The 57413-nt window shown below is 64.1% G+C and carries 47 protein-coding genes, 1 other RNA gene and 2 pseudogenes (1 of these 50 running past the window's edge); 43 read left to right on the top strand and 7 right to left on the bottom strand.

What is annotated here, in order from left to right:
- From B5F40_RS01455 to B5F40_RS01440, 4 genes are all read left to right on the top strand, one after another.
- Positions 1-25, top strand: the 3' end of a protein-coding gene (locus B5F40_RS01455) for a YeiH family protein (protein ID WP_087192608.1). Its footprint begins 1343 nt before the window's first position; the window shows 25 of its 1368 coding nt (coding positions 1344-1368); its start codon lies beyond the left edge, outside the window; its stop codon occupies positions 23-25.
- Between the two features lie 6 nt (positions 26-31).
- Positions 32-403 carry a hypothetical protein gene (locus B5F40_RS01450; protein ID WP_087192607.1) on the top strand — a complete coding sequence of 124 codons (372 nt, stop codon included), beginning with the start codon at positions 32-34 and terminating at the stop codon, positions 401-403.
- Positions 404-502: 99 nt separating this feature from the next.
- The gene (locus B5F40_RS01445; protein ID WP_087192606.1) at positions 503-1357 is read left to right on the top strand and encodes a hypothetical protein; all 855 of its coding nucleotides are present in this window, start codon (positions 503-505) and stop codon (positions 1355-1357) included.
- Between the two features lie 111 nt (positions 1358-1468).
- Positions 1469-1933 (top strand): DVU0298 family protein, encoded by a 465-nt coding sequence (locus tag B5F40_RS01440; RefSeq protein ID WP_087192605.1) that lies wholly within the window; start codon positions 1469-1471, stop codon positions 1931-1933.
- Positions 1934-2378: 445 nt separating this feature from the next.
- Here B5F40_RS01440 and B5F40_RS01435 read toward each other — a convergent pair whose 3' ends face one another.
- Positions 2379-3035 carry a precorrin-2 dehydrogenase/sirohydrochlorin ferrochelatase family protein gene (locus tag B5F40_RS01435; protein ID WP_087192604.1) on the bottom strand — a complete coding sequence of 219 codons (657 nt, stop codon included), beginning with the start codon at positions 3033-3035 and terminating at the stop codon, positions 2379-2381.
- Positions 3036-3378: 343 nt separating this feature from the next.
- On the opposite strand from B5F40_RS01435, the gene B5F40_RS01430 reads away from it, so the two are divergent.
- The 12 genes from B5F40_RS01430 to B5F40_RS01375 all read left to right on the top strand — a co-directional run bounded on the left by B5F40_RS01430 (position 3379) and on the right by B5F40_RS01375 (position 13918).
- On the top strand, positions 3379-3600 hold the full coding sequence (locus B5F40_RS01430) for a hypothetical protein (protein ID WP_087192603.1): 222 nt from the start codon (positions 3379-3381) through the stop codon (positions 3598-3600).
- 8 nt (positions 3601-3608) lie between these two features.
- Positions 3609-4121, top strand: coding sequence for an RsbRD N-terminal domain-containing protein (locus B5F40_RS01425; protein WP_087192602.1), 513 nt, complete (start codon positions 3609-3611; stop codon positions 4119-4121).
- Positions 4118-5107, top strand: a complete 990-nt coding sequence (gene dsrM / locus B5F40_RS01420) for a sulfate reduction electron transfer complex DsrMKJOP subunit DsrM (protein ID WP_087192601.1) — start codon at positions 4118-4120, stop codon at positions 5105-5107. Before B5F40_RS01425 ends, dsrM begins: the two co-directional genes overlap by 4 nt.
- A gap of 5 nt (positions 5108-5112) precedes the next feature.
- On the top strand, positions 5113-6789 hold the full coding sequence (gene dsrK, locus B5F40_RS01415; RefSeq protein WP_087192600.1) for a sulfate reduction electron transfer complex DsrMKJOP subunit DsrK: 1677 nt from the start codon (positions 5113-5115) through the stop codon (positions 6787-6789).
- A complete protein-coding gene (gene dsrJ, locus B5F40_RS01410) occupies positions 6782-7171 on the top strand; it encodes a sulfate reduction electron transfer complex DsrMKJOP subunit DsrJ (RefSeq protein ID WP_087192599.1) in 390 nt (129 codons plus the stop codon). Before dsrK ends, dsrJ begins: the two co-directional genes overlap by 8 nt.
- 45 nt (positions 7172-7216) lie before the next feature.
- Positions 7217-7990, top strand: a complete 774-nt coding sequence (gene dsrO, locus B5F40_RS01405) for a sulfate reduction electron transfer complex DsrMKJOP subunit DsrO (protein WP_087192598.1) — start codon at positions 7217-7219, stop codon at positions 7988-7990.
- On the top strand, positions 7983-9227 hold the full coding sequence (gene dsrP, locus B5F40_RS01400; RefSeq protein WP_087192597.1) for a sulfate reduction electron transfer complex DsrMKJOP subunit DsrP: 1245 nt from the start codon (positions 7983-7985) through the stop codon (positions 9225-9227). The genes dsrO and dsrP overlap by 8 nt, the downstream gene beginning before the upstream one ends.
- Positions 9228-9358: 131 nt before the next feature.
- Positions 9359-9673: a TusE/DsrC/DsvC family sulfur relay protein gene (locus B5F40_RS01395; protein ID WP_087192596.1), complete on the top strand. Its 315-nt coding sequence runs from the start codon at positions 9359-9361 to the stop codon at positions 9671-9673.
- Positions 9674-9718: 45 nt separating this feature from the next.
- Positions 9719-11128: a cobyrinate a,c-diamide synthase gene (locus tag B5F40_RS01390; protein ID WP_087192595.1), complete on the top strand. Its 1410-nt coding sequence runs from the start codon at positions 9719-9721 to the stop codon at positions 11126-11128.
- 107 nt (positions 11129-11235) lie between these two features.
- Positions 11236-12624 carry a histidine--tRNA ligase gene (gene hisS / locus B5F40_RS01385; protein WP_087192594.1) on the top strand — a complete coding sequence of 463 codons (1389 nt, stop codon included), beginning with the start codon at positions 11236-11238 and terminating at the stop codon, positions 12622-12624.
- Between the two features lie 488 nt (positions 12625-13112).
- Positions 13113-13511, top strand: a complete 399-nt coding sequence (locus B5F40_RS01380) for a ribbon-helix-helix domain-containing protein (RefSeq protein WP_087192731.1) — start codon at positions 13113-13115, stop codon at positions 13509-13511.
- A complete protein-coding gene (locus tag B5F40_RS01375) occupies positions 13508-13918 on the top strand; it encodes a type II toxin-antitoxin system VapC family toxin (RefSeq protein ID WP_087192593.1) in 411 nt (136 codons plus the stop codon). Before B5F40_RS01380 ends, B5F40_RS01375 begins: the two co-directional genes overlap by 4 nt.
- A gap of 56 nt (positions 13919-13974) precedes the next feature.
- On the opposite strand, the gene B5F40_RS01370 is transcribed toward B5F40_RS01375, so the two are convergent.
- On the bottom strand, positions 13975-15756 hold the full coding sequence (locus B5F40_RS01370) for an FAD-dependent oxidoreductase (protein WP_087192592.1): 1782 nt from the start codon (positions 15754-15756) through the stop codon (positions 13975-13977).
- Positions 15757-16010: 254 nt separating this feature from the next.
- Here B5F40_RS01370 and B5F40_RS01365 point away from each other — a divergent pair, with 254 nt between their 5' ends.
- Both B5F40_RS01365 and B5F40_RS16515 read left to right on the top strand, forming a co-directional pair.
- Positions 16011-17177 (top strand): LuxR family transcriptional regulator, encoded by a 1167-nt coding sequence (locus B5F40_RS01365; RefSeq protein WP_140396374.1) that lies wholly within the window; start codon positions 16011-16013, stop codon positions 17175-17177.
- Between the two features lie 28 nt (positions 17178-17205).
- Positions 17206-17820, top strand: coding sequence for a LuxR family transcriptional regulator (locus tag B5F40_RS16515; RefSeq protein WP_087192590.1), 615 nt, complete (start codon positions 17206-17208; stop codon positions 17818-17820).
- A gap of 362 nt (positions 17821-18182) precedes the next feature.
- On the opposite strand, the gene B5F40_RS01355 is transcribed toward B5F40_RS16515, so the two are convergent.
- Positions 18183-19928, bottom strand: a complete 1746-nt coding sequence (locus B5F40_RS01355) for an FAD-dependent oxidoreductase (RefSeq protein ID WP_087192589.1) — start codon at positions 19926-19928, stop codon at positions 18183-18185.
- Between the two features lie 688 nt (positions 19929-20616).
- On the opposite strand from B5F40_RS01355, the gene B5F40_RS01350 reads away from it, so the two are divergent.
- The 4 genes from B5F40_RS01350 to B5F40_RS01335 all read left to right on the top strand — a co-directional run bounded on the left by B5F40_RS01350 (position 20617) and on the right by B5F40_RS01335 (position 26947).
- Entirely contained in the window at positions 20617-22089 is a 1473-nt protein-coding gene (locus B5F40_RS01350; RefSeq protein WP_162610848.1) for a helix-turn-helix transcriptional regulator, read from the top strand.
- A 347-nt stretch (positions 22090-22436) separates the two neighbouring features.
- Positions 22437-24215, top strand: coding sequence for an aspartate--tRNA ligase (gene aspS / locus B5F40_RS01345; protein WP_087192587.1), 1779 nt, complete (start codon positions 22437-22439; stop codon positions 24213-24215).
- 606 nt (positions 24216-24821) lie between these two features.
- Positions 24822-25694, top strand: a complete 873-nt coding sequence (locus tag B5F40_RS01340) for a DUF5067 domain-containing protein (protein ID WP_162610847.1) — start codon at positions 24822-24824, stop codon at positions 25692-25694.
- Positions 25695-26281: 587 nt separating this feature from the next.
- Entirely contained in the window at positions 26282-26947 is a 666-nt protein-coding gene (locus tag B5F40_RS01335) for a DUF5067 domain-containing protein (protein ID WP_087192585.1), read from the top strand.
- Positions 26948-27127: 180 nt separating this feature from the next.
- Here the strand turns inward: B5F40_RS01335 and B5F40_RS01330 are convergent, their stop codons facing one another.
- Together B5F40_RS01330 and B5F40_RS01325 are read right to left on the bottom strand one after the other, a co-directional pair.
- Positions 27128-28570: a radical SAM protein gene (locus tag B5F40_RS01330; protein WP_087192584.1), complete on the bottom strand. Its 1443-nt coding sequence runs from the start codon at positions 28568-28570 to the stop codon at positions 27128-27130.
- A 528-nt stretch (positions 28571-29098) separates the two neighbouring features.
- Positions 29099-30958: a DUF6020 family protein gene (locus B5F40_RS01325; protein WP_140396370.1), complete on the bottom strand. Its 1860-nt coding sequence runs from the start codon at positions 30956-30958 to the stop codon at positions 29099-29101.
- A gap of 623 nt (positions 30959-31581) precedes the next feature.
- Here B5F40_RS01325 and B5F40_RS01320 point away from each other — a divergent pair.
- From B5F40_RS01320 to B5F40_RS01290, 7 genes and pseudogenes are all read left to right on the top strand, one after another.
- Positions 31582-32040, top strand: a pseudogene (locus B5F40_RS01320) (type ISP restriction/modification enzyme); the annotation flags it as partial.
- A 177-nt stretch (positions 32041-32217) separates the two neighbouring features.
- An RNA gene (ffs, locus tag B5F40_RS01315) (signal recognition particle sRNA small type) lies at positions 32218-32311 on the top strand.
- An 89-nt stretch (positions 32312-32400) separates the two neighbouring features.
- Positions 32401-33081: a VTT domain-containing protein gene (locus B5F40_RS01310; RefSeq protein WP_087192581.1), complete on the top strand. Its 681-nt coding sequence runs from the start codon at positions 32401-32403 to the stop codon at positions 33079-33081.
- Between the two features lie 378 nt (positions 33082-33459).
- On the top strand, positions 33460-35901 hold the full coding sequence (gene dnaX, locus B5F40_RS01305) for a DNA polymerase III subunit gamma/tau (protein ID WP_087192580.1): 2442 nt from the start codon (positions 33460-33462) through the stop codon (positions 35899-35901).
- 67 nt (positions 35902-35968) lie between these two features.
- Complete coding sequence (locus B5F40_RS01300) at positions 35969-36277, top strand: YbaB/EbfC family nucleoid-associated protein (protein ID WP_087192579.1); 309 nt, start codon at positions 35969-35971, stop codon at positions 36275-36277.
- 15 nt (positions 36278-36292) lie between these two features.
- Positions 36293-36889 (top strand): recombination mediator RecR, encoded by a 597-nt coding sequence (gene recR, locus B5F40_RS01295; RefSeq protein WP_087192578.1) that lies wholly within the window; start codon positions 36293-36295, stop codon positions 36887-36889.
- Between the two features lie 475 nt (positions 36890-37364).
- A complete protein-coding gene (locus B5F40_RS01290; RefSeq protein WP_162610846.1) occupies positions 37365-38825 on the top strand; it encodes a response regulator transcription factor in 1461 nt (486 codons plus the stop codon).
- A 111-nt stretch (positions 38826-38936) separates the two neighbouring features.
- Here the strand turns inward: B5F40_RS01290 and B5F40_RS01285 are convergent, their stop codons facing one another.
- Positions 38937-40487, bottom strand: coding sequence for an FAD-dependent oxidoreductase (locus B5F40_RS01285; protein WP_162610845.1), 1551 nt, complete (start codon positions 40485-40487; stop codon positions 38937-38939).
- 432 nt (positions 40488-40919) lie between these two features.
- Here B5F40_RS01285 and B5F40_RS16510 point away from each other — a divergent pair, with 432 nt between their 5' ends.
- The 10 genes and pseudogenes from B5F40_RS16510 to B5F40_RS01240 all read left to right on the top strand — a co-directional run bounded on the left by B5F40_RS16510 (position 40920) and on the right by B5F40_RS01240 (position 51661).
- On the top strand, positions 40920-41381 hold the full coding sequence (locus tag B5F40_RS16510) for a hypothetical protein (RefSeq protein ID WP_239442841.1): 462 nt from the start codon (positions 40920-40922) through the stop codon (positions 41379-41381).
- Positions 41382-42084: 703 nt separating this feature from the next.
- Positions 42085-42366 carry a helix-turn-helix domain-containing protein gene (locus B5F40_RS16505; protein WP_239442840.1) on the top strand — a complete coding sequence of 94 codons (282 nt, stop codon included), beginning with the start codon at positions 42085-42087 and terminating at the stop codon, positions 42364-42366.
- 207 nt (positions 42367-42573) lie between these two features.
- A pseudogene (locus B5F40_RS16900) lies at positions 42574-42690 on the top strand (hypothetical protein); the annotation flags it as partial.
- A gap of 384 nt (positions 42691-43074) precedes the next feature.
- The gene (locus B5F40_RS01270) at positions 43075-43569 is read left to right on the top strand and encodes a TorD/DmsD family molecular chaperone (protein ID WP_239442839.1); all 495 of its coding nucleotides are present in this window, start codon (positions 43075-43077) and stop codon (positions 43567-43569) included.
- A 392-nt stretch (positions 43570-43961) separates the two neighbouring features.
- Positions 43962-45308, top strand: a complete 1347-nt coding sequence (mobB, locus tag B5F40_RS01265) for a molybdopterin-guanine dinucleotide biosynthesis protein B (protein ID WP_087192730.1) — start codon at positions 43962-43964, stop codon at positions 45306-45308.
- Positions 45309-45320: 12 nt separating this feature from the next.
- Positions 45321-46469, top strand: a complete 1149-nt coding sequence (locus B5F40_RS01260) for a 4Fe-4S binding protein (protein WP_087192573.1) — start codon at positions 45321-45323, stop codon at positions 46467-46469.
- A 40-nt stretch (positions 46470-46509) separates the two neighbouring features.
- On the top strand, positions 46510-47853 hold the full coding sequence (locus B5F40_RS01255) for a cytochrome c biogenesis protein/redoxin (RefSeq protein WP_087192572.1): 1344 nt from the start codon (positions 46510-46512) through the stop codon (positions 47851-47853).
- A gap of 770 nt (positions 47854-48623) precedes the next feature.
- Positions 48624-50321 (top strand): FAD-dependent oxidoreductase, encoded by a 1698-nt coding sequence (locus B5F40_RS01250; RefSeq protein ID WP_087192571.1) that lies wholly within the window; start codon positions 48624-48626, stop codon positions 50319-50321.
- Between the two features lie 3 nt (positions 50322-50324).
- Positions 50325-50693, top strand: a complete 369-nt coding sequence (locus B5F40_RS01245) for a cytochrome c3 family protein (protein ID WP_087192570.1) — start codon at positions 50325-50327, stop codon at positions 50691-50693.
- A 314-nt stretch (positions 50694-51007) separates the two neighbouring features.
- Positions 51008-51661 (top strand): TetR/AcrR family transcriptional regulator, encoded by a 654-nt coding sequence (locus B5F40_RS01240; RefSeq protein WP_239442838.1) that lies wholly within the window; start codon positions 51008-51010, stop codon positions 51659-51661.
- Between the two features lie 52 nt (positions 51662-51713).
- On the opposite strand, the gene B5F40_RS01235 is transcribed toward B5F40_RS01240, so the two are convergent.
- Positions 51714-52397 carry an alpha/beta fold hydrolase gene (locus B5F40_RS01235; protein ID WP_087192569.1) on the bottom strand — a complete coding sequence of 228 codons (684 nt, stop codon included), beginning with the start codon at positions 52395-52397 and terminating at the stop codon, positions 51714-51716.
- Positions 52398-53060: 663 nt separating this feature from the next.
- Here B5F40_RS01235 and B5F40_RS01225 point away from each other — a divergent pair.
- The 4 genes from B5F40_RS01225 (at position 53061) to B5F40_RS01210 (ending at position 57178) form a co-directional block, all read left to right on the top strand.
- On the top strand, positions 53061-54164 hold the full coding sequence (locus tag B5F40_RS01225) for a DUF917 domain-containing protein (protein WP_087192567.1): 1104 nt from the start codon (positions 53061-53063) through the stop codon (positions 54162-54164).
- The gene (locus B5F40_RS01220; protein WP_087192566.1) at positions 54165-55715 is read left to right on the top strand and encodes a hydantoinase/oxoprolinase family protein; all 1551 of its coding nucleotides are present in this window, start codon (positions 54165-54167) and stop codon (positions 55713-55715) included.
- A 147-nt stretch (positions 55716-55862) separates the two neighbouring features.
- Positions 55863-56330 carry a YbaK/EbsC family protein gene (locus tag B5F40_RS01215; protein WP_087192565.1) on the top strand — a complete coding sequence of 156 codons (468 nt, stop codon included), beginning with the start codon at positions 55863-55865 and terminating at the stop codon, positions 56328-56330.
- The gene (locus B5F40_RS01210; RefSeq protein ID WP_239442837.1) at positions 56327-57178 is read left to right on the top strand and encodes a histidine phosphatase family protein; all 852 of its coding nucleotides are present in this window, start codon (positions 56327-56329) and stop codon (positions 57176-57178) included. Before B5F40_RS01215 ends, B5F40_RS01210 begins: the two co-directional genes overlap by 4 nt.
- Positions 57179-57413 lie beyond the last annotated feature (235 nt).

Below are 57413 nucleotides of genomic sequence, written 5' to 3'. Positions count from 1 at the left end.
CTACTGGACGTCGGTGGGGATGTAAGCGACCATGTCCGCATCGAAGGTGAAGGAAACCTGCATTCAAAGCGCCTGCTTCTTCCTCCCGTTCTTCGAGGCGGGGGAGTGGCGCCGGAGGGGGAAATCGCCTTGGAAGTCCGTCAAGAAGATCGAGGGGACTCCAGATGCGATTCGCGAGCTTGCGGCCTACACGAATCGGTGCATGTCGCACAGCGCGGCCGTCATGGAGTTTTTGCTCAGCATCCATGACGACTGGAAGATCACCGTCAAGAGGGACGGGGTGTGGATGGAGACGGAGACGATGATCTGCGAGGATATCCTGCCCCGGCTCGAAGAGGCGGGGATCAGCGAGAACGACTACGCGCTCTACAGCGAGTACACGCGCAAATGGGGCATGATCTAGCCCTGGAGGTTCATGCTTGAAGCCGCAGGCGGCCTCGCGAAAACGGGGTTGCCTGCGGCTTTTTCACCACAGGGGTGATGCAAGGGAGAAGGGGCCAAGATGAGAGCTTACGAACGCATCGTGGCGGTGCTCGGCGACGAGGCCGACGCGGAATCTCGCAAATGGGTGCGCCGCAAATACACTATCAGGGTGCGCATCGCGGGGGCTGCCGCCTTCGCGCTGTTCATGATGATCATGGGAATGTCGGGCACTCCCTGGTTCGCCATCAGCACGCTTGTTCTTCTGCCGCTCATGATCGTCGCGGTTTTCTTCGGGGTGTTCATGAGGGGAACGGTGAACAAGGGGCTCACGCGCCTCATCGACGACGACTGCGACCCGCTCCTGTGCGCTCGCCGGACGCTCGCCCTGCTCGAGAAGGACAAGAAGAACGCCGATCCGCGCAGCGGCCTGTTCAGTTACGCCTACGCCCTGCGATGGCAGGGCAAATGGAACGAGGCGGCCAAGCTCATGCGAGTTCTGGAGGACGATGCCGACCCCCAGGGCTTGTTCCTCTGCCATAGCCTTCTGGCGTACTGCGCGTGGGACGAGCGCGACCTCAAAGGTCTCACCGCCGAGGTCAAGATCTTGAGGGAGCTGCCCGGCGAGTCGCTGTCGAAGGATGCGGCCGCGCACATTGCCGAGCACGTTGCCCTGCGAGAGTTGCTGGCCAAGGAGGTCAACGGGAAGCAGTCAAAGGCAGCGGCCGGGTATCTCCAGGTTGCCGACGACCCCAAGGCCCTCCCCGCTCATCGCGTGCTGTTCTCGCTGAAGGCGGCGGGCTGCTTGATCGATCCTGCCGAGCGGCAGGCGCGCCTTGCCTATGTGGCGGAGCACGGCGGCACCACCTGGTGCGCGGCGGAAGCGAGGAAGCAGCTGGAGAAGGAGACGCGGAAGAAGCTGGATGCCGCCCTGTAGGAGGTTTTGCGGATTCCCGCCTCGTTTTTTCTCGCAGGTGCGGTGAAAGCGAGGGTCAGGTGCTCGCCCTGCGCCGAACTCGGGGGGGTGACTCGAGAGGATGTGACGGTTTTGGGTATCACGAAAAGAGGGGTGCGGGCGCTTGTCGAGGCCGGCGACGAGACGGCTATCCTGGCGCTGTTCGACGAGGACCCGCATCGGGTGCAGCGCTTCCTCAAGCGGCTGGCCTGCGCGCCCGACGCAGCGCATCACGCGCGCACCATCGAGTGCTTCCGCATGCTCTCGCGCGAGCGGTCGGCGCGTATGCCCGAGTTCTTCCGGGAGACCATCCGGCGCAGCCTGTGGGAGATGAACGAGGAGAGCGGCAACGTGGCGTGGTCGGCGCCGGAAATCGTCGCAGCCGTGGTGGCCGGCGCGCCCGAACGCTACGGCCGGTTTGCCTCGTACCTGATCATGGCCGCTCTCGGCGAGCCCACGTTCCACCCGAGCCTGATCGCTGCCGCCGACCTTTTGGCCTCCGCCAACCCTGCACTGGTGGAGGAGTTCCTGCCCCAGCTGGAGTCCCTGCGCCGCTGAGCCGACGGTCGCGCTTTCTTAAGCAGGGCAACGCCCAGCAAACATGCTCACATCACGACCTCGAAGCCGTGAGGGAGCCATCGCCACGCCATCTTCGCGTCGGTAATCGAACCTCGTCAAGCCGCGTACGACCGCCAAGAAGGGCGGGGTCCGCATCCTTGCGAAACCAGAACCCTTCCGTTCCGCTCTTTGCTGTTCATCATGTTTTGAGTTCGCCGTTTTTCGCATTGAACGCCAAAGGGTTGGCGGAGAGGCTATGGGCAGGATGTCCGAGCGGCTTATCGGAAAGCGCATGCGCGCTGAGCGGAGCATGCATGCGCACCGCCGCACGTCGCGCGTCTTTCGGCGCGCGATATAGGGTCATCCCGCGCGTATGCCGAACATCCCGCGCGTATGCCGAACTATGCGGATGCAAAGAAGCTGGAGCCGACAGAAGGCCCCGTCTCTACAGGAGGGTTGCGCAGGCGGCCCGCTCGTCTTCCAGCAGCTCTTCCAGCAGGCGCTCGGCGGCCTCTTCGTCGGCGGCTTGCACGAGGCGCTGGACGCGGCCGTCGGTGGCCTGCTGCCAGAAGCGGAGGCGCGCGGGCTCGTCGGGCAGGGCGGCGATGGCGCGCGGGCGCCAGGCGGCAAGCAGGTCGAGGTAGGCCTCGAAGCCCGCGGGGATGCGCTCCTCCAACTCGCTGCGCAGCCGGCGCGCCGTGAGCGGGCTCGCGCCCTCGGTGGACACGGCGATGGTGAGCTTGCCCCGGCGCAGCACCGAGGGGAGGAAGAACGTGCAGAGCTCCGGCCGGTCGGCCACGTTCACCGGCAGGTGCGCGGCGCATGCGTCGGCGTGGACCTGCGCGTTCACTGCTTCGTCATCGGTGGCGACGAACACGATGTCGGCGTCGTCCAGGTTGCTCGCCTCGTAGGCCTGCGCGCGCCAGGCGCACCGGCCGGCTTGGATGTGCGCGGCCAGCTGGGCGGACACGTCGGGCGACACGACGACGACGGTTGCGCCCGTGGGAAGCAGTCCCTCCACCTTGCGAGTTGCCACGGAGCCGCCGCCCACCACCACGGCGACGCTCCCTTCGAGCACAAGCGACACAGGGTATGTTTGCATGGTGCTCTTCCTTTCGGTCGACTGGCAGAGCCGGGCGCTTCGCAAGGCCGCCGTCCGGACCGAAAGCCGTCCATCCTGCGGTTCGATTGCCTTCACGGCGCCGAAACGCTTGCGCCATTGTAGCGCACGCGTTTCGGCGCATGGCTATCCCCGCGTGCTGCAACGAGTCAATATTATGCTTTTCATCAGGCGAAATGCATAGTCATCCGGTTTCTTGATGCTTTGATGAAACCTTTTTATTTTACAGGTGGCAAACAGGGTGATTTACTGGTTCTATTGCGTGGTGGGCACGCGGCCTCGTTCGAGGCGCGCCTGCGCGCATCACATCTTGGAGGAGGCTGTTATGCAAAAAGGCGCTGCAGATCCCGTCATCAAGCAGAAGGTTCTCGATTATCTCGACACCGTGGAGAAGGCCAAGAGCAAAGAGATCGCCAAGGCCATTTCCGAGACGAAATCCGATGTCGACCTGGCTGTCAAGGAGCTCGCCTTCGAGGACAAGGTGGAGTACCTCTACATCACCACCACGTTTGTCGCCCTGAAGGGCAAAGTCGCCCCTCCCGAATAGACCGCGCCATGAGCACGATCTACGAAGAGATCGGCGCTCGGCGTGCGGGTATCCTCAAAGCATGGCGACCCCTGTTGGCGTCCGGGCCGCAGGCGTCCTGTCCATCCGCATCTTGCCAAACGGGACGTTTTACGGAGCCGGTAGCCTATCTGGCTGGCGAATGCGCGAACGACGTACTGAGCTGGTTGATGGCCGGTCGGCCTTCCGAGGAGGCGCCTGCGTCGTTGGACGATTGGTGCCGCTTAAGGGCGGTGCAGGAGGTCAGTCCGTCGCGCGCGCTGCGTCCGATCTTCGATTTGAAGCGCATTGCCCGAGATGCCGTGGGGGCAAAAGGCGATGCGGATGGGTGGGCGGCGTTCGACGAGCGTGTCGACGAGATCGCGCTGCTGGCATTTGATCGGTACGCTGAATCTCGGGAGAAGCTGTTTCAAGTGAGACGAGACGAGATGCGAAGAGGTGAGGGGATCATGAACTCAAGGCAGGCCCGCGACCGGGCTCGGCTCAAGGGGGATGGGCGATGAAGATAGCCGTCCCCTTGGCTTTAACGCTCGCGCTTGCGGGGATCGCATGGGCGGGGATTCAGCTTCTGGGGCTGTACGGTTTGTTCGGCATCGTCGTTCCGTACGTTGCGCTGGCAAGCTTCGTGGTCGGGTTCGTGTATCGTTTGGTGAAATGGGGAAGATCGGCTGTGCCGTTCCGCATTCCCACCACCTGCGGCCAGCAGAAATCGCTTCCGTGGGTCAAGCAGAACAAAATCGAGAACCCCGCGTCGACCGCTGGGGTGGTGGGCCGCATGCTCATGGAGGTGCTGTTCTTTCGGTCGCTGTTTCGCAACACCAAGACCGAGAAGCACGGCGCCAATCTGGGAGTGGGATCGGCCAAGTGGCTATGGTTCGGTGCGCTCGTGTTCCACTGGTCCATGCTGGTTGTGGTGCTGCGGCATCTACGCTTTTTCTTGGAGCCTGTGCCGGCGCCGTTGGCTGCGCTTGAGGGTTTCGACTCGCTTTTGCAGGTGGGGCTTCCGGTGCTCTACATCACCGACTTGACCATCGTCTGCGCTCTCACTTTTCTGTTTGTTCGGCGCGTGGTGCTCCCGCGCGTGCGATCGCTGTCGCTGCCAAACGATTTCTTTCCGCTGTTTCTGCTGCTGGGTGTCGTGGCGGCCGGCGTTGCCATGCGCTATTTTGTGCGCGTTGACGTTGAGGCGGTCAAGGAGATGGCGATGGGGCTCGTGACGCTGCATCCGGTGGTGGTTGACGGCGTGGGAACCATCTTTTACGTCCATCTGTTCCTAGCGTGCGCGCTCGTGGCTTATTTCCCGTGGAGCAAGCTCATGCACGCTGGCGGCGTTGTCTTGTCGCCTACGCGCAACATGGCGAACAACAGCCGGTCGGTGCGCCATGTCAATCCCTGGAGCCGCGATCTTCCGGTGCACACGTACGCCGAGTATGAGGAAGAGTTCAAGGACAAGATGGTGAAAGTCGGACTGCCGCTGGATGCGGAGTGAGGGCCATGGCGAAACTACTGAAACAAGACGAGCTGCTCGACTTCTCGCTGGATGCGACCAGTGCGGATTGGCGCCATGCTCCCGTCGAATTCAAGGAGGGCATGTACTGCCACGGCGCCAAGCCGAAGAACTTAGAGGTGGTGGGCCTGCCCAACGGCCACGATTGGTCACCGACTGACGATGACTGGCATCTGCCGGAGGGTTGGAAGGACATCGTCCTGAACGGCATGGAAGACCTCATGAAGAAGTACCGCTCTTTCAAGCTGTACATGGACGTGTGCGTGCGCTGCGGAGCGTGCGCCGACAAGTGCCATTTCTATCAGGGCACAGGCGATCCGCGTAACATGCCGGTCGCTCGCGCCGAGCTGCTTCGCTCGGTGTACCGTCGCTACTTCACCACGTCGGGCAAAATGTTCGGCGAACTGGTGGGCGCTCGCGATCTCACCGAGGACGTCATCAAGGAGTGGTACTACTACTTCTTCCAATGCACTGAATGCCGCCGTTGCTCGGTGTTCTGCCCGTACGGCATCGATCAGGCCGAGATCACCATCATGGGGCGTGAGCTTCTGAACCTTCTGGGACTGAACACCGAATGGATTGCCGGTCCGGTGGCCAACTGCTACATGAAGGGCAACCATGTGGGTTTGGAGCCCCAGACCATCATGAGCAACATCGAGTTTCTGATGGACGACCTGGAGGATATCACGGGCAAGCGCATCACTCCCTCGTTCAATCGCAAGGGCGCAGAGATTTTGTTCGTGGTCCCGTCGGGCGACTTGTACGCCGAACCCGGCACCTTCACCTTCATGGGTTACATGCTGCTGTTCGAGCAGCTGGGACTTGACTATACGCTGTCCACGTACGCCTCGGAAGGCGGCAACTTCGGCTTCTTCACCACAAACGACATGGCTAAGCGTCTGAACGCGAAGATGTACGCCGAGGCGAAGCGCCTGGGCGTGAAGTGGATACTGGGCGGCGAGTGCGGCCACATGTGGCGCCTGGTGAACCAGTACATGGACACGTGGAACGGCCCGGCGGACTTCCTGGAGGTTCCCGTGTCGCCCATCACCGGCACGCGGTTCGAGAACGCGGCCTCCACGAAGATGGTGCACATCACCGAGTTCACGGCCGATTTGCTGTACCACGACAAGATCAAGGTGGACCCGAGCCGCAACGACCACCTGGTGGTCACGTACCACGACTCGTGCAACACCTCGCGCGCCATGGGCCTTTTGGAGGAGCCGCGCTACATCATCAACAAGGTGTGCAACCACTTCCACGAGATGCCCGAGGAGACCATCCGCGAGAAGACGCTGTGCTGCGGCAGCGGATCGGGCCTGAACGCAGGCGAGAACATGGAGCTGCGCATGCGCGGCGGCTTCCCGCGCGCAAACGCCGTGCGCCATGTGCGTGACAAGTACGGCGTGAACGTGCTCGCGAACATCTGCGCGCTCGACCGCGCTTCGTTCCCGGCTCTCATGGACTACTGGGTGCCCGGGACGAAGGTCATGGGCGTGCACGAGCTGGTGGGAAACGCACTTGTCTTGGATGGCGAAAAGGAGCGCACGCTCGACCTGCGCTTGGAGGAGCTGCCGAAAAAGCCTGCACCGGCATCCACGGGAGACGCGGGGGTTGAGGCGGCTGCAGGCGCTGACGCGGAAGGAGTGGGATCCGATGCATAAGGGAGGGAGGATCATCGCCTTCGCGGCGGTGTTCTGCCTGGTGGTCCTGTCGCCATTCATCGTGAATTTGGCCAATGCTGCGCCGGCGCCCGAGGCGAGCCTCGACACGCCAACCATCAACGCGCTTTCCCAAAAAGAGTGCGTGGCCGATGCAGCCTACATGCGAGACAACCACATGCAGATGTTGGACGAATGGCGCAACGACGTGGTGCGTGCCGGATCGCGAGAATACGAGAGCGCGTCGGGCCAGGTGTACGAGAAGAGCCTGGATGGCACCTGCTTGGAATGCCATTCGAACCGCGAGGAGTTCTGCGATTCCTGCCACGACTACGCAGGGGTCCAGCCGTATTGCTGGGAATGCCACGACACCGCCGAATCGTGAGCGGGCGAGCGTAGCGCAGTCGAGGAGAGGAGCCATGTGCCGGTCATGAGAAGACGTGATTTTCTGATAGCGGGAGCCGTGCTGGGAGCCGCCGGGTTGGGTTTGGGCGGCTGTAGTTCGTACGGGGGATCTGCTCAGGAGTCGGCCGGCGGTGAAGCGGGCCGCCACTGGGGGTTCGTCGTCGATGTGGAGGCGTTCAGGGAGAAGGCCGATCTGGACGCCATTTGCGAAGCGTGTCACAGCGCTCACAACGTGCCCCGTATCGACAATCCCAAAGAGGAGATCAAGTGGATCTGGGGGGAGCCGTTCGAGGAGACGTTCGCCGAGTACGCAAACGAGCACATGGGCGAAAGCTTAAGGGATGCCTCCGTGCCAGTCATGTGCAACCACTGCGAAGAGCCGCCGTGCGTGCGCGTGTGCCCGACAAGGGCCACGTTCAAGCGCGCTGACGGCATCGTGGAGATGGACTACCATCGCTGCATCGGCTGCCGGTTCTGCATGGCCGCCTGCCCCTACGGTGCGCGCAGCCTGAACTTCAGCGATCCGGTCGACTATCTTGAAACGGTGAACTCAGAGTATCCCGTCCGCACGCGCGGCGTGATCGAGAAGTGCATGATGTGCGCAGATCGCATCGACAAGGGCTTGATGCCCTTATGTGCGGAGGCGTCGAACGGAACCATCCTGTTCGGCGATCTGAACGATCCTGATTCCGAGGTCAGCCGGGCGCTTGAGGAGTCGTTCGCCGTGAGGCGCCGTGCGTCTTTGGGCACGGGACCGAGCGTGTATTACATCGTCAAGGGAGGAGAGCAGCGTGCTTGAGAAAGCCTTGCGCGGCTCCAAAGGTTATTACGTGTGGGTGGGCCTGCTTCTGGCAGGCATTGCCGTTGGCGTCGCGGCCTATGCGAATCAGCTGATGAACGGGCTTACGCTTACCGGCATGAGCCGTGACGTCTCGTGGGGCCTGTACATCTCCCAGTTCGTGTTCTTGGTGGGCGTGGCGGCCTCTGGCGTGATGGTGGCCATCCCGTACTACCTGCATCATTTCAAAACCTACGGCAAGATCGTCGTCATCGGTGAGTTCATGGCGGTGGCGGCGGTTCTCACGGCGGTGCTGTTCGTGGTGGTTGACCTGGGTCAGCCCATGCGCGTGCTGAACGTGATTCTGTTCCCTACGCCGAACTCCATGCTGTTTTGGGATATGTGCGTGCTCTCGTCGTACCTTATCGTGAACTTGGTGATCGGGTGGACGGTGCTCGGCGCAGAGAAGAAGGGCTTTCCGCCGCCGCGGTGGACGCATGTGCTCAGCATCGTGGCCATCCCGCTTGCCGTGGGCATCCACACGGTCACGGCGTTCCTGTTCGCGGGCTTAGCGGGGCGCGAGTATTGGCTGACGGCCATCATGGCTGCGCGCTTCTTGTCCTCGGCGTTTGCGGCAGGGCCGGCGCTGCTCATCATCCTGTGCCTCGTGCTGCGCCGGTCGCTTGCGTTCAACGTGCCCGAGCGAGCTATCGATTCGCTGGCTAAAACCGTATGCTACGCGATGATCGCCAATGTGTTCTTCTATCTGCTCGAGGTGTTCACTGCGTTTTACAGCAATATGCCCGGGCACAAAGCGCCTATTGAGTACTTGTTCTTCGGGCTGGACGGGCATGCGCAGCTGGTTCCGCTCATGTGGCTGGCCGTGGTGCTGGCGGCGGTGGGCATTCTGCTTCTCTTGGTTCCGAAGTGGCGCCGTTCGCACAAGACGCTCGTACCTGCGCTTGTGGCCGTGTTTTTCGCCTGCCTGATAGACAAGGGACTGGGACTTGTTCTGGGAGGCTTCGTGCCCAACTCTTTTGAGCAGGTGGTCGAGTACGTTCCCAACCCTAATGAGCTCTTGGTCATCTTGGGGGTGTACTGCATCGGAGCGCTCGCGTTGACCGTGTTGTGCAAGGTGGCTGCGGGGGTGCGCGCGGAGAACGGCGATGCGGCGACCTCGGAGACTGCGGCCGTGGAGGACTCCGCAGCTCGCCCGGATGCTGCGGACGGCGCGCGCGAGGAGGTGCCGGCGGCGTAAAAGCGCACGGGCGTCGGAAGGCGCACGACGACTTTCGCGCGTGCGTAAGAGGAGGCATCAATCGGCGGGAGGCCCTGTCGACTGGTCATAGAATTTGCATGGACAGGCACAACGACGTAAGGAGGAGCAACATGGCTGAATTGGTAGTCGGCGACCGCGTTCTGGCGCTTGACGAGGACGGTTTTCTGGAGGATGCCAGCCAGTGGGACGAGGAAGTTGCCGAGGCCCTGGCCAAGACCGAGGAGGTGGAGTTGACCCCTGAGCATTGGGAGGTCATCAACTACCTGCGCAACTACTACGCCGAGTTCGGCGTGGCCCCCATGGTGCGCAAGATGCTCAAGGATACCGGCAAGTCCAATGCCGAGATCTACGAACTGTTCCCGAGCGGTCCGGGCAAGGGAGCTTGCAAGATAGCCGGCCTGCTCAAGCCGACCGGCTGCGTGTAGGAAGGAGAAGGCCGCGCCGGTTGCCGACGCGGTCTTCGATTCGCTATGAGCGGTATCAACGAAGCGACGGTGCTGCCGAGGGTGATGATCGCGGCGCCGAGCGGGCGCAGTGGCAAGACGGTCGTGTCTCTTGGCCTGATGCGCGCCTTGCGTCGGTGCGGTCTTGAGGTGCAACCGTTCAAGAAGGGCCCTGACTTCATCGACCCGGGGTGGCATGCGGCGGCGGCCGGGCGTACGGGCCGCAACCTCGATCGCTTCTTCATGCCCCCCGATCTGTTGCGCCATGTGCTGCGCGAAGCTTCGGCGGGGGCCGATGTGTGCGTCATCGAGGCTGCAATGGGGTTCTACGACGGGCTGGACGCGCAGGGCAGCACGTCGTCGGCTGAAATCGCCAAGGCCACGGGCACGCCGGTCATCTTGGTTCTGGACGTGACGCGCATGACGCGCACCGCGGGTGCCGTGGTGATGGGTATGCGCGATTTTGATCCGGATGTGCGAATCGCCGGAGTGATCTTGAACAAAGTTCGTGGCGAGCGGCAGCGATCACTGGTGAGCGAGGTGATCGAGCGCATGTGCGGTGTGCCGGTGGTGGGCGCGGTGTCGAAGGACGGCTGCATGGGCGTGCCTGATCGCCATCTTGGTTTGGTGACGAGCGCCGAGGCAGCCGATCGCGAACGGATGCTCGATGGCATGGCCGCCCATGTGGAGCGTTGCGTGGATATGGATGCGGTGTTGTCCATCGCGCGATCGGCGTCCCCTGTGACAGGAGGGGCGCAGGGGGCGCCGATCGCGCTCGATGGATGCCGAGCCGTGACGCGAGCGGCGATCGGCGTGATGCGCGACGAGGCTTTTTCGTTCTATTATCCGGAAAACCTGGAGGCGCTGGAGCGTGCGGGCGCCCAGCTCGTTTTCGTGGACAGCATGCGTGACGCCATGCTCCCTGGCAACCTCGACGGACTGTACATCGGGGGCGGGTTTCCCGAGGAGTTTGCGTGCCGGCTTGCGGCCAACGCCGACATGCGGGTGAGCGTGCGGGAGCGCATCGAGGGCGGGATGCCGGTGTTCGCGGAGTGCGGCGGCCTGCTGTACTTGGGTCGCACGCTGACCTATCGAGGTCGAACCCATTCGATGGTGGGCGCGCTGGGCTTCGACTCGGTCATGTGCGATGCGCAGCGCGCGCACGGCTACGCACGCGGCGTGGCCACGGGGGCGGGATGGCTTTCGGCCGGCACCGTGCTAATCGGCCACGAGCATCATCACTCGACCGTGGTCGATCTGGATCCGGATTCGACGTTCGCCCTGAGCAACGAGCGCGGGCGCGGCGTAACCGGCGGCTGCGACGGCGTTTGCCGCAAGAACGTCATCGCCGGCTACCTGCATGTGAACGCGCTGGCTTCTCCTGACTGGGCTCCCTCTTTCGTGGACGCGGCGGCTCGTTTCCACGCCGCTCGCTGAGCCGCTGCCTCTTCATGGCGCGTTGCGCGTGCCCCGTCGTTTCGGCAGGCGAAGTGCGCTACAATATGGGCAATCCGTCGAATCGTCGAGAAAACAAAGGAATGCTCATGGCACTCACAGCTCCCGAAGGAACGAAAGATCTGCTCCCCGACGAGGCAGCGTTCTGGGCGCATTTCAAGGCGACGGCTGCGAACGTGTGCGGTCGGTACGGCTACGTGCCCATCGAGACGCCGCTGTTCGAGCAGACGGAGCTGTTCGTGCGCGGCATCGGGGAGGCCACCGACGTCGTGTCGAAGGAGATGTTCACGGCCATTTCCGGCCAGAACCTGGCCACGCTTCTTAACGGCGGCACCGTGAAGGCGAAAAGCCGTCTGAGCCTGCGCCCCGAGGGCACCGCCGGCGTCGTGCGCGCCGTCGTGCAGCACGACCTCGTCCCGCAGGGCGCCGCGCCCGCCAAGCTCATGTACGCCGGCCCGATGTTTCGCGCCGAGCGTCCGCAAAAGGGCCGCCAGCGCCAGTTCAACCAGGTGGGGATCGAATGCCTGGGAGCGGAAGACCCCAGCGTGGACGCCGAGGGCATCATCATGCTCATGCGCTTCTTCGCGGCCATCGGCATTCCTGCGGAAACCATGCGCCTTTTGGTGAACTCGATGGGCTGCGACGCGTGCCGTCCGGCATACCGGGAGGCCGTGCGCGCGTATATGGCCGCGCATGCGGGCGAGCTGTGCGAGGAGTGCAGCCGCCGCGCCGAGATCAACCCGTTGCGCGCGTTCGACTGCAAGAACCCCGGTTGCGCCGCCGTCATGGAGGGCGCGCCGAAGATCGCCGACCACCTGTGCGACGGGTGCCGCGAGCACTACGAGGCCGTGAAGGGGTACCTGGACGGCGCAGAGCTTGCCTATGTGGAGGACTCCACGCTCGTGCGCGGGTTGGACTACTACACGCGCACCGTGTTCGAGGTGCAGGTGACCGAGGGCATGGGCAGTCAGAACGCCATCGGCGGCGGCGGGCGCTACGACAAGCTGGCCCAGGAGGTGGGCGGCCGTCCCACGCCGGGCTTCGGTTGGGCGCTCGGATACGAGCGCTGCGTGCTCGCGCTTCAGGCGGCGGGCCATGCGTTCGCGCCGGCGGCGCGCTGCGACGTGTTCGTGGCGTGCGTGGACGATTCCGTGCGCCGGACGGCGTTCTCGCTTGTTCAGGCGTGCCGCGACGCGGGGTTGGCCGGCGAGATGGACCATCAGCACCGCAGCTTGAAGGGACAGTTCAAGCTGGCTGACAAGCTGGGGGCGGGCATCGTGGCCGTGCTGGGGCCCGACGAGGTGGCGGCGGGCCAGGTCAAGGTGCGCAACATGCGAACGCATACCGAGCGCCCGGTCGATCTAGAGGCGATGCTCGCCCTGCTCGCGCGCTTCGGCGGCGAGCCGGTGGGCGGTGCGGCTGCCGCCGTGCGCGTCGAGGACGTTTTCGGCGACGGCGATTCCGCGGTCGAAGGCTAGGCGTTCGGAGGGCGAGCGCATTCGGCGCGTTCGGCGTCGGCATCGCGTCGTACTCGGCCGCCGAGGGGGCGATGCCCGTTTCGAACGTCTCGCTGCGTAAAGGCGGTCATCGGTCGAATCGGTAAAGAACTCGGAAACTTTTATCGATATTTTACCGATTCGATGCGATACGCGCTGTTTTAAGGTGTTTGGAGCCCCGCTTGGCTGCAAATGCGGCGTCTTCGTATGGTGCGAGCGGCATTTTCCCTTCCGCCTTTGCCAATTCGGTACATTATTTGCGAAAAAGTTCGGATTTTTGACCGAACGTGCGTGGTTTCCTCCGTCCGTCGGGTGAATCGGATGAATCCGCTTCGCGAAGCGCACGCCTTCGTTGCGCGATGTTCCTTTCGCACGCTTGTTGACAGTATGCATGCTGAATGCAGGTATTGCGCATGTAAAGAAAAGAAGGTATGATGCATGCACTATGCATGAAGCGAAAGGAGCATGCCATGCCCGCCCTGCAAGTGCGCGATTTCCCCGACGATCTGTACGAACGGTTGAAGGAATACGCGGCCAGCCAGCATCGCAGCGTCGCCCAGCAGACCATCGTGGCCGTGGAGCAGATGCTCGCGCGCGCCGATGAGCCCGGATACCATTGGGACGGCGAGCGCCTTCGCTGTCCGCGCCCGCGCTACTTCGACTTCGACACCGAGGCCGCCCGCGCCGAGCGCGCCAAGAGGCGCAAGGAGCTGTTCGCAGAGATGCGGAAGCTTACATGGAAGGGACCGGAACCGACGGCGGACGAGATAGTGGCAATGGTCCGGGAAGGGCGCGAGGAGCGCACCGACCGCATCATGGAGGCGACGTTCGAATTCGGCAAGGTGCGCGAAGAGGGGGCTGTCTCATGATCGTGCTCGATTGCAATGCGGCGTTTGCCATGGTGCGCGGCACGCAGGAGGGGAAGGCTCTGGAGGCGCTGCTGCTTAAAGGGGAGGGCATCGCCGCACCCGCGTTTCTCAAGGTCGAGTTGGCGAATGTTTTATGGAAGAGCGTTCGTGCCGGCATGGTGGACCGACGCGAGGCTGACGCAGCGGCTGCGGCAGCTACGGCTTTGGTGGGGGAGTTCTTCGATGATGAGGAGCTTGTTGTCGAGGCGCTGTCCGAGGCGGTGCGACTGGGCCACCCCGTCTACGACATGCTGTACTTCGTCTTGGCGCGCAGGTTGGGCGCCACCCTGTTCACGATTGATCGGAAGCTGCAGGGCCTCTGCGCGGACAACGGCGTGAACTGCGTGTTCACGGACGACGAGTTCTAACGCATCGGGCCCGGAGCTGCGCCGGGCCCGACAGGGGGGGATGGGCTTGCGGGTGCCTACCAGGTGCCGGCGGTCAGGTTCTTGCCCAGCAGATAGCCGAACGTGGTGCAGGCGCCGCCGAGGTTGATGCCCGGCACTTTGTAGTCGTACACGTCGCCGTACATGTCGCCTACGACCGTGCCAACGCCGTACAGCCCGGGGATGGGGTCGTTGTTGGCATCGCATACGTGCATCTGGATGTCGGTGTTGAGGCCGCCGGTGATGCACAGCGTGTAGGGCTCGTTCTTGATGCCGTAGAACGGCGGCTGCTTCACCGGCAAGAGGAAGCGCTTGTCCTTGTGGAACTCGTCGTCGAGGCCCGTCTCGCAGTAGCCGTTGTACCGCTCCACCTGGGCGAGGAACTCCTCGCGGGGAAGCCCCAGCCCGTCGGCCAGCTCCTCGAGGGTGTCGGCCTTGACGGCGTTCTCGGCCATGGTGGCGTCGAATCCCGCGTACTCTTCGGTGGTGGTCCAGTCGGTGTTGGGGTCGAACAGCGCCTGGATGGCGTCGTAGACCTCTTGCGTGTCGCGCGCCTCGCCGCCCACGCGGTCGCTCTGCCAGGGCGCGGAGTCGCGCACCCAGTTCTCGTCCCAGATGAGGAACGCGCATCCGTCGGGTTGCACGCGCTGCGGGTAGGGCATGTAGCCGTACGTGCAGTTCTCGTTGGAGTAGCGCACGCCCTTCTTGTTCACGAGCAGGCCGGGGAACGTCGTGAGCGCACCTTCGGCCCACCAGCGGCACGGCAGCACCTCGTCGCCCATCGTGGCCAGCATGGGCGCGTTCGGCGTGTACTTCTGCCAGGCGGCGCCGATCCACAGCGCCAGCTTGAGGCCGCTGCCGTCGTAGACGCCGCCATAGCCGAACGGCAGCGCCATGGGGCAGTACTTCGCCACCATGTCCTTGTCCTGCGAGAAGTCGCCTGTGGCCAGCACCACGCCTTTCGAAGCGTTATAGCGGGTGTACTCGCTGTCGTGCTTCGCGACGCAGCCGGTGACGCGCCCGGTGTTGTCGCCTTCCCGGTCGAGCTGCACGGCTGTCGTGCTGTAGAAGATCCGGCCGCCGCCCTTTGTGATCTCCTCGGCCAAGGCCTCGACGACGATCTGCTGCGACGCGCCGGCCGCCTGGGCGCCCTCGGCCACGAAGGAGTGCGACACGTTGAGCGTTTTGAGCGGACCGCCGTCCCACCAGCTCGTGCCGCCGTCGCGCTGGTTGTTCTCGATGACGGCGGAGATGCCGTAGGGCGCCACCTTGTCCATGAGCCAGTTCATGGCGGTGCCGGACTCGTCGAACACAAGCCACCACTTCTCCTGGTCGAGGCGGAAGCTGTTTGCGGCGAAGATGGACTGGAAGATGGGTTCGATCTCCTCGCGGGTGAAGTCGAGGTCCAGCTCGTGGGTGAGGCGCGTGTTGAAGGCCGCGTTGGAGCCTCCGCGCGACACGGGGCCGTCGCTCGAGGCGATGAGCACGACGTCGGCGCCTTCCTCGACGGCGGACGCGGCGGTGACGAGCCCGCCCACGCCCGCGCCGATGACGAGGATCTCGCATTCGACGGTGTTCGTGATCTTGCTCTCGTCGACGGGCTCGGGCGGAATCTCGAAGTTCCACTTCGCGTTCTGGAACGTTTCGGCGTCGAGAATCAATTCTCCCTGCTCGGTCGTGGCGGCTCCTTTGGCCGCGTCGCCTTTGCCCTGCGGGGCGCACCCCGCCAGTCCAAGCGCTCCGGTGGCCGCCGCGGCGGCTCCCACGACGGTCGCTCCCTTGAGGAAGCTGCGGCGGTTCATGGGTGTTTCGATGCTCATGGTCCCTCCTCGAGTTCTTTTGTGCCTGCCCCTGCAAGGGTGGGGCGTCCCCTTCCTCGGGGCCTTTCGAGCATAGCGGCCAATTGCCGCCGCCGCATCACTCGCTTCGAGGGGCTTTTCGCTCAGCAAAGCCGCCGGTTGGGAATTCGCTCTTAAAATCACTCGAAATGCGTTATTCGCCAGGTGGTGTTGCCTCCACTATACTGACGGGGACGCGTGGCGGGAGGGCCGCGCGAAAGGGCAGGGGAGGCGCCATGCGAAACGGGATGTGCGAGCGGGGGCGCGGCTTTGCGCTCGTTGGGAGGCCGACCGTGTTCGATGTTGGCATAGGGGTGCTGTACTTCTTCACCTCGCATATGGTCATCCGCACCATGTACTACGTCGGCGTCGATCGCTCGCTCGCGGAGCTTTCGACGTTCTTCTTGATCGTCGTTTGCGCGGTCACGCTTGCGCACCTCGTGGCGAAGCCGCTTCTGCGCGCTCGGCTGTTCATCGAGTCGTCGTTCGGCGTGCCGGCTGTCAGCATGGCGGCGGCGGTTGGGGCTGTGCTTGCGCTTGTGTCTATGTTGCCCGTGGTAGGGGTGGGGTTGTTCTGGGCTTCGGGTGCGCTGTTGGGGCTTGCGTGCGGCTGGATGACCGTCATCTGGACATCGACGATTCGAGCGTCGCGCCCCGACCCCGATTCGTTCTTCGTCGACCCGTCGCTTGCGGTGGCGGTTGCCGTTTATTTTCTGTTCCGATTGGTCAGCACGTTTTCGGACGCTGTGGCCCAGGGATTTCTCCTGGCGCTTCCGCTTGCGGCCTTCGCGTGCATCGTCCAGGCCGGACGGGGGGAGGACGGCAGCGCCGTCATCGTGGGCGAGCGGGCCCAGGCGCTTCGGGTGCTCGTCGTGGTGGCGGCGGTGTTCGCGGTGGGGTGCAGCGTGATGGCGTATTTGTCGGGGCGCGAGGACGGCGTGCTTTCTTCGGGGTTGAACTACATGGCGCTGTTCGAAGCGCTGGCGGTTTTGGCCATGGTGTTCTGCAGCGGGTTGATGGGCCGCTTCGCGCGGGAGGGGTCGGCTTTGAGCGCGTGGGGGACGGCGGTGCTCACGTTGTGCGTGTGCGTTGCGCCTCTGTTCTGCATCGGGCTTGTCATGGGAGGTGCGGGCATACCAGACCGCTCGCCCGATGCATTGTGGGAGACGAGCGTGTGGGTGCTCATCGTTGCCATCTTCGCGTACGACATCCGCACGTCGCCCTATGCGGTGAAGGGGCTGGCGGTGGGTGTGATGTTCGAGGCGATGTGCGTGGGGCAGCTGGTCGTGCGCGTATCGACGTTCGGGGGGGGGGTGCCTGCTTTCGCCGTGCCTTGGTGTCGGCTTGACGTTGCTGTACTTTGCGAGCGTGTGCCGTCATGTTCTTGGCGGGGGACGGGCTGAGAAGGCGCGGTCGAAGAAGGGCGGGGCCGTGCGGGAGCCGGGTGCGGGGGATGTGGCGAACGCGGGGGATGTGGGGGATGCGGAGGGGGCGCTCCCAGAGGCTTTGCGCGCGGATGCGGAGGCGACGCGTGCGTCGGGCGCGGTGCGGACGCTGGGGCCGACGGCGAACGGCGCGGCGCTGGGGACGCTGGGGGCGACGGATGCTTCGGATGCTGCGAACGGCGCGACGGCACGCGCGGCGGCGGAGGCTGCGGGCGCGGCGGTAGGCAAGGCGGCACGCGCGGGAGGTTCTGGACGAGGAGAAGCGCGGAGCGACGGATACGGAGGCACGAGGGGCGACGGATGCAGGGCCGTGGCGGAATCGGACGACGCAGAGCGTTCGGGCGCTTCGCAGGGGGACGGCGTGCCTGCGGAGATCCTTGCATGCTGCCAGAAGCTTGCATTCGAGAACGGGCTGACCCGACGCGAGGTGGAGATCCTCGGCCTTATCGCAATGGGGCGAAGCGCGAAGTACATCGCCGATGAGCTGCATATCTCTTACAACACCACAAGGACGCACATCAGGCACGTCTACGAGAAGCTCAACATCCACGCGAAGCAGGAGCTCATCGACCTTGTGCTATTCGGGTCGAACTTGCGGTGACGCTCGCAGTGCCCCTCTCCTTGGGCGAAAGGGATTCGAGTCTGGGGATCCCGCCTGCTTTCGCGTGTCGATCCTCGACCGCTATCCGCAAACTTTCTGATCGGCACGTCCGTTTCCCTTTCCGGCTGAGCCAGATAGGGGCGCTCGGGCCGGTGGCTGCTTTGCTTGGAGCGAGGGGATGCCCGGTGAAGCCGACGCTATGCTGATCTTGTGGGGAAAGGGCATTGGGGGAGGGGGCTCGATCTGGCGGGCGCTCGGCTTAGCAGAGGCGCTCGGCCCGATAGGAGGCAGGTCCGGCGGGCGCTCGGAAAGCCCGGCGTCGCCGGGCTTTCCGAGGGAGGGAGGACAAGGGAAAGGTGGCGCTATCCGAGGAACGCCCCCACGGACTTTCCGCACTCGCGGCCGAGCGTGATGGCCATGCCGAGGCTCACTCCGGGGATAGGGGTTATGTAATCGTAGCCGAAGCGGCGGCCGCAGTCGTTGCCGGACACGTAGAGGCCGGGAATGGGTTCGAAGTTCTCGTCGAGCGCGTTCTGCTCGCCGTCGGTGATGATGCCTCCGCAGGTGACCATCGTCTCGCCGAGCACGGGGTCGAACGTGCAGGCGAAAAACGGCGGCTCCTTCACCGGGAACAGCACCCGGGCGTCGCGTCCGAACTGCTGGTCGGCACCCGCCTCGCAGTAGGCGTTGTAGTCTTCGATGGTCTTGACGAAGTTCGCCACCGCCTCGCCCTCAAGGCCCATCTGCGCGGCCAGGCCTTCGAGCGTGTCGTCGGCGATGAACTCGACCGTGGTCTGGGGTCCGCTGCCGCCCGGGCCGCCCTCGTCCTCGGCCTGCTCGGGCTCCTCGTAGGTACCCTGGTATTTGGCGTAGGCGACGTCGAGCGACTCCCGCAATGCGGCGATGTTCTCCTCGGTGGCGTTGAACCCGGCATGCTGGGGGATGGTGTACTGGCGGTATTCGGGGAAGTTGGCGTCGCATACGGCGAACTTCGTCTTGCGGGCGGTGTACACGGTGGACAGACCGCGCTGCTCCGACGTAGGGTAGAACTCGTTGCAGAAGCGCTTGCCGTTCTCGTCGATCCATACGGCCTGGGGCAGGCAGTTCATCTTGCCGGGCACCGAGAGGCCCTTCATGTTCATGCCGGGGATGGGGCACGTCTCAAGATGCGCGCCGGCCCAGTAGGCCATCTGGACGCCGCGGCCGTCGTTGGCCGACATGGAGGTGAGCTGCTCCTCGCCGACAAGCGCTCCGGCCATGTCGGGAATGAGGTCAGCGAGCATCTCGGGGTTGCCGCCGAAACCGCCGCACGCGATGACCACGGCCCGGCAGGTGAACTTGATGTTGCCGTCGGCGTTGGTGGCCACAAGCCCCGCCACCTGGCCGTCGCTCATAACGATGTAGAGCGCCTCGGTACCGAACAGAAACTCCGCGCCGTTCGCTTTCGCCACCTCGCGGTTGTAGCCGTGGATCTTCGTCTGGTTGCACTCTCCGTAGAAGCTGCACACGCTCGGCCAGAACTTCACTCCGCCCAGCTCGTCGAGCTGGTGCTCGGTTTTGGGGAAGAAGGCCGTCGTCATGGTGGCGAAGTCCTCTTCGGTCAGCTCGGACAGGTACCAGTCCATGTTCGCGCCCGAGTTCTGCGCGTATTTCATGACCAGCTCTTGGTTGGGGTAGTTGCCCGTGATGAGCATCCAGTTCTGGTAAAACTCGACCGGATCGATTTCAGGCACGCCGCGCTCCTTGAGGATGGAGGCGTTGAGCGTGCCGGCCTCGTTGCCCACTGCTGCGTACGTCTCTTCGGGCTGCTTCTCCACGAGGACGACCCGGTAGCCCTCTTCGGCGAGCTCGCGGCAGGCGGTGATGCCGGCGAATCCGTGGCCGCACACCACGACGTCGCAGTCGATCTCCTGGGCGAACTCGGTGATCTCCTCGGGCGGGGTCTTCCAGCTCGATTCCGACGTGCCGTTCGAGGCGCTTTTGCCCGATGCGTTCGCGCTCGTGCTCGATTGGGGCGCGCAGCCTGCAAGGCCTGCGCCCGCCGCCACGGCGGCGGTGGCTCCCAGGCCGAGGAACGTGCGTCGGGACAGTCCTGATCGTGTGCTCATGTTTTCCTCCCTTGCTCCTTGCCTTCTGCGGATTCGGCTCCGCGTGCTTCGGCGCGCCGTCCTCATGCGATGTGCGGTGCTTGCGCGAACGCCCATGTTCCGTTGGGCGCGCGTGCCGCGGATGGCGAGTGCGCCGTGCCGCTCGTCTTCGTGCGGGCGGCGCTTTGATCATAGGCGCGCCGCGTCGGCTTCGGAATCGCCGCGATGGGGTAATGCGCCCATTTCGGCCCTCGCGGATTTGGGGGAGCCTTTCCATCTGCGGCGATGAAAGGCGATTGGCGAGTTCGGCGGTTCGTTGCTTCCGAGGGCGCGCGGATGCGGCCTTGCTGGCTTGAGGCGCGGGCGCAAGGGGGGGCGTGGCAGAGTATGTCGATGCAGCCGCGGATGGGAAAGGCTCGCGCCGATCCCGTCGGGGAGGGGGCGAAGCGCGTCTGTCGCGCTTCGCGCGTCGTTGCAGCCGGCTCATGCCGCTGCGAACCCCTCCCCTTTTTGCGTTCATGAGACGATGCGGCAGGCTTGGAGGTGCATGCGTTCGCCATGCGTCGGGCGGTTCCCTTGCGCCGTGTCGGTTCGGACGGTGGTTGATTCGGGGTATCAGAGCGCGAGGGCGGATGCAGGTCGGCGCGCAAAGGGCAGGGTTTCGGCTATACTTGCCACGACGGGTTCGCGCGAGCGAAAGGAGGGGTCGATGCGCGTCGTACGGGAGTTCAGATTGGAATCCTTGCTGTTCGCGGCGTTCTTTTCGACATTGCCGCTCTATTCGCCGAACCTCGTCATGTTCAACGACCTGTTTCCTGCTTCGGGCGAGGTCATGCCGTGGTTCGTGAACGCGATGATGCTGTCTGCGGTGGTGACGGGGCTGTTCGTCGCCGTGGCGTCGCTGCGCAGCGGCGGAGCCGTCTTTGTGGGGTTTCCGGCTGTCTCGGCGGCAGCGGCGTTCTACGTAGGCGGGTTCGTGCTGTTCGCACTTGCGCTTGCGGTGCCGGGTTTTGGGGTGGGGGTCGTCGCCTTCGTCGCGGGTCTTGCCGTGGCGGTGGGCGTGGTGCCGCTGTGCTTGGCGTGGGGGACGTACTTTTCAGCGCTCGACATGCGGCAGGCTCTCTTCTCGCTCGCCGTGCTGGTCGGCATGGGCTCGTTGGCGGAGCTGCTGCTCTCTGCCGTGTCGATGCAGGTGGGGCTCGTAGCGTTCGCGCTTCTGCTTGTGCTGGGCGTTCTGCTGCCGCTTTGGAAGGCGCTGCGCGGCGAGCTTTCCCGCACGGTGCGTGATGCTGCGGAGGGCGAGGCGTTCGTGTCCGACCCGCTTGCTTCCGAATTGGTTGCGTCCGTTGACGGTGCGGTCGGTTTGCTGTCGAGCGCCAGGCGCATGGCGTCGGTTCTGGCCATGCCGCTCGTCGGGTTGCTCATGTTCGGCTTTCTTATGGGCGTGCGCAAGTTCATGCTGTTCGACCTCATCTACGTCGAAGCGCTTGGCGGCATCGTGGCAGCCGTCGTCGTGCTGCCGCTCAGCCTTGCGGAGATGCGTTGTCCGTTGCTGCCCCTTGTCTATCAGGTGGTGCTGCCGCTGTTCGCGCTTGCTCTCGTCGTGTTGAACAGCTTTCCGGTGGGCACGGGACCGCAGTGGCTGGCCGCTTCGGTATCGTATGTGTTCTACGGTGTCATCGGCATCTTGGCGCTGGCCAGTCTTTGCGCCATGGCTCACGCTCGCGAGTTCTCGGCACCCCTCATCTACGGACTCGTCGTGGCCGCGTTCGCCCTTGTGTCTCTGGCCGGCATTTGGTGCGGCTCGCTGCCGCTGTTCGCGTACCAGCAAGGCGGCCCGGTGCTTCTTGTGCTGAGCACGGCGTACTTCGCGTTGCTCGTGGGGGTTCCGCTTGTGGCGGCATGGCGTCGCGAGGTCGCTTTGCCGGTCGACGATGCGTGCGCGCCCGTCGAGGGTGTCGGCGTGCTGCAGGAGCGTTGCGAGCGTCTGTCGCGCGAGGGTGGTTTGTCGCCGCGCGAATCGGAGATCCTCGCGTACCTCGGTCGCGGCCACGGCATCGCGTATGTGGCGAAGACGCTCGTCATCTCTGAGAGCACCGTGCGCACGCACGTGAAGAGCATCTACCGCAAGCTGGGAGTTTCGTCGCGTGAAGAGCTGCTTCAGCGCGTCGACGAGGGATGACCTCTCCGTCGCGCTTTCTGTCCCGACCTTGTTTTTGCCCGGCGACTCCTTGCGCTTCTCGCCGAACTTTCGGCTTTTCCGCCCGTTCTCGCAGGCGCCTTGCCCTTTCAGCTCATTTTCCCGCCAGCTTTCCGCCTGCCTTCCGTCGGCTCTCTGCTCGCGTCCTCGTGCTCTTGCGTCCCGCGTCTTTCTCGCCGCCTTCGCCTCCGTTGCTCTGCGCGTAGTTTGCATGAAGCGGGAAACCCCGTTTCCCCTTGTCGGATCATATGCAGTACAATAAATGAGTTTGAGCAGCGTTCTTGCGCGCACGTTGCGGAAGGACATCGTTGAGGAGCAAGGAACCACAGATGACGGACTTCATGAACGAGTACAGCATGCACACCGCCGCGTGCGGCGAGCTGCGCAAGGCCGACGTGGGGCGCGAGGTCGTGCTCACAGGCTGGGCGTGGCACAACCGCGATCATGGCGGCCTCATATTCGTCGATCTGCGTGATCGTACGGGTTACGCCCAGGTGGTCGTCGATCCCGACTGCGTGAGCGCCGAGGATTTCGCCAAGGCCGAGCATCTGGGCCGCGAATACGTGCTGAAGGTCGCCGGCACGGTTCGCGAACGCGGCGCAGAGGCTGTGAACCCGAACATGGCAACGGGCGAAATCGAGGTTCTGGCGGCATCGATGGAGATTCTCAACACCAGTGTGACCCCGCCATTCGCCATCGAGGACGGCATCGAGACGGACGAGACAACGCGCATGAAATGGCGCTACCTCGACATTCGCCGTCCCGAGATGTACCAGGCCCTGGACCTGCGTCACAGGGTGGCTCAGGCTATGCGCAAGGTGCTCAACGAGCACGGCTTCCTCGAGGTGGAGACGCCGATCCTCGCGAACTCTACGCCTGAGGGCGCGCGCGACTACATCGTGCCGAGCCGTCCGAACCCGGGCTCGTTCTATGCGTTGCCGCAAAGTCCGCAGCAGTTCAAGCAGATGCTCATGGTGGGCGGCATCGAGCGATACTACCAGATCGCGCGATGCTTCCGCGACGAAGATCTGCGCGCCGACCGCCAGCCCGAGTTCACGCAGCTCGACGTGGAGATGAGCTTCGTCGAGCAGGAGGACATCCTGGGCCTGACCGAGGACGTCATGGCGGAGGTGCTGGCGGCGGCAGGGGTGGAGCACGAGTTCCCGCTGCCGCGCATGTCGTACGCGGAGGCGATGGAACGCTTCGGCTGCGATCGTCCCGACACGCGTTTCGGCATGGAGCTGGTGGATCTCACCGACATCGTGAAGGACACGGGTTTCAAGGTGTTCTCGAGCGTGGCGGCTTCCGGCGGCGTCGTGAAGGCCATCAACGCGAAGGGTGCGGGCGATTGGAGCCGCGGCGAGGTGGAGAAGCTGGCGGACGTTGCGGCCGAGAACGGGGCCAAGGGCATGGCCTGGGTGGCCTTCACCACCGACGGGCAGGAAAAGAGCCCCATCAAAAAGTTCTTCACCGACGATGAGTGGGCGGCGCTCAAGCAGGCTATGGACGTGGAGCCGGGCGACCTCGTGCTGTTCGCCGCCGACACGTACGCGGTGGCGAGCGCGGTGCTCTCCGCGCTGCGCTTGCGCATGGCCGAGCTGCTGAACGTGCCGCGCGAGGGCCATAGCCTGCTGTGGATCGTCGACTTCCCCATGTTCAAGTACGACGAGGAGGAGAAGAAATACGCCGCCGAGCACCATCCTTTCACGCAGGTGCGCAAAGAGGACCTCGACAAGATCGAGAGCGATCCGCTCGCGTGCGGCAGCTACTCCCACGATCTGGTCATGGACGGTTACGAGGCGGGAGGCGGCTCCCTTCGTATTCACAGCGCCGAGCTGCAGCGTCGCGTGCTGCGTCGGCTAGGACTTTCCGATGAGGAGATCGATGAGAAGTTCGGCCACCTCATCCGTGCGCTCGAACTGGGCGCGCCGCCCCACGGCGGCATTGCGCTCGGCCTCGACCGCATCGTCATGTTGTTGGCTGGCCGGTCGTCCATCCGCGATGTCATCGCGTTCCCGAAGACGAGCTCGGCGAGCGATCCGATGACGGGCGCGCCGAGCGCGGTGACGGCCCGCCAGCTCAAAGAGGTGAGCCTGCGCACGCTGTAGGACGTGGCCGAGAAAGGCTCCCCTCCGCTGCGGAGGGGGCGTCGGGGCCGTCTTCGCTTGCCTTCGCCGGCTTTTCGTGCCTGGGGCCGACTCCCGCGGGAGTCGGCCCCTTTTTCTTTGTCGACTTCAATCTGCTCGAGTGCGTCTCCGCATGCAAACGGCTCGTTGCCCGTTCTGCATGCGGAGACGCGCGGAGGGGGCCGACTTTGTGCAGAAGTGGCCTTTCTCGTGATGGCGGTTTCCCGCCCGGCGCTCAAGGGCGGTCGTGCGCGCGTCGGCGCTCGTTTGGGAAACGGCAGGGCGCGCTGTGTTTCGCCCATGCCGAATCACGGCGGAAAGCCGCTCGGGGCCGATGCTCCAAAATCGCGGTGCTCTTGCGAGAATGCATCGTCCCTTGCAAGGGCGGCGAGACCGTTGCGAAGGGCGTCGTCGCTTTCGATCCGGCAGCCTCCTTCGATCGACGCCTGCTCAATTATGAGCACTCATTGAAAATAAAGTATCAATTCAATATCATTTATACCTGCAAAAGCGATTTTCGCTATGGAAAAGCCTGGGGAAGGGGAATGTGCTTCGCTCCTATCTGGGCATGATAGGAAGGATGATGGAATGAAGCGTATCAAAATGGCGGCGATGTTCGCGTGCCTTGCTGCCGTACTCGCCTGCGGGCTTTTGGCTTGCTCGCCAGCAAAAAGCACCACGCCGATGGTCGAGGCGAGCATCACGAGGACGTTCATCGTCGACACCTACGATGGCACCATGCTGGTGGTCGACCTCGACGTGAAGAACAATTCCGAGATGAGCATGCCTGCCGGTATGGTTGGGCTCACGTACGCGAAGGCCTCGCAAAACGGCCAGCAGCTTTCGTCCGGGTTCCTGTCTGATGACGTGCCCGGCGCGCTTGCTTCCGGAGGGGACGCCATTGCTCCGGGCGGCTCGGGAAAGAACCAGGCGGTGTTCGTGCTTTCCCAGCAGGACGGCACGGTTGACTTCAAGATTGAGGCCGAGACGACCGACTACTCCAACGTCGTCGAAGTTGTCTCTCAGAGCATCGATCTGGCCTCCGTCGAGAAGGTTCAGTCGGAGCCCGAGTTCGATGTGACGGTGGACGATGTTTTGGTGACCGACGACGGCGAAGGGAAGAACCTTCTCGTTTTGGAGATGACGTTCACGAACAACTCCGATTCTGCTGCCTCGTTCGGCTCGCTGGTTCGGCCGGCGCTTTTCCAGAACGGCGTGGAGCTGAAGTCGGGGTATCTGCCTTACAACCATCCCGCCTACGACAACGAAAGGTCGAGCAACACGTACACGGATGTGAAGCAAGGTGCGAGCCTCGCCGTGCAGGTCGCTTTCGAGCTGGTGGATGCTGAGACTCCGGTCGAGATGGAGCTCATCGACGCGGCAAGCTTCGATCAGCGCGTGTTCCTGGACAAGACCATTGAGGTTGGCACTTCCACCCCTGCTCCTGAAGCGTCGGCGTAAGGAGCGTCGACATGGATCGAAACGATTTCGAAAAAGGGAAGCCTTCCGCCTCGAACGGCGAGGAAGAGAGTGTTTCGGGCCAATCGATGCCGCTCGATTCGACGGCCCAGCAGGGAGAGGTCGGCTTAACCGATTCCGTTTCGGGCTCTTCCACGGCAAGCGAGCGGACGTCCTCGGGATCTGATGCGTCAGCCTCCGGTGACTCCGGAGAGGTCGCTCAGCCTTCGGCTCCGGCGGCGCCCCCTGCGGTGTCTGCGGCTCCCTCGTCGCCCGCGCCCCCGGCGCCCCTCGAGTCGTTTCCGGCGGCCCCTGCGGGCGAGCCTCTTGCGGCTTCGGAGGCGCCCGCGGCGCCCCCTGCGGTCCAGGAGGCTCCCGCGTCGCCTGCTCCCTCGGCACTCTCTGAGGGCGAGCCTCTTGCGGCTCCGGCGGCGCCCGCACCCTCCGCGCCGTCCGATGCGGCCTCTGAGGTGCCCGTGCCCCCGGCGCCTCCGGCGGGAGGGCCCTTACCTCCTCCCCCTGGCCAACCTGCGGTCGGGCAATTTGCGTCTCCGACTCCCCCGGTGCAAGCAAAGGCGAGTCGCAAGAAAATGATCGTGGCGATTGGGGCGTGCTGCGCGACGTTGGTCGTCGTGGCGGTGGGAGTTTTGGTTTGCGTTCAGAGCGGTGTTTTTGCGGGACCCGAACAGCAGGGCTTTGACCCGGTCGCAACGCAGCCCTCTGGTCAGGAAGAAGAGACGGGCGATGCGCCGTCTTCCTCTGCTGATCAGGCGGAGAAAAGCGAAGAAGAGGGCGAAGGCGACGTGATAGTGGCGGGAAGCGTGGACACGTCGAGCAAGTACTCGCTTGAGGTGCCAATGGCGCTCGTAGGAGCTGAAAGCTACTCTGACGTGCCGAAAGTCATTCTAGTGTGCGAATTCGCGAACAATTCGGACGAGCCGATGTCTTTCGGATCGGCCCTGTCTTCCATGGCGATGCAGGGGGGCCATGAGCTCAAAACCTCGTATCTGCAGGGGGCGAGCTCGTACAACTACGAGAGGATCGAGCCGGGTCAAACCATGCCGGTCTTTCTCGTGTGGGAACTGAACGATGCCGAATCGGATATCAGCATCACGATGGTCGACCAGAACCACTATGCCAAGGAAGTCGTTTTCGAGCAGACGTACACGGTGGAAGAGCTGGTGGCTAACAGCGTGCAGTTCGTTGAAGAGTACGGCTACCTCATCGAGGGAGGACAGGATGCGGTTGCCGTGTAGATCGCGAGATCGTTGAACGGAGCGAGCGCTGGCTGAAGGGCGGGGCTGCGATGGAGGTCGCGGCTCCGCCCTTCGTTCAATCCGGACTGCCTTTTGCGTCGCGCGACGAAGGAGCGCGTCCGGCAGGCGGAGAGGCTGCAGGGTTGCGGCAGCTGACCGCCGAACTTGCAGGGTCGCTCTTTACCGAACGGACTCCAAGGGCGTGCGGTCGTGTCCGATGCGCTCGAGCTTGCGCTTATCGGTGTCGGCCATGCCTTGGCCGGGATCCTGGCGCTTCTCGTGCTGCGGGTCGTTCGGGTCGATCCAGATGCGCTCGGCCACCGGTGCCCATTCGGCGATGGAGGGGGCGCACTTGTCGCAGAACGCGCGTGCATCCTCTTGCTTGTGCAGGTCGGTCGACTTCGCGCCCGTCGCCTCCACCATGTCGGCCAGAACGCCCTCGTTCTCCAGGATAGGGCAGGGGCGCAGCAGGTTGTCGTTGAACGGCTGGCCTTCGTAGTAGGCCATGAAGAGGGGCGAGCGCAGCGCGTCGAGCAGCGAGACCTCGCGGATGTTCGCGTTGGAGTAATGGGCGAACACGCACGGCTCCACGTCTCCCGCCGCGTTGATGTGCAGGTAGCGCCGCCCGCCAGCGATGCAGCCGCCCACGAACTCGCCGTCGTTTTGGAAGTCGAGCGTGAACAGCGGCTTCTCCTCGCGCATGGCGCGGACGAAGCGGTAGAGGCGTTCGCGCTGGTCGGCGCGCACCATCAGCTCCGTGGGGGCGTCCGCGCCGACGGGCATGTAGGTGAATATCCAGCAGAACAAAACGCCCTGGTCGATCATCCAGTCGAAGAACTCTTCGGAGGCGATGGAGTCGGCGTTGGCGCTGGTGTAGCAGCAGGACACGCCGAAGGGCAGGCCGTGGCTCTTGAGCAGTCTCATGGCGCGGCCCACTTTGGCGTAGGTGCCAACGCCTCGGCGCGCGTCGGTGGCCTCCTCGAAGCCCTCCACGCTGATGGCGGGGATGAAGTTCGCCACGCGCAGCATGTCCCGGCAGAACTCCTCGTCGATGAGTGTGGCGTTCGTGAACGAGAGGAACGTGCAGTCGGGGTGCTCCTCGCACAGCTTGACGAGGTCGCGCTTGCGCACGAGCGGCTCGCCGCCCGTGTAGATGTAGACGTATGTACCCAGCTCCGTGCCTTGGCGGATGATGGAGTCCAGCTCGTCGTAGGAGAGGTTCTGCTGGTGGCCGTATTCGGCGGCCCAGCAGCCGGTGCAGCGCAGGTTGCAGGCGCTCGTGGGGTCCATGAGGATGGCCCAGGGGATGTTGCAGCGGTACTTATCGCGCATGGCCTCCTGCTTGGGCCAGGCCAAAAGGTTGCCTTCGATGAGAAACGTCTTCACCAGGCGGTCGCGCACGGCGGGGTTCGTGTCTTCGAGCGCGCGCATGATGAGCCGGTACCAGTTGTTCTTCTGCTCGATGGCGGTGCGAAACGCGCTGCGTTGGTTGGGGAACAGGTCGGCTGGCGCCACCTTGTCGAGCAGATCCATGATCTTGGCGGCGTTGGGTTCGGGATCGGCGAGGAAGTAGTCGAGGGCTTTCTCGAGCGCGGCGCGCTTTAACCGTTCGGTGGCTTTCATCGTCTGCCTCTTTTCCGTGCGATGTCCGGATGCGTTCTCTTCGCTGGGTCCCTTTCGGATTCGCTCATGATAAGACGAAGCGGGAGGGCGGCTCCCGTTGGGCGCGGAACCGTTGCTCATGTCATGGAACTGAAACGTTCGGGGCGAGCGCGGTGAGGAAAGGGCCGCACGGGTTCGACTGGCGACCTCCGCGCAAACGCCCCGTTCATGGAGTGCTCCTTTTCCGTCGTCTCAAGTTTTCTTGACGACGAGGGACCGAAGATAAAATGGACGCGTCGGCTAAAAGACCGCAGTTTTCGGGTAGGGTCATTGAAGATGGGCCATGTTGGACAATAGCAAGGAGGGGTTGATCGGGGACGTTTCATAATCGCGGCGCTGCTGTTCGTGCCCGGCGCGGTCGGCCGCATCTCGCTGTTCGCGTTTGCTTCGGGCGACACCGATGCGGTCGGCTCGTTCCCATGGCGACCGGCGGAGTCGTCCTGGCGGCCCTCCTTGCGTTCGAGGCGTTTCTCCTGCGATCCGGAGGTTTCAGATCGCCTTGCTCGTATCCTGCGTCCTCCCTTTGTCGTCGAAAGATGCGGGCAAGTCGGTTCTTCGCGAAAACAGCAGCGCTGCGAGCAAAGGGGCCGTGTATACAAGAGGTAGCGCGTATCGCGCCATAGCCCAAGGGGATATGATCAAAAGCGCAAGCGAAAGGGCCACGGGAACGAAGGCGGGCAGCAGGTGTCGTTTGCTCGCGAATACGCCTATGGCGGCGAAGAGCGGTAACCAAGATGCCCAAAAACCCAGTCCGAAGGTCCATCCGATGATCGGCACGGCTGTCGCAGCCGAAAGGCCCTCGTGAAACGACCTCTTTCCTTCGTCGAACGACGGATTCCTCTGAATGTCCAATCTGCTTGCCGCTTCTTGGGCGGCGGGCTCGTCGGGGATATCCTCGAGGTAGTATGCGATATCTTTGGGTGCCGCATCGTCGTAGTAAGTGAACTCTGCCGCAGGACAGAAGAACGGCATGGGGACGATTCCGATGGCGAATGCATAGGTGGCGGGGTGCTTCATTCCCATTTCCAACCAAGTGATGAGATAGCGGATGATGTCTTCGGAATGAGCATCGGTTCTCTGAAGAGCTTTGACGGGGTCTTGCGTCGAGAAATCGTATGTTTCGGCAAGTTCGTCGTAATGGAGGACCGCGTCGATGGCCTTGCGCTCGTCAGCAGTCACTTCATCGCCGTGTCGGAGGACGTAGGCGGCAGTGGCTTGATAAAACGTTCCAAGGGCTTCGTGGCTCGAACTGCCCACTACTCCTGCAGCGGGATAGACGGCGAAGGGGAGCACGACGAATGCGACAAGCGCGGGGGCGAAGAAGGCGACGGCGAACGCCTTGATGGCGCGCCGGTATATGAGCGCTTCGAGGATCGCGGTAGCGAGCACAAGATAGATGCCAGGGTTTTTCGTGCAGGAAAGGGCTATGCCCAGAAAGGCGTACAGCGCGACGAAGCGAGTTTGGAATAGAGCTGCTGCCCGCGTTCGCACAACTTCGATAACGCACAGGAACCAGAGGATATACAGCCAGCTGAACATAGAGTCATTGAGGCAGCTGATCGCATACAAAGGGACGAAGGGGAAGAGGGCGCAAAAAGCCAGCGAGGCTATTCTCAGTTTCCAGGGGGCATTCAGTTTCGCCATGAAGCAGCACGCTGCCGCAAGCGATGCCGCCGTGCAAATGCTTTGCAATGCAACGAAAACGAAAATCCCCGCCGCTTGGCTGCCTAACGCGTCCCCTGCGAGAAGGAATCCTCCGAGAATCCACGTGTGGACGATGGGTTTATGGGCGCTGAAGGATCCGGTTTCTTCGAGTGGCGAGATCATGGGAAGGGCTCCCGATCCGAGACACTGCGTGAGCGACCATAGGGGATCATAGGTCAGTATGCCAGGTGCGTAGATGACGAGGTAGGGCAACCAGCATGCAAGGATGACGAGGGTGCAGCGCACGATGGGCCGATGCGAGAATTCACCTACGAGGCGCATGACGACAGGGGGAATGTTCGTCTCCGGCGATGCGCCACCTGCAGGAGACGCTGCATCTTCTTTTTTCAGGCGTGCGAAGAGGGTTGCCAGCAGTGCTGTTAGGGCTGCGGAGCAGAGCAAGGCAAAGGGGAGGGCGTCCGCCAATTGGGAAACGAGATGATCGTCGAATGCAAGGGAGCCCGATTGGTACTGGGCCCAGCCGATGGTTCCGAATATTCCGGTAAAGGAAAGAAAAACCGAAAGTAAGGCAGTGAGGGTGCGCGCTGGAATGCTTAACTGCCGGATGTCGCAAAGAAGCGATAGCGATATGCGCTTGAACGCCAAAATGCCCCTCCTTCTGTGAGATGGGTTGGATTCTAGCATAAAGGCCTCTCCTTTTTCGGGTTTGCTCAGGGCGTTCTCCTGCTGCCGCTTCCGTTGCTCTCCTCCTTGCAACCTTTTGCGGGCAAGGGTCTTTGACACCCGGTTTGGGACAAGGGGGTTGGCGGTTGGGGCTTTGGATGATGTCGGGACGGGCAGCCTCTACGGGCTGAAACCGTTCGGTGCCAAGCCGATGGGCGAACGTGTCCGTGCTGGTTCGCTATATGAATGGCGCCATGCACCTTGCCTAAAGGGAAGCAGGAAGGTTTTCGGCGTCGACCGGGCTTATGCCTCAAAGCATTTGAAGAGTATATCCGAAACAGGCGAGCTTGATGAAATAGCGCATGTGGAAAATGCATGCATCGGCTCATCGGGAGGAGCGCATGCGCGGTCATTTGCGATCTCGATGCGATCTTCGCGGTGGGCTGTCGTGGGAGTTCTCTGAGGGCGACGCGCTTTTACCGATGGACGCGGCTACGATCGGGAATATCGTGAAGGGTCACGCTCTGGTCGGCAACACGCTCAAGAGATGAGCGCCGTTCGAAAAGGATCTCTGCGACGAGCTCGTCGTTCGGATCCTGGGCATTTCGTGCAAGAGCGACCTCTCATGATCCTCGAAGGCGGGTCGTGCGCTGAGCGACCCGTATTTGCCTTGCGTGACGGCGGAGCCGTGGGATGGCATCGTCGAGGAGGGGGATAGCGCGAACCCCGGGCGCACCGAGAAGATGCGTTTCGGAAAGTGCAAGAAGGACGACGCGCATCCCAAGGGCGAGGATGTCACCGTGCTGTGCGTTTCTGAGAACATGGTGCTGCGCAATATTCCCGAGCGTGCGTATGATTACGTGGTTAATGGAAAGAGCGCCATCGGGTGGCTGATGGATCGCTACCAGGTGCGCACTGACAAGGCATCCGGCATTGTGAACGACCCCAACGATTACAGTGACGACCCCCGCTACATCGTCGATTTGGTGAAACGTGTGGTGCGCGTGTCGATGGAGACGTTGGAGATCGTGGGCGGCCTTCCTCCGCTTAACGAGAAGCCTCAACCCGACGATTGGCCTTTGGCGTGGAGGATGGAGGGCTGAAGGAGCGAGGGATCTCTGTAGGGGGCGCCTTGCATCCGGGTTTCTCGACGTGCTTTTGCGTTTGCTTTCGCGCTTGTCTGTGTGTGCTTTTGGTTGCCCGTGCGGGAGGGGGCGGCAAGCGGCTGCTCCATCGTCTATACTAGTGGCTCGCATGCGCTGCATGCGTGAGAGTATCTCGGATGGGCCGGGGCGGCGCCATGTTCCGAACCTGGTCAGGTCCGGGAGGAAGCAGCCATAAGGGACCGCTGGCGAGCGCCCCTGCCTATCCGAGATACTTTTGTGTGCGGGGGACGCGTGCGGCACGAGGGCCTTCGCGCCGAGTTCGGCGCGCGTCGCGCGTCCGGAAGTTGAAAGGCGTTCATGGATATCATCGATTTCTTCGTCAACTTGCTGTCCGACCCGCGGGGGGCCATCGCCGGGTGGATCGCCGCGCTCGGCGCGGGCGCGTATCTGCCTATCTTTCTCATCGTGTTCGTGGAGACGGGCGTGGTCATCATGCCGTTTCTTCCGGGCGATTCGCTCCTGTTCACTGCGGGCATCTTCGCGGCCGATGACGGCGGGCTTGCCTTGATGGTGCTGCTGCCGGTTGTGTGGGTGGCCGCCATCCTCGGCGACACGTGCAACTACTGGATCGGACGCGAGTTCGGCAAGCGCATCATCGATTCGGGCAGGGTGAAGGCAATGACTCCCGAGCGCATCGAGAAGACCGAGGGGCTTATCAACAAGTACGGCCCGCTCGCCATCTTCCTCGGGCGGTTCTTCCCGTTCATTCGCACGTTCGTTCCGTTCTTCGCCGGGTTCGGGCACATGCACTACCGCAAGTTCCTTGTGTTCAACGTGCTCGGCGCGCTTGTGTGGTCGACCATCTTTATCCTGCTGGGCTACTTTTTCGGCGGCATTCCGTTCGTGCAGGAGCATTTCGAGCTCGTTATCGTGGGGATCGTGGTGATCTCGCTCATTCCCGCTATCGCTGGCGCAGTGAAAGCGAAGATGGGGATGGTGCGGACGAAGCGAGCCGGGGAAAGCGGCGACGTCGAGTAGCGCGCTCGCGTTGTCGCACGTGGGCGACGCGCTTCGCGGGGCGGTCGTCTGCGACATGCGCAAGGGGGCGGCGTAGGCGGTATCGTGTGTTGCGCGCTGTCGGCCATGGCGAGCGAGGTGGCGTTCGGCTGTCGTGTTGGTATCCGTCTTTGTCGTGCGCTGCGGCGCGTTTGGCAGTCTCTCCCTTCATCGTCGTTCGTCTTTTCGTGGGCGGGAGGGATGGGCGCCGATGTACCGTTCCCGCGCGTGCTGCTGATGCTGTGTGGTTGGCCGCACTGCGTGTCTCTCTGCTCAGTTGCCGATATAATGGTGGAAAACTGACGAATCGGATTGCGACGCCCGCCGTCCGGCTGCACGCGCGTGGAGGATGACGTTCCCATGTCGGAAGCACTGTACAGGAAATACCGGCCGCAGATATTCGAGGACGTGGTCGGCCAAGAGCATATCGAGCGCACCATCAAAAACGCCATCGAGCAGGACAAGGTGAGCCATGCCTACCTGTTCACGGGCCCGCGCGGCACCGGCAAGACCACCACCGCGCGCCTTTTGGCGAAGGCGCTTTTGTGCGAGCACGGCCCCACGCCCGAGCCCGACGGCACGTGCGAGGATTGCGTGATGATCGCCGCCGGCGAGCATCCGGACGTCTACGAGTTGGACGCCGCGAGCCGCACCGGCGTTGAGAACGTGCGCGAGGAGATCATCGGTCGCGTGCAGTTCGCCCCCACGCGCGGGCGCTACAAGATCTACATCATCGACGAGGTCCACATGCTTTCGACGGCGGCGTTCAACGCGCTGCTCAAGACACTCGAGGAGCCGCCGAGCCACGTCGTGTTCATCCTGGCCACCACCGATCCGCAGAAAGTGCCCGAGACCATCCACTCGCGCTGCCAGCGCTTCGACTTCCGCCGCATCTCGCAGGAGGCGCTCGTCTCGCGGCTTGGCGCGGTGTGCGTGTCGGAGGGTGTGGAGTTCGAGGGCGAGGCGCTCGACCTTGTCGCGCACCGGGCCGAAGGCGGCATGCGCAACGCGCTCACCTCGCTCGAGCAGCTCATCGCGTTCGGCGAGGGGAAGGTCACGTTGGAAGTGGCCGAGCGCATGCTTGGCGGGGTGGATGCAAACGACCTTGCGGGAATCGTGCGGGCCATCGGCACGCGCGATGTGGCGGCGTGCTTTCGCTGGACGGCGGAGTTCGTCGAAACGGGAGCCGACCTCGCTCAGTTCACGCGTGACCTCGCCGAGCACGTGCGCAACCTGTATGTGCTGTCGCTTGCGGGTTCCGACGTGCCTCTTGAGGTGAGCGATGCCGTGCGTCGCGAGCTGGCTCACGAGATGCAGTGGTTCGGCCCTGATAGGCTTTCGCGGTTGCTCGGCGTGTTGGGCGACCTCTCGGCTGAACTCAAGACGTCCACGAACCCGCGCCTGTCGTTCGAGATCGCGCTCACGCGCATGGTGCGGCCCGATTCCGACCTGACGCTCGAGGCCCTGGCCGAGCGTGTGGAGGCTTTAGAGAGCGGATATTCGGCGGTTGCCCACGTGTCGAGCGTGCCCGCCAGCGTGCCCGGGAGCATGCCGGCAGGTGGGCCGGTCGGCATGCCCGGGGGCGGAGCTGCGGGTGCGCCGACGTCCCCTGCGGTGCCGACGGAGGGGCCTTCTTCCGGTTCGACTGCGACGGGGCGCGCGGATGGCGAAGCGCCTGCGCCTGCGCAGGATGGCGTCGCGGCGCCGCTGGCTGCGCGGACGCATGCGGAGCAAGCGGGTTCGGCCTCCCAGGTTGTTCCGACGTCGGTGGCCGCAACGCCTCGGCCCGCTTCGCAAGACGAGGCGAGGCCTCCGGCATGCGAAGCGGCTTCCGCTCCGGCGTCAGTTACGACCGCGTCCGCAGCTGCCGAGGGGGGAGCCCTGTCCTCGACGCTCGCTGCCAGCTTCCAGAACCCTGCCTCCCTGCAGCGCATATGGCAGGCGACGCTCTCGGCGCTCAAGAAGAGCAAGGCTGCTTACGGCGTGCTGTTCCTCAACACGAAGGCCGTCTACGATGCGAGCAAGGGCTTGCTACGCATCGATTTTCCCGCGGAGAACGCGTTTGCGTTCAAAGCGGTGCAGAAGCCCGAGGTGCGCGAGGCAGTGGGCCAGGCGCTTGCCCAGGCATGCGGCGAGGCGGTGCCATTTTCCTATGCCCAGGGCGGAGCAGTGTCCGTTCCGGCGACGGCCCCTTCCGCTCCGGAGCCGGTTCGGACTCCTGTGGCTGCGGATGCCTCGACTTCCCCAGCCGTAGGAGCCGGGCAGCGGCTGCCGGCGTCGGACGGCGCATCCGGCCGTTCGCCTTCCCAACGGCAAAACGCCGGCCTCGCGGAGGGTGCGGCGACGGGCGCGAAGGCGTCGTCTTCCGTTCCTGCGCCTATGGCCCCGCCCGTTCCTGATCCGGCACCGACGGTACCCGCCCCTGCTCCTCCGTACGATGTCGTGCCTTACGATGACGAAGTCGTTCCTTACGACGACTATCTTCCTCCCGAGGCCGAAGCGGATGCGGTTGCGCCGAGTCTGCCCGAAACCCCGAGGGGTTCGATGCCGTCTGTCCCTGCGTCGACTGCGAGCGTGGGAGCCGCGACGGACCGGAGTTCGTCGAGTGCGGACGCTTCGCCGTCGCCGGACATGCCTACGCCATCGAGTGGCTCTGCTTTCGCGGTGCCCCCTGCGGCCCCTGACGCGCGTACGTCGGCCACGCCGGCAGTGTCGTCGGGCTCGCAGACGCCCGACGATCTGCAAGCCGTGCTCGAAGCGGGGTTTGGGCAGGGCGTCGTGGTCGAAGAAGTGAGAGAGTAGCGTTCGACGGCCGAAGAGGGCCGGCCGAAGCAAACAGAGACAAAACGAGAGAGAAGGAGTGTTTCCCATGGACATGAAGAAGATGATGAAGCAGGCTCAGCGCATGCAGGCCGAGCTCGCGAAGGCGCAGGAGGAGATCAAGGACCTCACGTTCGAGGCCACGGCTGGTGGCGGCATGGTGAAGGCGGTCGCTACGGGCGACATGGCCATTTCCAGCATCGTCATCGATCCCGAGGCGGTTGACTCCGAGGACGTCGAGATGCTGCAGGACATGGTGGCTGCTGCTGTGAACGAAGCGCTGAGGGGTGTGTCCGAAATGAGCGCCCAGCGCCTGAGCGCGGCCACGGGCGGCGTGAGCATCCCCGGTCTGATGTAGCGGGAGAGGTTTGCCATGTATGCAGCGCCGTCCATCCAGAAGCTTCTTGACGAGCTGGAGCGTCTTCCCGGCATCGGACCAAAGTCGGCCCAGCGGATAGCCTACTGGATACTGAACGCCGACAAAGCGACGGCGCTGCGCCTTTCCGAAGCTATCGCGGAGGTGAAGGACCAGGTGCGTTTCTGCGACCGGTGCTTCAATTACGCCGAGGGCGAGCTGTGTGAGATATGCCAGTCGCCCAAGCGCGATGCGCGCACAATCTGCGTGGTCAGCGAGCCGCGCGACATCCCGCCCATCGAGCGCACCGCCGTCTACGACGGCGTGTACCACGTGCTAGGCGGCGCGCTCTCGCCCATGGAGGGCATCGGCCCCGACGATCTGCGCATCGTCGAGCTGATGAAGCGCCTGTCTTCCGGCGAGGTGACCGAGGTTGTGCTTGCGACGAATCCCAATGTCGAAGGCGAGACAACGGCCGCCTACCTCGCGCGCCTCATCAAGCCTCTTGGCATTCGCGTCACCCGTCCCGCGAGCGGCCTGCCCGTGGGTGGCGACCTCGAGTTCGCTGACGAGGTCACCCTCGGTCGCGCTATCGAAGCCCGTCGCGAGGTTTAGAGGGGCGGAGAGCCCTGCGCGCCACGGCCGTGAGGCGAGGCTAGCGATCCGAAGTTCTTGAGGAAAGGACCGGCCCGGAGGAGGGAACCTCCGGGCCACAAGGAGGAGATGATGCGGCGTCTCTTCGACATCGGCTCTGCTTCAGGGGAAAGCAGAAGCGAACCGAAAGGACGGGGGTTCCTTCGATTGCTGGCCGCATTATAAAAGCCGAGGCTGAAAACGATATGGGGTGCGCGTGATCGCTTCGTGGATTGCTGTCGTCAAGAGCAGAGAGCAGGTGAATCTCTTCTGCTTTTGCGAGGATTCGCCAAATGCCATTTGAAGGCTGCGATGCCGATAGATGCAATTCTTATTGCGCATGTGATCGTGTTCGCAGATGTGACGACGGTTAAGTATCGTGGCGCGTGGGGCAAGGAGGGCAATGGCGTGCGGAGAGGCGGGGAGCCGTCGCGCATATTCGAAACGGGGAGGGCTTATGCTTGGGCAGAACGTCTGGTCGCGTGCAGACGCGGTGTGGCGTCATGTGGTGGAAGACTTTGCGTCATGGTTGGCGTTCGCCAGCCTCCTCTCGTGGATGTTCGGGCTTTACTGGAGCGACCTCTCTTCGTTTTCGGGTGCGTCGGAACCCTTCGGACTTCTTGAGGTTCGTTCGCTATGGCTTGCGAGCGAAGCGGTGACGCTGCTGGTCGTTTCGTTTGCGTTGCGCTCCCTGTTCTTGCGCGTTCTTCCGTTTGCCTTCGGTTTCGGCGCGTGTCTGCTTGCGGGGACGTTGGTGGTGGTGTTCGTTCCTGCGGATTTTTCTTTCGGGTTCGCACGTCTTGTTGGCGTCGTGCTGACCGGGATGGGAAGCGCTCTGCTTTTGTCGTTTGCAGGGGTCGTGCTTGCGCGAAAAGGCTCGAAGGTGTTGCTGATAGATGTGGCGATCGCCTTGTTTGCAGCTTCTGCGCTTGATGCCGTGTCCGTGCTGTTACCCAGGGAGCCCCGTTCGATCTTGGTGGCGCTTCTGCCTATCGTGTGCGTACCGTTTGCGGTTTCTGCAGGGCGACGTGCGCTTGCGTCGGAGGGCTTTCGGTCCTCCCTTGCCGTTGGGCGTTCGCACGGCCTTAACACGGCGCGCGTGGTCGCGCTGCCCCTGGTGGTGGGGCTTTCCTTCGGGCTGATGCAACGCTTGGCGGGGGGAGGTCGCGATGTTGGAGGACAGGCCGATGTGGCGACGATCCTGTCGTTCGTGTTGTCGGCGGCGTTTATAGCGCTTGCGGCGCAGATGCTCGAATCGCGCGGTCTTGTCAAGCTTGTGTGCTTTGCGGCCATTCCGGTTATGGGTGTGGCCTTCGTTGCGCTTCCTCTGCTTTCCGATGCCTGGGAAGCGATTCAGGCGCTTTGCATCGTGGGGTTCAACAGCTTTTATTTCATGGTGTGGGCTTTGTGGTCGGACGAGGCTGGCGTGTCGCCTCGGCATTTTGTGATCGGTTTGTTCGCGTTAGTGGGCGCTGAAGGCCTTGGGCTTGCCGTTGGTGCGCCTGTCGTTGCGGCGACGAGCGGATCGGAGTCTGCAGTGGCCGTGGTGTCCCTCGTGGCGGTGTACTCTCTGCTGATGTCCGCTATCTTTCTGCTTGATCGTTCTTCAAAGGCCCAGAGGACCGCTCCTTTCGCCTCGACATCCTCTCCGACGACAGACGACGAGGACATGGATGTCGGTCGGTTGTGCGTTGGTTTGGCTGAGCGCTGCGGCTTGTCGGCCCGCGAAGCCGAAGTGCTGGAGCTGCTTGCCCGAGGCAGAAACCGAGCGTATGTTTCCCAAGCTCTTTTCATATCGGACAACACCACGCGCACCCATATGAAGAACATCTATCGGAAGCTGGGCATTCATTCGCAGCAAGAGCTCATCGATCGCGTCATGGAGGGGGAGCCGAAGGAAAAGGGCATCGATGCCTAGGCGGGGGAAAGGCGTCTTGAGCCGCAGGAGCTCGGCGTGGTGCCGAGCTCCGTTCGCTGTCGTCTCTGAACAGCCGACCCGGATGGCTGACCGGAGAGTGGCGCGAGATCGTTAGGCTTCCTCTTCGGCAAGCGCATTTTCTCCGGCGCTGCGACCGAATGCGAGGGTCGAGAGGATGCCCGTTCCCGTTCCCGGATAATAGGAACCCATGAAACCGCCTGCCACCTGTCCTGCGGCGTACAGATGGGGAATGGGATCTCCGTTCGTGTCGAGCACTTGGGCTTTGGTATTGATTTTCAGGCCTCCGAGGGCTCCCAAGCTGTAATCGTAGCTTCGCGTGGCGTAAAACGGCGGCTCGTCGATGGGCTCCAGTCCGCATGCGCGCGTTGGGAATTGGCTATCTTTCTGTCCGGCTGCCATGTCGGAATTCCACGTGTCGATCGCGGTCGTGAGATTTGCGGCGGGAACGCTGATCTTGGAGGCCAACTCCTCGATCGTTTCGGCGACTATCACGGTGCCATCCTCTATCTCTTTGGAGAAGTCATCGCTCATCGGACTCACTCCGCCCACCACGCTGCCGGTGAGAGCGGCCGCTTTTGAATCGAACACGCCCCATGCGATGTGGTCTTCTTGGGCGAAGATCATGCGGAGCACCCAAGCGTAGTGGTCGGATTCGCTGACGAAGCGTCGCCCGTACTTGTTCACGATGATGCCGGGCACTTCCGGCATGTTGGGGAGCGTGGGGGTGCCTCCGATGTTGTTCGAGAGGCCGATGAAGCCGCCCATTCCCTCAAGCGCCGCGCCTACGGACATGCCCATGCGCAATCCGTCGCCTGTGTTCGTGGCGGCGGTCAGCGCGCGTCCGTCCGCAAGCGTTTGCACCATGTGGTAATTGAACGCCCGCGCGAACTCCTCGCTGCGGTCGTAGCTGCACGTGGCCAAGATGACGGCTTTCTTGCCGCGATAGCGCTTCTTGTCGTCGGCGACCACTCCGGTTATCGTTCCCTGGTCGTTCTGGACGAGCTGCTTGGCGGCGGTGTCGTAGACGAAAGTCACGCCTACCTCCTCGGCTGCTTTGAGCAGTGCGGCAACGTGGGCTTGGCCGTACACGAGGTCGTTTTCATCGGTGCCGCCAAGGTGGATGCGCGGCGCGATGACGTCGGGATCGACGTTGGGAACGGTGCCGTTCCCATATACAACCTCGTACTTGATCCCCAGTTCCTTCATGAATTCGATACAAGACGGGGCCTGGTCGCACGCGAAGCGCACAAGCTCTTCGTCGAGCTGCCCTTCTCCGCATTGCAGATAGTATTCGGCGTGCTTTTCGGGCGTGTCGTCACTTATGCCGGCGAGCGTTTTCTGCTCCTCGGTGCCAGCGGCCTGGATGACACCCGACGAATTGATGGTGTTTCCGCCGGCCGTGGATGCCGCTTCAAGCACGGTGACCGCCGCGCCGCCGCGTGCCGCGACGATGGCCGCGGTGAGGCCTGCACCTCCTGCTCCGATAACGAGAACGTCGGACTCCTCGTCCCAAGTTCCCGAATCCGCCGAAGGCTCGTTGCTGCTGGAAGGAGCACATCCCGCGATGCCGCAGACCGCTAGGCCTGCAGCCACCGCGCCGGCTCCCGTCAAAAACGTCCTTCTCGACACCGTTTTCTCCATGGGTTCCTCCTCCTGGGGTTGCGCTTTCCCGCTTCTGGGCGGGCCGATGGGGACTATAGGGGCGCGAAGGGTTGGATGGCAATCACACCAGCGATGTGATTGCCGGTGTGAATTTTGGGAAAGCTCAGATGATAGGAAGAATTGCGGTCGCAAGGCGCGGAGCTTCGGCAAGGCTGTCTGCATGAGATGAGGGCAAGAAGGCACTCCAAGGCGCGGTAGGTTTTCGCGCCTCGATGCTGAAGGGCTACTGACCGACTGCTTTGGGGGACTGCCCGAGCGGAGAGGTGAGTTTACTCCCTGCCGAGGCGAGTTTAATTCTCCTGCGACTCCTTTCGCCATTTCCTATGGAGCGGGATGCAATGCGAGGCGTCGGCAGCGAGGCGGGCTTGCTGCGGGATGCGCATCCGTCGTCGCGAGGTCAAGGGGGAGCATATGAGAGCGTGGCCGGCGGCGAGTTACTGGCGTTCGTGGATCTTCGTGGTGTACACGACGCCGATTTGGGGGCACCTCGCCCAGGGACAAGCCGCGTACCGCTCCTTCACCATGTATGCATGGTCGACCGTCGCTTTTGCGGCGGTCGCCGTGCTCCTGGCGCTTTTCCATGAAAGGACCTCCGATCTTCTCTCGCGCAAAAGGGTCATGTGCGCTGCAGATGCCGTCTCGTCCCCGGGCATGCTGATGGAGTACGTTGGCGCGTTCGCGTTTTCCGGAGGAGGGGACGTGCTGTTCGTGGCGGGAGCGCTTCTCACCGGCATCGGCACCGCCTTCATCACCGTCCGCGCCAGCCAAATATACGTGTCCTCTCGTCCGGCGGTCACCGTGACGAACACGGCGCTTTCCGAAGTGGTATCCGGGCTCGTTTCTTCTTCGTTGTGGGAACCGTTCCCACCATAGTGCTGTCGGTGGCAGCGTTGCTGCCGTTGGCCACCTCGCTTATGACGCCGTTCGACTTCGACGACGCCGAGAGCCTTCGCAAGCGCCCGTGCCGCCAAAGGATCGACCTCGATCCTTCGATTCGCAAGGCGGCCGCGTCGGCGTTCGTCCGTTTTCTTGCGGTGGCGTTCCTGCTCACCTTCATGGCCAACTTGTCGAAGGGGGCGTTCGCCTTGCAGGATGCCGAGGCCTCGTTTGCGGGCGGCGCGATGGGGGCATCCCTCGTCATCCTCGCTAGCTTCGCCTTTGGTGTTGGTGAGCAACCTGCCCAAGTCGTTCGATTTCGGCGTGGCGTACTATCCGTTCATGCTCGTGTAAAGCCTGTTCTCGCTGTTCGCGTGGTGCCTGCTGACGCATTTGGCGCGCAGCGACTACTGGAGCTCGGTTCAGGTGTTCGGGTGGGGCCGCTCCGTCTTCGCCTTGGGTTCTCTGATGGGGCTCGTGGTGGGCAGCGCTATCCCTCGTTCGGATTGGAGGGCTCGCGGTCGTTCGTGATCGGCTTGGTTCTGGCGTTTCTTCTCGTGGCCGTGTCCATGCTCATCTTTCGCGAGAGCGATGTGCGCACGATCACGAACGTGAGCTGGCTTTCCGGGGAGATACTGGCCTTGCCGAGCTGTCGTGTTGGGCGAGGCGGCCTTTCCAACCCTTCGTCCGAAGGGGGGGGATGCCTGCCGATGCGGGCGAAGAGCCGCGCTCTTCCCGCGTGCCCGGAGGGAGCGGTCAGCGATGCCTTTCCTCCGAGGAGTTCGCCGCCGACCATAACCTCACCTCCCGGGAATGCGAGGCGTTCGACCTCATGCTGCGCGGACACGATGCGAAGTCGATCAGCGAAGCGCTTGTGATCTCGGACAACATCGCCAAAGCCCATATCCGCAGCATTTACGCCAAAACGGGGGTGCCCACCCGTCAGGAGCTCTCCGTCGCCACCGAGCACCTTGACCGCTGACGGGGAGGGTTTCGGCGACGGCCGGGGCGAAGAGGCGCTCTGCTCAAGCTTACGCACGAATCTTCGAGGCTCACGCCTCTCAGGCGATGGCCGGGTCGCCTCGCATCGCGCACAATCCCTCTCGTGAAGGCCCCTTGCGACATGCTCGCTGCAAGCGCGTTGGCGCGAGGGGTCACGAGGAGACGAGAGGAAGGCGATGTGTATGAGTGCGCTCAACGTGTCGAGGCGGGGGTTCGTGAAGGCCACAGTCGCAACGGGCGCGTCGTCCGGCTGGAGGGCAACCCGGAAAGCCCCATCAGTCGCGGCGGCCTGTGCGCGAAGGGGTTGTCGGGCATCTAGGCGCTGTACAATCCCAGCTGCAACAAGTACTTGAGCGTGAAAGGCACTTGGAGGAGGCGTTCAAGGCCGCTCCAGGCAACCAGAAGGTGCTGATGGGGACGATGGAGGCGTGCCGGGTTCCGCGCACTGCCTCCGGGCTCGACGAGTTGATGGGGGAGGTGCTTCGCAGCAACCGGTTGGTGTACGGCCCGGTGGAGCTGCGCGCGCCGCTCGAGCGGTACGGCGCGCTTGCGTACGAGCCGAGCGAGGAAGAGCGCGCGGCGCTGCAGACGGCCTGCCAGGACGAGGGCTGCGAGCCGCCCTTGGACGACGACGGCAATTTCGTGGTGGCCGACCCCGCGAAGGGGGCGTGGTCGCTCGTCGAAGCGGGTGCTGCGTTTCTCGACGGACGAGGTGTGCGAGCCCGAGGGCCATTTGGCGTTCGAGCTGGAGTTCATGCAGCTTCTGGGGGATCGGGCGGTCGATGCGCTCGAGGCGGGGGACGAGGACGTGCGCGCTCAGATGCTGGAGGCTCGCCGGGCGTTTCTCGACGAGCACGTGCTGAACTGGGTGCCCGCGTTCGCCGCCAACGTGCGCCGCATCGTGCAGACGGGGTTCTACCGCGTGCTCGCTGACATCGTCGTGGGAGTTGTGGAGGCGGATCGGGCGTTTCTTGACGATGCGCTCGATCTCGCAGCGTGGCAAGCGGAGCGTCGGCTGCCAGGGTGGCAACCTTTTCGGAGGCGTTCTTGGGCGTTCGGTTGGGTTTTGCGGCCGCACGCCCCTTTTCGCGATCTTTGGCGTGCCGTGCCCGTCTACGACCGCGCATCCGCTTCGTTCGGAATTTCGCCCGGAGACGAAAAACGGGACGTTGCCGTCCCGTGAGCAAGAAGAAGGGTCCTGCCCCCTCCAAAAAACAGAACCCTTTTCTTCACGAAAGGGTCAAGCTTGTGTAAAGCGAGACACAGTATAGCATCGCCCTCCATGAAATATCAACATCTTTTTTCGGTGAGCTGTACGGGGCTGCTGGGGCGGCTCGCGGCTCGCACCGGCCCACGGGGAGGTGCGGTGACGCAAGGGAGGCGGGGGCGGACCAGTGGGCTGTGCGACGGTGGCGCGGGGGCGTGGCTTACGCCTTCGCTCTTCGCCCCTTCCGTCCTTCTCGGTGTGTTTGCGTGCGTTGCGCTTGCCGCCTCGTCGTTCCGTCGTCTTGCCGCAGCGAGCGGCGAGGCGGCTTCTGCTATACTGGGCGCCGAACAGACGAGGGCGAGGTGCGCATGATCAACATTCCCAGTCCGGCCCTGTCCATCGTGGGTCGGCACAACTCAGGCAAGACGACGCTCATCGAGCGGCTCATCGCGGAGCTCGTGCGTCGCGGGCACGACGTGGGCAGCGTGAAGCACCACAGCCACGTGGGATTCGACATCGACATCCCCGGCAAGGACTCGTACCGTCATCGGGCGGCGGGGGCGAGCGAGACGGTGATCGCGGCGCCGGGGCAGATGGCGTGCGTCAAGACGGTGGAGGGCGAGCTGGAGTGCGCCGACATCGTGCGTGGCATGCCGGGACACGACATCGTGGTGGTCGAGGGCTATCGAAAAAGCGGGCTGCCCACCGTCGAGATCATGCGCGCGGGAAACGAGGCCGATGCGAGGGTGGCCGAGGTGTTCGCCGAGGGCGCGCGGTGCGGCTGGCCGCTCGGTACGGACTTCACGCAGTTCACGCGTGGAGCGGTGCCGCACGCCGACGACGAGGCGCGCGAGGCGCTGCGGCGCGCCGAGGTCGATTCGCGCGAAGCGGCTGGCCGTGCGTCGGGCGAGCATTTCAAAACCCAGCACCCCGACCACGCCGACATCTCCAACAAGCTGCCCACCGCGAACACGGTGGCCGTGGTCACCGACATCGACGTGGCGCTCGAGGCGGCGGCGATTTACGGCGTGCCGGCCTTCGGCTTCGACGACGTAGCGGGCCTTGCGGGCTTCGTCGAGGAACATTATGTGCGCCCGCGCGTGACGGTGGTCATCCAGGCCGGCGGCGAGAGCCGCCGCATGGGTCGGAGCAAGGCGACGGTGCCGTTCGCGGGCCGACCCCTCATCTGCCGGATCGTCGAGCGCTTGGCTCCTGCGGCGGACGATCTGGTCATCACCACGAACGAACCCGAGAACCTGGCGTTTCTCCATGCGGAGTTCCCGCAACTTCGCATCCAGCTTGTGCGCGACGTGTACGACGTGCGGGGGGCGCTGCCGGGGTTGTGCACCGCGCTCGAGTCCGCGCGCAATCCCTTCGTGGCCGTCGTGGCTTGCGACATGGTGTTCGCGTCCGCGTCGCTGGTGGTGGCCGAAGCGCTGGCCATGAACGAATCCGGCGCCGACGTGGTGGTCCCGGTGAACAAGCACGGCTTCGAGCCCTTCCATGCGCTCTACCGTCGAGCTAGCTGCCTGCCTGCCGTGCGCGCGGCCGTCGATCGGGGCGAGAAGCGCGCCCAGTCGTTTTTCGGCGAGGTGGATGTGCTCGAGTTCACGCAGGATCGCGTGCTGGAGGCCGAGCCCATGGGGGGATGCTTCATCAACGCCAACACGCCCGAGGAGCTGCATGCCCTCGAGGAGTCGTTCCTCGAGAAGTGAGGAGGTTCTTGGATGCCGAATCTCATCGACATCGTGGAGGTGGCCGAAGCGCTTGAGACGAAGGCGGTGTACCTTGCGTCCGACCGCTGCGTCGTGGTGCGCAACCGCCATGCATCGTGCGCGAAGTGCTCGGAGGCGTGCCCGACGGGCGCGGTGTTCGCCGCCGACAACGTGCTTTCCCTCGACGCCGAGGCGTGCGTGGCCTGCGGAGCCTGCACCACGGCGTGTCCCACCGAAGCGCTCATCCCCCTGCAGCCGCTCGACGACGACTTGGCGTCTGCGGTGGCTGCCGGCGTGGCGGCTGCCGGCGGCACGGCTGTGTTCGCGTGCGCGCGCATCGCGTCGAAGCACGTGGGCGATCCGACGAAGTACGCCGAGGTGCCGTGCCTTGCGCGCATGGAGGAGAGCGTGCTTCTGGGTTTGGCCGCGCGCGACGTGCGCGACATCGTGCTGGTGGACGGCACGTGCGCCACGTGCAAGTTCCGTGCGAACGTCTCCGGCATCGATGCGGTGGTGGCCTCGGCCAACGACCTCATCGCGGCGCAGGGTTCGGATGTCCGCGTAAGGCGCGCGTCGACGTTCCCCGAGAACGTGCTGTTGGAGGATCGGCGCACGCTTCTGGGCGAATCGCGCCGCGGGTTCTTCGCGAGCGCGCGCTCGCGTGCCAAGAACGCGGCAGGTACGGCGGCCGAGGTGATGATGTTCAAAAACGAAGGCGCCGGGGCTCCGACGCTGCGCGATCGGCTGCGCATGTCGGATGCGGGGACCCTTCCCCAGTTCAACCCTCAGAGGCGCATGCGCGTGCTCGATGCGATGGACGCGCTGGGCCCCTCTGTGGTGCCCGAGATCGACACGCGCCTGTTCGGCAGCGTGCGCATCGATGCCGAGCGCTGCTCGGCGTGCGGCATGTGCACGGTGTTCTGCCCGACGGGCGCCCTGAGGAAAAGCGAGGTCGCGCCTGAAGACGGCGTGGGCAGCTACCTGGAGTTTTCGACAGCTGACTGCGTGCAGTGCAACCTGTGCGCGGACGCATGCCTCAAAGACTGCCTCGAGGTGGACTCGACGGTGAGCACCGAGGAGCTGTTCGATTTCGAGCCGCGGCTCATCCGCTTGCCCGACCCCCCGAAGCGCGCCGGCATTCTATCGAGCCTCAAGCGGTAGGTGCGGTGGCTCGACGCTCGACAACGGATAAGGAGATCGCATGGGTTTTTCCCTCGAGACGAGCGTTTCTGCTCTCACGGTGTTCGCGCAGGGGCTTTTGAGCTTCTTCTCGCCGTGCGTGCTCCCGCTCATACCGCTGTACGTGGGTTATCTCGCCGGCGGCACGGCGAAGGTGCGCGATGACGGCACCATCGAGTATCCGCGCGCGAAGGTGCTCGTGAACACCGCGTTCTTCGTCGTCGGCGTGAGCTTCGCGTTCTTCTTGCTGGGCTTTGGCTTCACGACGCTCGGCCAGTTCTTCACGGGCAACCAGCGCGCGTTCTCGGTGGTGGCGGGCGTCATCATGGTGCTGTTTGGCCTGTACATGCTGGGGGCGTTCGGCAAGGCGCGCGCGGTGGAGACCGAGCGGCGGCTGCCGTTCCGGCTCGACCGCTTCGCGATGAACCCGCTCGTGGCGCTGGTGCTCGGCTTCACGTTCAGCTTCGCGTGGACGCCGTGCGTGGGGCCGGTGCTGGCGAGCGTGCTGCTCATGGCGTCGTCGAGCGCCTCTGCTTGGGCGGGGTACGCGCTCGTGGGCGTGTACACGCTCGGGTTCGTGCTGCCGTTTCTGGCGGTGGGGTTGTTCACAGGTGAGGTCCTGCGGTTCTTCCGCACGCACGGCAACGTGGTGAAGTACACGGTGAAGGTGGGCGGCGCGCTGCTCATCGTCATGGGGCTCATGACCGTGACGGGATGGATGAACGGCGTGACGAGCTACCTGTCGTCGTTCGGCGCGGCGCCGGCTGCGCAGGAGCAGCCGGCGGGCGCGGGCGCCGGGGGCGGCGAGGCCGCGGATGGCGGGGCCGCGAAAGCCGATGAGGGCCAGGAGGCCGCATCTTCCGATGCCGAATCGGGTTCTTCCGGCGAACCCGATTCTGACGCGACGCCGGCTCCGCTCGCCGACCTCACGTTGGTCGACCAAAACGGCGTGGAGCACAAGCTGTCCGACTACAGGGGCAAGACGGTCTTCCTCAACTTCTGGGCCACCTGGTGCGGACCGTGTCAGCGCGAGATTCCCGACATCGAGGCGCTGTACAATGATCGCGGCAAGAACGAGGGCGATCTCGTGGTGCTGGGCGTGGCCAATCCCAAGACGCCCGAGCATCCGCAGAACAGCGATGTGAGCGTGGACGAGGTGAAGGCGTTCATCGACGAGCAGGGCATCACCTATCCCGTGCTCATGGACACCTCGACCCAGCTCTTCGGCGCATACGGCATCATGTCGTTTCCCACCACGTTCATGATCGACAAGGACGGCAACGTGTTCGGCTACGTCTCGGGCATGCTCACCGCCGACATGATGGAGAGCATCGTCGAGCAGACGCTTTCGGGCGAGCGGAGGTAGCGGGCACGGCGAGCTCGCTGTGCGGATTGTCGGCTTTGTCGGAGCGGCGCGATGCCGACACTGCGCTGTTAAAGGGCGATGCGCGAATGTGCGCTTCGAATACGGAGATGGGTTTTCGGCGCCTCGCGCCCCGCGACAGGGGTGTTTGATGCTCTTCGTTTGCAGGGCAGCTTGCGGACCCGTTGTCAGAAACCGTCGTTTGCCCCCTCGTCTGGAACGCTCGTCGACGTCAGCAAGTCGAACGGTCGGCAAGAACAAATGTTTCATGTGAAACATTCGCTCGCCGCTGGGGAAATCCAGGCAGCCGATGCGCTTCGGGCGTTCGCCCGCCCCGTGCCCACTTCGCGTCCATTCCTCGTTCGCCTCATTCCCGCTCCGCGTCCGCCCCATTCCCCACTCGCGTCCGTCCCCGTTTACCCCATGCCCGCCTCGTGCTCGTCCCCCAAGCCTGCCGACAATTGCGCAGGGCCGTCCAAGCACGTTCGCCCCATGCCCGTTCCGTGCCCGCCTCGTGCTCGCCCCCTCCGTTCGCCTCGTGCCCGCTCCGCATCCTTGCGCCCTTCTGGTTCGCAAACCTCCTTGACTCTTCTATCTTTACAATGTAAATATAATGAGCTATTCTAAGTTTACACCGTAAAGATATGCCCATTCCGTGAGGTTCCGCAGGGGCCGTGTGCTGCGAACGCGCCGCTCGCGAGCGGCGCGTTCGGTCACGACGCCACCGTCCCGGAGGCGCCGATTCGGGAAGGCTGCGAAAAAAGGGGGGAGCCATGGGGGCAATCGACGTATCGCGTCGTTCGTTCCTGAAAGGGGTTGGTATGGCCGGCTTGTCGGCCAGCGCGCTGGGTGCGCTCGGCACAGCGGGCGTGGCGCTTGCCAACGAGGGCGCGCCAGCAGCGACAAGCGACCAGGTGGATCAGTACCGTCGGCTCGCTTGCGACACGAACCTCGTGCCGGTGAAGAAGGCGGCATGTCCGGGTCCGCGCGGCCCGATCGGGTTCGAAGACCGCGACATCTCGGCAAGCGAGATCGTTTCTACCGAGGAGTGCGACGTTGTTGTGGTCGGCGCTGGTATCGCCGGCTTGATGGCCAGTCTCAAGGCTGCCGAGGAGGGCGCGAGGGCCGTCTGCATCGAGAAGATGTCGAAGGGCCGCGGTTGCTTCGAGTGCTTCGGCGCCGTGAACGCGAAGTGCCAGGAGGGAAGCGTCATCGACAAAGTGGCGCTGCTCGACGAGATGTACCGCAGCGCCTACTGGCGCGTGCGCCCCGAGCCTATCCGCACCTACGTCGACCGTTCGGGCGAGGCCACGGACTTCTGGCAGGCCATGTTGGACAAAGGCTCGAACGGATTCGTTATCTCCAAAGTGGAGCAGGCGCCGTCCACCTGCGGTATGCCAGCGACGACCCCGATTATCGATACAGAGCTCGGATTCTACGACAGCCCGTCGCTGCCGCCCGACGCAGGCGTGCGCTCCGGCTACTCGGGCATCTACGTGTGTCTCGAGATGCAGGAAGTGGCGAAAGGCTACGACAACCTCGATCTGCGCTTCAACACGCCCGGCGTGCAGCTCGTCCGCGAGGGCGACGGACGCGTGAGCGGCGTCATCGCGAAAAACGGCGATGGGTACGTGCGGATAAATGCTGGCAAGGGCGTCATCTTGGCAACGGGTGGCTATGATGCGAACCCTGGGTTGATGGAGGCATGGACGCGTCCTGAGGACTACGCCACGTCGAGTTGGTGGAACCCCGGTTGGGGAACGACGGGCGACGGCCATCTCATGGGCATCAAGGTGGGCGCGCAGATGGATCCCTGTCCGCAGCCGGTCATGAACTTCCGTTGGGGCAGCCCCGATTCGTTCTACGACGCGCGCGCTTGGAACGCCATCTCCTTCGCCATCATGGTGAACGGCGACGGCAAGCGCTTCGTGCGCGAGGACCTTCCGTTCCAGAGCGTGTCCAACGCGCAGAACGCCCAGCCCGGCTACGGGAAGAACTGCTGGGAGGTGTTCGACGAGACCATGTTCGAAGGCATGGAGGACGCCGTTGAAGAGTTCAAGGGCAAGGGCTGGCTGTTCGAAGGTTCCTCGCCCGAGGAGCTTGCGAAGTCGTGCGGTGTCGACCCGCAAGGCCTCGCCGACACCGTCGAGCGCTACAACGGCTTCTTCAGGGCCGGTGTGGACGAGGACTTCGGACGAGACTTGAATGCCGCCAAGCCCCTCACCGGCGCGCGTTTCTTCGCGCTGACCACGAATAGCTGCATCTTGGCCACAGCGGGCGGCCTTACCATTGACGGGTCGTGCCGTGTGCTCGATGTCAACGACGTCGTCATAGAGGGTCTCTACGCAGTCGGCAACACGTCGGGCAATTTCTTCGCGGGCAACTATCCGCGCCATATTCCGGGAACGTCCATTGGACGCGCTGTCACGTTCGGCTACGTTGCCGCCGAGCATGTTGTGGGAGGAGCATAAGCCATGGCGAACGTGAGACGATCTGCGGCTGGCTTTCTGGTCGCTGCCGCGCTCGTGCTGTGCGTGGCTTTGGGGCTTGCGGCATGCGCGCCGCGTGCCGCCGATTCGGCTTCCGGCGGTTCGCAGGCGTCAGCCGCTCGGACCGTTGGCGACGGCGCGGGCTCTTACGTGTCCGACGAGCAGTGCCTGAGCTGCCATGGCGGCTCTTACGAGGCGTTGGCCGAGGTCACCTCTTCCTACGGGCCCAGCAACCCGCATGACTCCGTCCATGGCGGATACAGCTCGTGTATCAACTGCCATGCGCGCGACAAGGAAATCACCGACAACCAGTGCCTTCATTGCCACGATTGGCCGCATAACCCCGGGAATTAGGACGTGCCCTGCGCGTGCACGCTGTTGGTGCGCAAGGCTGCTGGCTTGAATCTGCGATGTGGGCTTTTGCCGTACGCATGCCGTGCGCCGAGGACATGTCGCTCGAGGGGGCTTCCGAAAGGAGCGCTCTGCACGCGCGTCGCACTCGATGCGCGTGGATGCCTACTTCCGTTCATGCGATCGGGCGCCTTTGCGGTTCTCGCATCGTGCTCGCTGGTTTTCGTGTGGCGGAAAGGGGTCGGCTCGATGAGCCTTTCGGATGCGCGTATACTGGCGGGGATGAAAGCGAGCCGTTGCAAAGAAAGACGCCCCGAGTGAAAAACGAATCGAACCCTCTGGCGAAACGTTCGTTAACCAAAGAGATCATCGTCGAAGCCGCCTATCGTATGATAGATCGGGATGGCATGCGCGCGTTCTCGATGCGCGCGCTCGGGGCAGAGCTGGGAGTGTCGGCCATGGCGTTCTACGCGCATTTTTCATCGCGCGAGGAGGTGCTTGCCGCAGTGCTCGAGCGCTTCATGGAGACTATGGACACCGATCCGGTCCCCGGTGAGCGCTGGGACGATACGATGCGGCGCACGATGACGTCAATCCATCGCGAGTTCTGCGCTCACCCCAACATGTACGATATCGATCTCGATTCGAGTGCGTCGTATCGCGGGCTGGCCGCGCACACGCGCAAGATCGTGGGACTGCATCTTTCCCAGGGCATTCCCGAAGACGTGCTGGCCAAGGCGTGGGCCATGGTCGATGCGTTTTTGACGGGGTTCGACTCCAACGCCATCGCAACGGAGCGGATGCGCCGCGCCATCTCGCTTGATGGCGTCGACGACGACCTTCCCACATGGGAGCGGGTGGTTCGTGCTGCCTATTCGGAAGAGTCGTTCCAAAACGGCATCGAGATGATCGTCATGGGTGTGCGAGGCCTTGCGGCGCCCGATCCGTGCGAGTGGCGCACCCCGGAATAGCGGCCGAGCGGACGGGCGGGTTTGGGCACCGCCTTGCGCCCGCATGTGCGCCTTACGCTTCCAGCAGGAAGCGCTCGACTTCGCGATTGAAGGCTTCAGGGTTCTTGGCGGCGACGAAATGGTCGCCAGGGACGAGCGCAAGGCGCGCGTTCGGGATGCTCTCGGCGATGAGGCGGGTGTGGTCCTCGCGGATCATGTCGTTTTCGCCCGCGATGACGAGCGTGGGCGCGGTGAGCACAGCCAGCTCCTCGGGCGCGACGTTCGGGTCGTTCACCATAAGGCCCAGCATCTCGGCGTTCGCGCGGGCCTTTGCGCTGAGGCCGGCGAACAGGCGTGCTATGCGATAGCCCAGCTCAATGGGAACCTGCACGGAGCGCTTCACGCCGCGGGCGTTCAGGTTCGCGCCGTTGAGGACGAGCTTTCCCACGCGTTCAGGATGGGCGAGCGCGAACACGAGCGCGACGTTGCCGCCGTCGGAGAACCCGAGCAGGTGCGCGCGCTCGATGCCGCGCGCGTCCAAGAACGCCAGCAGGTCGCGGGCGAACTGCCGGATGGTGAAGGGCGCTTCCCCGCGCGGCGATTGCCCATGTCCGCGCGTGTCGAGCGCCAATACGCGGAAGCGCTGCGAGAAGCGCGCGATCTGGTGCGCGAAGTAGGTGCCGTCCTCGCCGTTGCCGTGCAGCAGGACAAGGGGCTCTCCGTCACCGGTTTCCTTGCAGTGCAGTTCGATGTCCATGAGCGCCTTCCATTCGTCTGGTCTGCCCGCACCCTGTGCCGGGCACCCTCCGATGATAGCAGGCGCATCGGCATCGTGCGCGAAAGTTCGATTTGGGAGCGGCGAGTCGGTGAATGCGCGCTTGCGCCGCCTTGCGTGTTGCGAAAACATACCGAAATGGACATGGATTCCCGTTCTGGCACGGTTTTGTCCGCTCGAAGGCCCGGCGAAGGAAACATGAAGAAACCGACCTGGGCTTTAGCAGGCGTGCGGGAAGCCGGCGGCGTGTTTTTGCGCCAGAGCGGGAATCTGTGGCCAAAAAAGAGCGTTGGGCTTGCACGCAACGGGAATCTGCCCCTTCCCTCGCGTGCGGGCGATCTGGGCGCAAGCTGGGGAAAAGGAAACTCGGCGCGACGGCGCTCGATGCGGCGCTTTTCGTCGGGACGGCGAGCTCTTCGCCGGACGCATCGTGTTCAGCCGGCCTACGGGCGCGCAATCGGCTATCATAGACGGCGTTGCGCACGACGCGGATGATGCGGATGACACGCGCGCTGCGCACGACGCGCGCGCCGTGGGCGACGCGCGTCGCTCGGATGCGGCAAGCGGCGTGTTCGCAGCAAAAGAGACTGCCGAAGCGAACGAAGTCGCGCACGGCGCGGCGGATGGCATACGGGAAGGACGGGCATGAGGAAGATCGGCATCCAAGAGATCGAGGACATCGCGCTGGGCGCGGCGCTCCTCGGCGCAGGCGGGGGCGGCGACCCCTACATCGGCAAGCTCACGGCCATCGGCGCGGTGAAGGAATGCGGCGAGGTGGACCTCATCAGCGCCGAGGAGGTGCCCGAGGGCGCGTTCATCATGCCGGCGGCGTCCATGGGCGCGCCGACCATCCTCGCCGAGAAGGGCGTGGGCGCAAACGAGTTCGCCAAGCTGTTCGACATGGTGTCGCGCTACTACGGCAAGCCCGTGTACGCCACCATGCCCATGGAGGCCGGCGGCGTGAACTCCATGCTGCCCATCGCGGCGGCCGCGCGTCTCGGCATCCCGATGGTGGATGCCGACGGCATGGGGCGGGCGTTCCCCGAGCTGCAGATGGTCACGTTCACCATCGGCGGAGCGTCGGCCACCCCCATGGCGTTCATCGACGAGAAGGGCAACTCGGGCATCCTCGACACCGTTACGAACAAGTGGACCGAGGACATCGCCCGCGCAGCCACCATGACCTGCGGCGGCACGCTGACCATCGCGCTCTTTTGCATGGATGCCGCCACGTGCAAGAACTACGGCGTGCATGGCATCGTGACGCGTTCCGAGGAGATCGGGCGCGCCATCCGCCTGGCCAAGGACGAGGCGGCAGCGGCTGGTCTTTCGCCCGAGGAGTACTTCCTGCAGTTCACGGGCGGGCACAAGCTGTTCAAGGGCAAGATCGTCGACGTGCTGCGCGAGACGCGCGGGGCATTTAACTTCGGCAAGGTGGTGCTGGAGGGCATCGGCGAGGATCGCGGTAGCCGGGCAGCCGTGGAGTTCCAGAACGAGAACCTCAGCTGCACGGTGGACGGCGAGATCGTGGCCACGGTTCCCGACCTCATCTGCCTCGTGGATCCCGACACGTTCACGCCCGTGCCCACCGACGCGCTCAAGTACGGCAAGCGCGTGCTGGCGGTGGGCCTCGAGTGCTTCGACATGTGGCGCACGCCGGCGGGTCTCGAGCTGGTGGGGCCGCGCTACTTCGGCATCGACGCCGACTACATCCCCGTTGAAGAGCGCTGCGTGCGGAAGGGAGCGTAAATGTACAAACTGGGTATCGACGTGGGCGGGACGAACACGGATGCCGTACTGATCGACGAGGCCCGTTGCGTGGTGGCCGCCGTGAAGAACCCCACGTCCGGCGACATCTACACGGGCATCATGGGCGCGGTGGACGCCGTGCTTGAGCAGAGCGGGGTCGATCGCGCGCTCATCGGGCAGGCGATGCTCGGCACCACCCAGTGCACGAACGCCATCGTGGAGCGCAAGGGCCTCGCGCCCATAGCCGTTCTGCGCATCGGCGCGCCGGCGTCGGTGGGCATTCCGCCGATGGTGGACTGGGACGCCGACATCGCGGCGGTGTGCGTGGGCTCCGCCGTCATAGAGGGCGGCTTCGAGTACGACGGCAAGCGCTTGGCGTCGTTCGACGAGGCCGCATGCCGCGCGTTCTTCGAAGGCGTGCGCGGGCGTGCGGAGGCCGTGGCCATCTCATGCGTGTTCTCCACAGTGCGCAACGACGACGAGCTGGCCGCCGCCGCGATCGCGCGCGAGGTGCTGGGCGAGGGCGCGCATGTGTCCATCTCGAGCGAGATCGGCTCGATGGGCCTGATCGAGCGCGAGAACGCCACTATCCTGAACGCGGCGCTGTACGATGTGGCGCGCCGGTTCACGGAGGGCTTCGCGCAGAGCCTGGCCGACAAGGGCGTGGCGAACGCCGAGGTGTACCTGTCGCAGAACGACGGCACGCTCATGACCATGGAACACGCGCGCCGCTATCCCATCCTCACCATCGCGTGCGGGCCGACGAACTCCATCCGCGGTGCGAGCTACCTCACGCGCAAGTCCGACGCCATCGTCATCGATGTGGGCGGCACGACCACCGACCTGGGCGTTCTGACGCACGGCTTCCCACGCGAGAGCGGCGTGGCAGTGACTATCGGCGGCGTGCGCACGAACTTCCGCATGCCCGACGTGGTGTCCATCGGCCTGGGCGGCGGCTCCATCGTGCGCGTGGCCGACGACGGCGGCGTCACCGTGGGCCCCGACTCGGTGGGTTACGAGATAGCAAGCAAAGCGCTCGTGTTCGGCGGCGACGTGATGACGGCCACCGACGTCGCCGTGCGCCTCGGCATGGCCGAAGTGGGCGATCCCGCGCTTGTGGCCGACATCCCCCAGGACGTGGCCGAGCGGGCAATGGCCGTCATCAGGGCTCTCGTGGAGGATGCCGTCGACGCGATGAAGGTGTCGAGCGATCCCATCGACGTGGTGCTCGTAGGCGGCGGCGCCATCGTGCTGCCGCGCGATTTGGCGGGCACGGCCAGCGTGGAGCGTCCCGAGCGCGCGGGCTGCGCGAACGCCATCGGTTCGGCCATCTCGAAGGTGAGCGGGGTGTACGAGGCGCTCGTGGACTACGACGTTACGCCGCGCGACGAGGCGCTGGCCATCGCGCGCGCTGCGGCCGTGGACGCCGCCGTGGGGGCGGGCGCCGTGCGCGATACCGTGGAGGTCGTTGATGCGGAGGATGTGCCGTTGGCGTACTATCCGGGCCATACGAACCGTGTGAAGGTGAAGGCTGCGGGAGACTTGGCGTAGCGCGATGCGGGAAGGGCGGTCGCGCGGCGTGCGTCGTTCGGCCGGGGCGCGGCGCGCCCTTGCGCTTGTGGGTGCCTCCCGCCTTTGATCCGTGCGCTATACTGAGGCGCAAGGACGATATGCATCGGGAAAGCGGGGTGGGCGGCTATGGCCATCGACGGAGTGAGAGCGCACCTGCGCGCGTTGGGCATGGAGGATCGCGTGCTCGAGTTCGAGACGTCGAGCGCGACGGTGGATCTGGCGGCCCGGGCCATGGGGTGCGATCCGGCGCACATTGCGAAGACGCTGTCGTTTCACGTGGGTGATCGGGTCGTCCTCGTGGTGGCGGCGGGCGATGCGCGCATCGACAACCCCAAGTTCAAGGCACGCTTCGGCTGCAAGGCGAGGATGCTCAAAGCTGAGGAGGCCGAGCCGCTCGTCGGCCACGGCGTGGGCGGGGTGTGCCCGTTCGCCGTGAACGATGGCGTGGAGGTGTGCCTCGACGAATCGCTGCGGCGCTTCGACGTGGTGTATCCGGCGGCTGGCAGCGCTTCGAGCGCGGTGCGGCTTTCGCCCGATGAGCTTGCCCGTTGCGCCGAGCCCTGCACGTGGGTCGACGTGTGCAAGCTGCCATGAGGGGCAAGGCGGAGCAGGCGTGCGGACCGATTGCTGGCGTGGCGAAGCTCGGCGGGTCCTCCATGTCCGTCGAGCGTTCCCCGGCGGCCTCGCTGGCACCGCCGGTCCCGTCCGCGGCAGCTGCTCCGCTCGCCTTTTCGGCAGCTCCGGGTTCGACGGACGACGCTCCCGTGACGTTCTACGTGGTGCGCCATGGGCAGACCCTGTTCAACGTCATGGGCAAGGTGCAGGGCTGGTGCGACACGCCCCTTACGCCGGAGGGCGTGGCGAGCGCGGAGGCGCTTGGCAGGGGTTTGGCCGAGGTGGAGTTTGTCGCTGCGTTCTCAAGCGATAGCGGTCGGGCCGTGCAGACGGCGTCGACGCTGCTCGAAGCCCGTGCCCAGGCTCGAGGCGAGGGGTTGCACGCGAGGCTTTCGGCCATGTCCGATCCGCGCTTGCGTGAATGGTGCTACGGAGATCTGGAGGGCGAGCCGGGGGAGCTTCTGCACGCCGTGCTCGACGCCGGCTTCGGCGCTTCGCTGTCGTTCGAGGAGCACAATCGCCGATTGCCCGAGGTGGCCGACGTCATCGCAGATGCCGATTCTTCGGGTCGCGCCGAGCGCTTCGACGCCATCGAGGCCCGGCTCGGGGGCTTCCTTCGCAACACGGGGCGCGATGCGCTCGAGCGGGGCGGCGGCAACGTGCTCGTGGTGACGCATTCCTTCGTTGTGCGCACGCTCGTGTACCTCATCGATCCTGCGCGCGTGAACGATCCGGTGAAGATACCCAACACAAGCGTCACGCGCATCGGCTATGACGGCGAGCGTTTCGTCTTGGGCGAGATCGGCTCCACCGCTTGGCGCGCATAGCCGGGTTCGCGCTCACCCAGAGCGGGGCGATGGCGCGCACGAGGGCGTGGCGCGCTTGGGCGGCGGAAACGGGTCTGCGCCGGTCGGTTTCTTCTTCGAAGCGACAAGAGCGCAAAGAGTGGGGGCTTCGGCCTTCCGCCGCATAACGTCTCCGTGCCTTCTTTGCGGAGGCGTTATGCGATGGCGCATTCGGGGGCAGGGGAGCGTCTGTCGGATGCGCGTCGCGATGGGGGGG

Origin of the sequence: Gordonibacter sp. An230 (genome assembly GCF_002159915.1) — a bacterium.
Taxonomy (GTDB): Bacteria; Actinomycetota; Coriobacteriia; order Coriobacteriales; family Eggerthellaceae; genus Rubneribacter.
Note: the sequence above shows the minus strand (reverse complement) of the source record. Positions and strands in the feature narration are given on the sequence as shown.

Excerpts from the sequence above, each read along its gene's own strand:
- B5F40_RS01450 (WP_087192607.1), top strand. The coding sequence starts at position 32 with ATGTCCGCATCGAAGGTGAAGGAAACCTGCATTCAAAGCGCCTGCTTC.
- B5F40_RS01445 (WP_087192606.1), top strand. The coding sequence starts at position 503 with ATGAGAGCTTACGAACGCATCGTGGCGGTGCTCGGCGACGAGGCCGAC.
- B5F40_RS01435 (WP_087192604.1), bottom strand. The coding sequence starts at position 3,035 with ATGCAAACATACCCTGTGTCGCTTGTGCTCGAAGGGAGCGTCGCCGTG.
- B5F40_RS01430 (WP_087192603.1), top strand. The coding sequence starts at position 3,379 with ATGCAAAAAGGCGCTGCAGATCCCGTCATCAAGCAGAAGGTTCTCGAT.
- B5F40_RS01425 (WP_087192602.1), top strand. The coding sequence starts at position 3,609 with ATGAGCACGATCTACGAAGAGATCGGCGCTCGGCGTGCGGGTATCCTC.
- dsrM (WP_087192601.1), top strand. The coding sequence starts at position 4,118 with ATGAAGATAGCCGTCCCCTTGGCTTTAACGCTCGCGCTTGCGGGGATC.
- dsrK (WP_087192600.1), top strand. The coding sequence starts at position 5,113 with ATGGCGAAACTACTGAAACAAGACGAGCTGCTCGACTTCTCGCTGGAT.
- dsrJ (WP_087192599.1), top strand. The coding sequence starts at position 6,782 with ATGCATAAGGGAGGGAGGATCATCGCCTTCGCGGCGGTGTTCTGCCTG.
- dsrO (WP_087192598.1), top strand. The coding sequence starts at position 7,217 with ATGAGAAGACGTGATTTTCTGATAGCGGGAGCCGTGCTGGGAGCCGCC.
- B5F40_RS01395 (WP_087192596.1), top strand. The coding sequence starts at position 9,359 with ATGGCTGAATTGGTAGTCGGCGACCGCGTTCTGGCGCTTGACGAGGAC.
- B5F40_RS01390 (WP_087192595.1), top strand. The coding sequence starts at position 9,719 with ATGAGCGGTATCAACGAAGCGACGGTGCTGCCGAGGGTGATGATCGCG.
- hisS (WP_087192594.1), top strand. The coding sequence starts at position 11,236 with ATGGCACTCACAGCTCCCGAAGGAACGAAAGATCTGCTCCCCGACGAG.
- B5F40_RS01380 (WP_087192731.1), top strand. The coding sequence starts at position 13,113 with ATGCCCGCCCTGCAAGTGCGCGATTTCCCCGACGATCTGTACGAACGG.
- B5F40_RS01375 (WP_087192593.1), top strand. The coding sequence starts at position 13,508 with ATGATCGTGCTCGATTGCAATGCGGCGTTTGCCATGGTGCGCGGCACG.
- B5F40_RS01370 (WP_087192592.1), bottom strand. The coding sequence starts at position 15,756 with ATGAGCATCGAAACACCCATGAACCGCCGCAGCTTCCTCAAGGGAGCG.
- B5F40_RS01365 (WP_140396374.1), top strand. The coding sequence starts at position 16,011 with ATGCGAAACGGGATGTGCGAGCGGGGGCGCGGCTTTGCGCTCGTTGGG.
- B5F40_RS01355 (WP_087192589.1), bottom strand. The coding sequence starts at position 19,928 with ATGAGCACACGATCAGGACTGTCCCGACGCACGTTCCTCGGCCTGGGA.
- B5F40_RS01350 (WP_162610848.1), top strand. The coding sequence starts at position 20,617 with ATGCGCGTCGTACGGGAGTTCAGATTGGAATCCTTGCTGTTCGCGGCG.
- aspS (WP_087192587.1), top strand. The coding sequence starts at position 22,437 with ATGACGGACTTCATGAACGAGTACAGCATGCACACCGCCGCGTGCGGC.
- B5F40_RS01340 (WP_162610847.1), top strand. The coding sequence starts at position 24,822 with ATGAAGCGTATCAAAATGGCGGCGATGTTCGCGTGCCTTGCTGCCGTA.
- B5F40_RS01335 (WP_087192585.1), top strand. The coding sequence starts at position 26,282 with ATGATCGTGGCGATTGGGGCGTGCTGCGCGACGTTGGTCGTCGTGGCG.
- B5F40_RS01330 (WP_087192584.1), bottom strand. The coding sequence starts at position 28,570 with ATGAAAGCCACCGAACGGTTAAAGCGCGCCGCGCTCGAGAAAGCCCTC.
- B5F40_RS01325 (WP_140396370.1), bottom strand. The coding sequence starts at position 30,958 with ATGCTAGAATCCAACCCATCTCACAGAAGGAGGGGCATTTTGGCGTTC.
- B5F40_RS01310 (WP_087192581.1), top strand. The coding sequence starts at position 32,401 with ATGGATATCATCGATTTCTTCGTCAACTTGCTGTCCGACCCGCGGGGG.
- dnaX (WP_087192580.1), top strand. The coding sequence starts at position 33,460 with ATGTCGGAAGCACTGTACAGGAAATACCGGCCGCAGATATTCGAGGAC.
- B5F40_RS01300 (WP_087192579.1), top strand. The coding sequence starts at position 35,969 with ATGGACATGAAGAAGATGATGAAGCAGGCTCAGCGCATGCAGGCCGAG.
- recR (WP_087192578.1), top strand. The coding sequence starts at position 36,293 with ATGTATGCAGCGCCGTCCATCCAGAAGCTTCTTGACGAGCTGGAGCGT.
- B5F40_RS01290 (WP_162610846.1), top strand. The coding sequence starts at position 37,365 with ATGCTTGGGCAGAACGTCTGGTCGCGTGCAGACGCGGTGTGGCGTCAT.
- B5F40_RS01285 (WP_162610845.1), bottom strand. The coding sequence starts at position 40,487 with ATGGAGAAAACGGTGTCGAGAAGGACGTTTTTGACGGGAGCCGGCGCG.
- B5F40_RS16510 (WP_239442841.1), top strand. The coding sequence starts at position 40,920 with ATGAGAGCGTGGCCGGCGGCGAGTTACTGGCGTTCGTGGATCTTCGTG.
- B5F40_RS16505 (WP_239442840.1), top strand. The coding sequence starts at position 42,085 with ATGCCTGCCGATGCGGGCGAAGAGCCGCGCTCTTCCCGCGTGCCCGGA.
- mobB (WP_087192730.1), top strand. The coding sequence starts at position 43,962 with ATGATCAACATTCCCAGTCCGGCCCTGTCCATCGTGGGTCGGCACAAC.
- B5F40_RS01260 (WP_087192573.1), top strand. The coding sequence starts at position 45,321 with ATGCCGAATCTCATCGACATCGTGGAGGTGGCCGAAGCGCTTGAGACG.
- B5F40_RS01255 (WP_087192572.1), top strand. The coding sequence starts at position 46,510 with ATGGGTTTTTCCCTCGAGACGAGCGTTTCTGCTCTCACGGTGTTCGCG.
- B5F40_RS01250 (WP_087192571.1), top strand. The coding sequence starts at position 48,624 with ATGGGGGCAATCGACGTATCGCGTCGTTCGTTCCTGAAAGGGGTTGGT.
- B5F40_RS01245 (WP_087192570.1), top strand. The coding sequence starts at position 50,325 with ATGGCGAACGTGAGACGATCTGCGGCTGGCTTTCTGGTCGCTGCCGCG.
- B5F40_RS01235 (WP_087192569.1), bottom strand. The coding sequence starts at position 52,397 with ATGGACATCGAACTGCACTGCAAGGAAACCGGTGACGGAGAGCCCCTT.
- B5F40_RS01225 (WP_087192567.1), top strand. The coding sequence starts at position 53,061 with ATGAGGAAGATCGGCATCCAAGAGATCGAGGACATCGCGCTGGGCGCG.
- B5F40_RS01220 (WP_087192566.1), top strand. The coding sequence starts at position 54,165 with ATGTACAAACTGGGTATCGACGTGGGCGGGACGAACACGGATGCCGTA.
- B5F40_RS01215 (WP_087192565.1), top strand. The coding sequence starts at position 55,863 with ATGGCCATCGACGGAGTGAGAGCGCACCTGCGCGCGTTGGGCATGGAG.
- B5F40_RS01210 (WP_239442837.1), top strand. The coding sequence starts at position 56,327 with ATGAGGGGCAAGGCGGAGCAGGCGTGCGGACCGATTGCTGGCGTGGCG.